A 56,775-nucleotide genomic window follows, 5' to 3' on the forward strand; every position below is an offset into this window, starting at 1 on the left:
AGGTCTTGGCTGCTTGGATTCATGACGTTAACCTGTGGCGACAATATGGGCGCCACGGGTAGTCGCTGCATAAATAATTGCTGAGATCGGTTCTAGAGCTATTAATTTTAGTTCCCGAATTCTAAATTTTTGCCCATTTGACTTATTACGTGTCTGGTCCAACCGCTCTCGTCCACGAAGGCGCGGAGGCGTTCTTCGCATCCGTCCGCAAGGGACTTTCGGTGGGATGTCCACGCGATGAAGTCACGCACGATCATGTTGTGAGAGTCCGACACTCTAGAACTGTAATCAAGGCTACTTCCAGGCGAAGCCCAGCCCAGCTGGGCCACCGTCGTCACAGTTGTCAAAAGTGCTGCACCTATCAAAGCTAAATCACCGTATGTCACATTTGTTTGTCCGGAGACTTGATCGAGGAGTGTGGGGAGCGGTTCATTTGGTTGGCTCATGTGGTTAGTATGCATCTTGTAGATTGACGAACGGATGCATCATGCCCGGCACGCCGTCAATCCTCGCGCCGTTCTGCTTCGAGGCAATCAGCCGGCGCAATGCGAGGTCGAAGACGGCGCACTTGGGTTTCTTGCCTGCGGTGCCCTTGCTCGCTCGTGATCGGCCCTTGCGACTGCCGTGGAGGTTCGCCTTCCATCGGCAGTCGATTGTATAAAATTGTCCACGAGCGTAAATGCCGCAGCACATGCCGAATGCCCCGGGCAGTGGTCGGTGCGGTGTCCCGCAAAACGGCGCGGCTACGCAGGACGGTGGATCCCCAATGACCGCAATCGGGTCCCAGCTACCCCCGAACGCAACATCAAAGGGACGCTGCCAAACGAATTCGTGTGGAAATGTCCGAAGGCCGCGGGCAAGGGAAAATGTCGCTTTCCTGCTTGAACGGAAGCTCGGTTCCTCGCGTGGGTGGAACAGCCGAGCAAGCCTGGAAATAAAGAGCGTGGCAGTTTGCCGCGGTGCCCATGGTCCCGCTACCCGTCGGAGCTTGGCATTCCCAGGCCTCGGGAATCCGCCCTTGCCGGTTGCGACCTAGGATGGAAGGCATGAGACCACCATTCCGTCGCAGCGTCGCCGCGCACCAAGTCGCCATCGAGGCGTTGCTCGGTACCGCCCTGCGATCCCCGGGCAGCGAGCCGGTGCCTCTGGACGATGCGCTGGGCCGCAACCTGGCCTCCGATCTGGTGGCCCCGCGGGCCCTGCCGCCCTGGGACAACTCCCAGATGGACGGGTACGCCGTCAATGCCTCGGACCTGGGCACCGGCCCGCTGCGCGTGGTCGCGCCCATCGCCGCGGGCCAGGGCGCCACGGCCCTGGCGCGGGGGACTGCGGCACCGATCATGACCGGTGCCCCGATGCCGCAGGGTGCCAACACCGTCATCCCCATCGAGGCGGCAGCCCCCGACAGTTTTCCCACAAGCGCGGAACTCGCGGAGGGAAGCACTGTGGTGCTGCCCGACTCCAGCTCCGAGGGCAATTACGTCCGAGCCCGCGGCAGCGACATCGCCGAGGGCACGGTGGTCTTGGGCGCCGGGACGAGGCTGGGCCCCACGGCGCTCGGCGTTGCCGCGGGGCTGGGGCTGGCCGAGCTGAACGTGACCGCCCGCCCGCGCGTGCTGCTGCTGTCCACCGGGGACGAACTGGTGGCACCGGGCGGAACCCTGGGCCCGGGGCAGATCCACGACGCCAACACCACGCTGCTGCACACCGCCCTGGCCGCCGCCGGCTGCGAGGTCACGACCGCTGGGGTGCTGGATGACTCGCCCGAACAGTTCACCTCCTCCCTGCGGGCGGCGCTGAAGGCCAGCGACCGGGACTACCACCTGGTGCTCAGCAGCGGGGGCATCTCCAAGGGCGCCTTTGACGTGGTCAAGGCCGTGCTCGCCGGGCACGGCGTGGAGTTCGGCTCTGTGGCCATACAACCCGGCGGCCCCCAGGGCTCCGGGATCCTGTCCCTGTCCGGCTGCGACCCGGTGCCCTTCATCGCGCTGCCCGGCAACCCGGTCAGCGCCTACGTCAGCTTCGAGATGTTCCTGCGCCCGGTGCTGGCCGCCGCCCTGGGACTGCCCGAACGCGCCCGGGCCACCGCCACGCTCGCCGCCGACCTGGACTCGGTGCCCGGCAAGCTTCAGGTGCGCCGCGGAAGCTACGCTAACGGCACCGTCACCCCCGTCGGCGGGGCCTCCTCACACCTTTTGGCCGCCCTGGCGGCCAGCAACGCCTTCATCCTCGTCGATGAGCACACCACCACCCTGCCCGCGGGAAGCCGCGTGGAGATCCTGATCATTGGAGACGGCTCATGACCCGTGAAACCACCCCCGAACCACCTGCCGAACCTGCGGGTGCGGCGCTCTCGCACGTGCGCGCCGACGGCAGCGCCCACATGGTCGACGTCAGCGCCAAGGCCGAGACCAGCCGGGAAGCCACCGCCGAGGCCTTCGTCCACACCACCGCGGAGGTCATGGAGCTGATCGCCGGCTCCGGGATGCCCAAGGGGGACGCGCTCGCCGTGGCCCGCATCGCCGGGATCATGGGGGCCAAGAAGACCTCCGAACTGATCCCGCTGTGCCACCCGCTGCCGATCTCCAAGGTCGTGATCGACTTCGGGCTGGACGCCGAGGACTCCGTGCGGATCGTCGCGACGGTGAAGACCCGCGGCGTGACCGGGGTCGAGATGGAGGCGCTGACCGCAGTGTCCACCGCTGCCCTGGCCCTGTATGACATGATCAAGGCCGTCGACAAGCATGCAAGCATCACCGACATGCGCGTGCTGGCCAAGTCCGGCGGCAAGTCCGGCTTCTGGGACATCACCCCACGACAACTTCCCAACCCCGAAGGAGAATTGCGCGCATGAGTGCCTGCGAACCCCTCGGCGAGCCCCGCAAGGCCGCCATCCTGATCTCTTCCACCCGTGCCGCATTGGGTATCTACGAGGATGCCAGCGCCCCGGTCATTGCCGACTGGCTCCAGGAACACAACTTCGACGTCATCCCCGCCATCATCGTGCCGGACGGGCCCTCCGTCGGCGCGGCGCTGCAGGGCCTGCTGCTGTCCAAGCCGCGGGTCATCATCACCTCCGGCGGCACCGGGCTGAGCCCGGACGACATGACCCCGGAGGAAACCGAACCGCTGCTGAACCGGATGGTCCCGGGCATCATGGAGGCGCTGCGCGCCGAGGGCCGCGCCAAGACCCCGATGGCCGCGCTGAGCCGCGGATATGCGGGCATCTCCGGGGAGACGTTCATCGTGAACCTGCCCGGTTCCCCCTCCGGGGTCATGGACGGGCTCACGGTGCTCACCCCGCTGCTGACCCACATCTGCGAGCAGCTGGAGGGCGGCCATGTCCACTAACGCACCCGGCGCCCCCGGCGAAGCCGTCTTTGCCGGGATCAGCGACACCCCGATCGACGCCGGCACCGCCTGGGACGCGGTGGAGTCCGAGCACACCGGCGCCGTGGTCACCTTCGGCGGCATCGTGCGCAACCACGACGGCGGGCGCGAGGTGCTGCGGCTGAACTACAGCGCCCACCCCAGCGCCCCGGATCGGATGGTGGAGCTGGTTGCCGAGGTCGCCTCCCGCCACCCCGGGACCCGCCTCTGGGCGGCACACCGGGTGGGGGAGCTGCGCATCGGGGACGCTGCCCTGGTGGCCGCCGCCGCCGCGGCCCACCGCGGGGCGGCCTTTGACGCCTGCCGCGACCTGGTGGAAACCGTCAAGGCCCACGTGCCGGTGTGGAAGGAACAGTTCTTCGCCGACGGCGAGGTCGAATGGGTGGGCAGCGCCTGAGCCCGAGGCGTCCCAACCGGCGCGCGTTGTGTGGTGCGTCCTGCGCGCCGGTACCCTGAGTAGATGACCAATGCACCAGAAATTGCCCAGTGGATCCTTGACGCGATCCACAAAGAAAAGACCGTCCACCAGGAAGCCCTGGTGCCCCGCATCGCGGAGGCCTTCGGCGATGAGTGGGTCTACACGAACGAAAACGGGCACCCGGCCATCAACCGCGACGTCCTGAAGTCCCTGCGCAAGCTGCGCGACGCCTCGGTGGCCTGGAACCGCGAGGACCGCAGCTGGAACGTCGTCGACGCCCGCTAGCATCACAGACACGACAAAGGGGGTTACCGGAATCCGTAGGTTCCGGTAACCCCCTTTGTCGTTGGCCATTTGTTTGGCTCGCGTAAACCTGCAGGCCAGATGGGGGCCACCGGCGGGGGAGAGGATGGGGTGCCGCCCGCCGCGGGGCGGTGTCGCACACTCGAGGAGAGCCCCCCATGGATTTTGATCGCAGACGAATGCTCACCGGCTCGGCCGGGGTAGGAGCCATCGCCCTGGCCGGACTGGTGGCCAGGCCCGCAGCCTCCTCCGCCGCAGCCTCCTCCGCCGCTGCCATCCCGGCGGGCGGCAAGCTTCCGACCGCCCCGAACGGTTCAGCGGACAAGATCGCCGGGGATGAGAAGTACTGGACGCAGGTGGCCAAGCACTTCGAGATGACCGATGCGACGGTCAACTTCGAAAACGGCTACTTCGGTGCGAACCCGACCAACGTGCGGACCGCCTACGCGAAGGCGACCGCGCGCATCCAGGAGGAAAACTCCTGGTTCATGCGCCGCGATTTCGGGAAAGAAGTTTCGGCCGTGCGGGAGCGGATCGCCGCCGAGCTTGGCTGCTCGGTCGATGAGATCGCCGTGACCCGGGGTGCCACCGAGGCGCTGCAGGCCCTCATCGGCGGGTACAACAAACTCGCCCCGGGCGATGCCGTGGCCTACGCGGACCTGGACTACGACTCGATGCAATACGCGATGAACTGGCTGCGCGAGCGTCGCGGCGTCGAGGTCATCCGCACGGCCATCCCCGAACCGGCCACCCGCCAGTCCGTCTTGGACTACTACGAGCGGCTGCTCGCGGACAACCCCAAGATCAAGCTCTTGCTGCTGACCCACGTCTCGCACCGCACCGGGCTGGTCCCGCCGATCGCCGAAATCTCCGAGATGGCAGCCGCGCGCGGCGTCGACACCGTGGTCGATGCCGCCCACTCCTGGGGCCAGCTGGACTTCAACGTCGCCGACCTGAAGAGCCCGTTCATCGGCTTCAACCTGCATAAGTGGATCGGTGCCCCGTTGGGCGTAGGCTTCCTCTACATTCGCAAGGATCGGCTCGCCGACATCGACAGGCATTTCGCGGACGAGGACTACGGCGTCAACGACGTCCGCTCGCGGATCCACACCGGCACGGCCAATTCGGCGAATCTCCTGGCCGTGCCCGCCGCGCTGGACTTCCACCGTGCCGTGGGCGCCGCCAACAAGCAGGCCCGCCTGCGCCTGCTCCGAGACCGCTGGGTGCACCAGGTCCTCGACGTGCCCAACCTGCAGATCCTCACGCCCGAGGATCCGGGCATGTACGGGGCCCTGACGTCGTTCCGGATCCAAGGCAACACCACTTCCGCCCAATCCACGGCCATCACCAAGTACCTGAGCGATGAATGGGGCGTCTTCACCGTCCGCCGCGGCGGTGTGGAACGCGGCGAAGTCGTCCGCGTGACACCCGCTCTGTACAACACGATGGAGGACGCAGACCTCTTTGCCCGCGCCCTTCGTGCCGCCGCCGCGAAGTTCTGAGTGGGCAGCTGGCGTGGGGGGCGCCGGCTGCGACAGCCGCGATTGGCGCGTGGTCCATCCCGCCAGCGAGTCAGTGGGTCCATGCCACAACGTGAGAGGAACAAGCACGGATTCTCGCGGTAGGGATTCACCGTTTTGTTGGACGCCAGGTGAATGGCGTCAAGGCAAGATCATGATTCGAGTACCTGGCGGCAACGTGCGGGTGCCCGCACGTTGCCGCCGCCGGTCCGGCCCTCGGCTCGGCCGAGGGCCGGACCGAAGTGATCCCTGGAGCCGGGCTGCCACGGGCGATGCGCATCCAGCCATGATCGTGAAAGTAAGGCATCCCACGACGCTGAAGGGGCCGGCAACTGTCATCGAGGCGGGGACCCAAATGATTTCCAGATAAGCTGGAAGCCATGAGTGCACCACTGAAAGTCGCCGTGATTGGCGCATCGGGACGAATGGGGGCCGAGGCCGTCAAGGCCGTCGACTCCGCCACGGACATGGAACTGGTTGCCGCGCTGGGCCGCGGGGATTCCCTGGAAAAAATCCTGGAGGCGGGGGCCACGCACGTGGTTGACCTGTCCGTCCCGGCAAGCACCGAGGAAAACGTGCGCTTCGCCGTCGAACACGGCATCCACGCGGTGGTCGGAACCACAGGCTGGGACGACGCCAAGCGCGAATCCCTGACGGCGCTGCTGGCCGAACACCCCGGCACCGGCGTGCTCATCGCCCCGAACTTCGCCCTGGGATCCGTGCTGGCCAGCGCCTTCGCCGCCACCGCCGCGCGCTACTTCGAATCGGTGGAAATCATCGAGCTTCACCACCCCAACAAGGTAGATGCCCCCTCGGGCACCGCGGTGCGCACCGCCGAACTCATTGCCGCCGAGCGCGCCGCCGCAGGCGTGGCCCCGGGCCCGGACGCCACCGAAACCCAGCTGGACGGCGCCCGCGGCGCGGTGGTCGACGGGATCCACGTGCACTCGGTGCGCCTGCGCGGACTGGTCGCCCACCAGGAGGTCCTGCTCGGCGGGGAAGGCGAGCAGCTCACGCTGCGCCACGACTCCTACGACCGCGCCTCCTTCATGCCCGGGGTGCTGCTGGGCCTGCGCACCGTCGCCTCGCGCCCGGGACTGGTCTACGGCCTTGACGGCTACCTCGAGTTGGGACGCTAGACACACATGAAAACCAAGATCTGGGTCGGCGCCATCCTGCTGCTCTTCGTGTTCTACCTGGTCGCCGCGTTCGGCTCGGCGGTCCGCTTCATTACCGCGGACGAACCCATCGCCAAGGTCATCGGCGTCGCCGCCCTGGTGGTCCCGCTGGTCGGGGTCTGGATCCTGGTCCGCGAGGTGCTCTTCGGAGCCCGCACCCAGAAGATGGCCTCGATCCTTGCCGCCGAGGGCCTGCTGCCCGAGGACACGCTGCCGCGCACGCCCTCCGGGCGCATTGTCAAGGCCGCCGCCGACGAGGACTTCGTCCAGTACAAGGAAGAGGCCGAGGCCAACCCCGTCTCCTGGAAGTCCTGGCACCGCCTGGCCCTGGCCTACGACGCCGCAGGGGATCGGCGCCGCGCCCGCGAATCGATGCGCACGGCCATCGGCTTCTACCTGGCCGACAGCAAGTAGGCAGGCCCGAGGCACGATCGATGCCCCCTGGAGCGGTTCCGCGAAGAACCGCTCGAGGGGGCATTTTCATTGTTGGGCCCAATGTAGTGAGCCCAGACCGGCAAAGGAAGGAAAGCTGCGGTGCGCAGGGGACCTGCTGTAGCCTTGCGTTGCCGCACTAGGTTTGGACGGGGGCCCGCCGTTCGCGGAATTGATATTTCGTAAACTGGAGGTCACCGGCTCGAATTCGGTAGGAGACTCCACTTAGAAAACCACTATATCCATATGAACAAAGGGATGTAGCGGCTCTTTCTATGAGCACATGAGGTGCTGCCTTGCCCAAGAGCAGGAGCAAAGGTTCCATAAGTGGCTCACTTTGATTTTCGGCCAAGGTTTTATTGTTGACTGGAATTAGGTCAACCATCTTGGAAAAATGACAACTTGTTTGGAACTGCTCGGCGAATGAGCCACAAATATACTCGTAATAGCCGCGCGGGAGAGTCCAAGGCGTGGCGCTGAACGCATAGTACGGTTCGTACTTTGACTGCTTTCCGGCGCGTGTATTTCCGCGCGCACCCGGCTTCGAGCCCCTCTTTCAGATACCGGGAGGAGAGGGCTCGGCCATGCCGAGGGACGGAGGCGATATGTTGGCATTATGGAACTGAACCATCCCTACGACATTTGCACCGCGCTTCCATTGATGCCGGTCGACGAGGACGACGCCGCGGCTCTAGAGAAGGAACTGAGCGATCACTACTTTCGGGTCAGCCCTGCCGAGTATTTTGAGCGTCGGCTCTGGGAGATCATCAAGACCGCGGATACCGCTAAGCAGGACGTGCGCGAATGGCATGACGACGACCCCGGGAGCTTGTTCAGCCAGTACGCATCCCTGATCGACAAGGATATCGATCTCGAGAACCCTCCCGGGAACACGCTGAATGCCACGACGATGGCGTCGATCGAGTCGTATGCCCTGATGCAGCACGTCATCGAGACCGCTCTGCGACTGTACGTGGCCGCGAAAAGCCAAAAGGTTGGTTCCAGCCCCATGCACGCACTACTGAACATGAGAGCATCAGACCACCTACGGAAGCCGATCAAGGAACTTCTGCGCGAAGACGTCCTGGAAACTGTGAAGAGCACGATATTCCCTCCACAGCTCAGGGCAGCGGAGAAGCCGGCCGATCCGGGCGAGATGGACCGCCACCACCGATTCTTGGCCGAGTGGTTGCAGCACTTCGCGCGGTTCTATTCCGACGACCATTTCGGCGGCGCCCAGGGAAACAACCAGCTCAAACACGGTGCAGCCGTGGCCCCGCGGGCAGACATCGAGTATTCGCTGCTCACCGGGGTTGCGCCACGGGAATCGTTGACCCCAGCGGAGTGGGAGTCCGCGACACCAATCATCAACGGCCCCTCAATCTCTTACATGGAGCTCATCAAGGTCAGAGGCCTCGAGCCCGGCATCCGTTTGAGGACCGACAATTCCGACCCGGCAACCAACCTGGCCATCGTCGGAGTGGGGATCAGCATCATCCGGTCGCTGTGGGTGATCGCCGGCGCGATGGCAACACCGGTGCCCTCGTTGAATTACCCCTTCGATTGGTCCCCGCTCCCGGCTGAAGTGTTCGGCAAGTCGAAGCGACCGCCGCGGTCTGTTGTTCGGGTCTTGAGGAAGCCTGTCCACATCTCCGGTGCCCAGAAAGGGGCTAAAACGAAAGGTGGTCCGACCCCAAAACGCGGCCGAACCACCTAGCCAGGGACGTACGCAAGCATCCGCAAGGATAACGTCTCATCTCCACACGATGGCCGTCTGCAGTATCAGGGGCTGCTGCCTCCGGTGGTTGGCCATGTGGTTTGGCGACCGAATTGACCTGCGGTTGACGAGTCAGTTGGCGGATTCGGTTCGGCCCTGGGACAAGGATACGACTGTGCATAATGAGATGACTGCTGTGATACCGATCAGCAAGCTTCCCGTCCCTTCAGACGCATAGCCTGTCGAAAGGAAAACGATATACGCGAGGAACGTGAAGAAGCTTGCAGCGAGCATCATGATCTTGGAGACGCGGGTGTTGGCACCAGAAGCTGCTGCACCGCCGATGCTCAACATAGCGAACGCCCCCAGAATCAGCAGAAGGCCGCCCAAGTTGTCGTCGCTCGTGCTGTCTGGATCCAAGCCGAGCAAGAGAGACGCTAGTACGCCGACAAATAACCCACCAAGCAATATGGCGCATACACCCACAAAGATACAATGTGACCGCCACGAACAGCAGTCGCTCGTCGGTTATAGCGGCGGCACCTGTCTTGCCGGCGCACTGCCCGACACCCATGGCATGCACGAGCTCTCCGCAGACCAGCAGGTTTCCTAGATGGTCGATTTCTTTGCGGCCGAAGATTCGGTTGGCGAGCTGGGAGGCAGCCTTGGGGATGCCGTGGTCGAAGAGCAGTCCCTCGGGCAGCTGCTCTGCGATCGTCAACAGGTGCTCATAGTGCTTATCGCCCAACCCTTCCACTGTCCACAGCACGTCGGTGCCCTGGGGAGCGGCGGGTGACAACGCCGTTGATCTTAGCGCCCCACCGGTTTTTCAGCATCGCACGAGGGACCTCGATGTTGATGGCTCCGGCATCCGCATGGGTAACGGCGAAGTCGGTCTGGCCGACAGCTTTTTGAATCCAGGCGAGGGCCGAGTCGATGTCGGTGTGCATCGTCCAAGTGACTGAGCGCGAAATGATTGCCATTAATAGTTCCTTCTCAGAGTGGGGAAGGTGCTTGTGGCTGGTCTGGGTCGGATGCTGGCACCACGGGGGCCTGCATCCAGAGTTCATGAATCGGCTGGTAGTTCGTCCACATCGGAAGGCAGGAGATTCCGGCGTTTCGCCTCGGCTGCGAGGAACACGCCGCGGAGTCCGGTGACTTCGCCGCCGCCCATGCGGTTGAGCAGGAAGTCCGGCGGGAACGCATCCACGATCTTGGTTTCGAACTCGTAGCTGCGAGCTGTCGGCATCGCGTAGATGCGGGTCGTGTCCAAGCCTCGGAACGAATCGATGGAGAGCACAGACTCTTGTGGCGAACCGAAGATGAGGCGATCGAAGGATTTGGTCCCGGACCAGTGGCCCCTGATTCGCTTGCGCACATCACGGGCTTGGCCGACGTAGGCCTGGCGGTGCTCGTCGAGGACCATCACATAGACGCCCTGCACGCCGTCGAGGGTACGCAAGTCGGTGACCGGACGCAGCTTCTTGTGCTTGGCGAGCATCGCGTCCAGGGCCTGCTCGAACTCGGCAGGGTCCAGCTGCTTGAAGAAGGCCATGTTGAGGTCGAAGTTTTCGACTGCTGCTTTCCGGAGCAGCTCGCAGTATTTGTCGCTGAGAATGCGGTGGTTCTCGTCGTCGTACCGCCAACTCACAGCATCCCAATACTCATCAGTGTATAAGCTGCGGTCGGGGTAGAACGAAGAGAGTTTCTTGATGATGGCGTAGCGTTCCCGCACGAGTCGATGCCCGTACTTACCTGGCCTTAATGGCTCACCGAAATGGTCCACGGTGATATCCATCGGTGGATCGAACGAATTCATGCCACACCCCCCTGACTTCACGCGGGAACCCTGTAGCTTTCAGGGTAACCAGCGCCGCGGCAGCTTCGGGGACACCACACTCGGGCGCCAGGAAGGTGGTGCCAGGATATCTCGCGGGCCGGCTGTGAGAAGGGATTACTGACTTTCGGTTTAACTCAAACGATCGCGAACATAGTTCTCATATTCGGATGGGAGCGCGCCCCAACGATCACCCTGACGTGGCAATGTTCCATACCTGTCACGTAGCACCCGCCGAACCGTTTTGGGGCTTTTCCCCAGCTCATGTGCCAGCTCGACTGGAGTGAGACCGTCAGTTCTTGGCGCCTGCGAGCGGGTGGAAATCGGTTCGCTCAACGAGCGCCCCTCGTCTGGCGCCGAAGGAGTAGTCACTTCCGCGGCTACGTTGCTGGCTGCCTGCCGAGCCATTGCGCTGCGTTCCCGGCTCAGGCGTTGAAGTGGCTGTGGGTTCTTGTCGATATTGATTGGCGGTATCCAGTGGCGAATGACAGCAGTTTCAATTTCGATCAGCGGATGCGTCAGCTGGGCGGTTTGTTCCCACACCGCGAGGGTCAGATGTTTGTGCATCCAGGCCGTGAGCCGCGCATCGCCAGACGGCGTCAGGCCATAGTGAGAGAAGTAGCCGGGTTTGTCCATGTTTCGTGGAACAGCATGCAGGTCCAAGGTCGCACGCAGCAGCGCAGCGAAAGACCTCCGCACCGTTGAACTGCCCGTTTGAGCTTTCCCGGTACGGCCAGCTGCGAAGTGGGTGTTGAGTTCCCGATCTGCGAGGCTCGACTCACTCTTGCCAACATACAGCGCAGTGCCTGGCCGCGGAACGAAGCCAAGATCGACCCATGCCTTTGAGTCGCCGTAGATGGCATACAGACCGGGCACGGGCCGCACATGCGCCTTCGCTTGATCAACGGGCCAACGTTCCCCCGACAGTGCGTCGAGTATCGTGGCAATGGGTAACGAAGGCTCGAATGCAGTCATGAGACGGACATTAGCAGAAGCCACCGACTTTAGACGTCGAGCGGAAGCAGCAGGACTTCTACGAAGCTGGTGCAAGGATCTGCGACCCTGTCTAGGATCACCTCAGCATCTCCTTTCTGAGTTGCGCAGCTTTTGAGGAAGTGCGTATGGTTCGGCGCGACGCCAGTGCGGTTGGACGTACGCGCGACTGGAGACCTCGGCGGAGGAATGACCGAGTTGTGTCATGGCTGCACGGCGACCCTCCAGTGCGTCTTGTGCTCTCGCTCAAGTTGAATGGACTAAATGCCACTTGATTACTGGTGATGTCCTGCTCAATTCTGCGCTTAGTAATCCTCTCTCGCAATGGCATGGCAACATTGCTGAATCTATACGTTTCCTTTGGCTTCGGGAGCCGCATCTCTGGACGCGGTGCCGCACATCGTCTTGGATGGTTCAATGGCCACCCGGTGAAGGGCGTCGGCGCGGTTCAAGTGCCATTCATGCCGAATTCATTTCCCGGTGATCGAATCTGATCGGGCCAGACCCCGTGCGCCACCGCGTCACGGAGAGACAGACGACCGAGGGAAATCATGAAGAAAAGCGCAACGGCGGCTTTCGCCACCGTGACCTTGGCAGCCGCAATGGCCGTGGGGGCAATCGCCCCGGCCACGGCTGCGGTCGACGAAACGACGTCCATCGAAACGATCCAGGGCACGGGTGCCGCGAGCGGGATGCTCGGGGAGCAGGTCACCGTTCGCGCGGTGGTCACCGGCGCCTACGCCGAGGGCGGCATCCGCGGCTTCTACGTCCAGAGTGCGGGAAGCGGAAGCGAGGTTTCCGCCGAGGGCAGCTCGGGGATCTTCGTCTACTCGCCAAGCGGGGTAACCAAGGTTGCCGTGGGCGACCATGTCGAGGTCTCCGGGACGGTCGGGGAATACTTCGGGCTGACCCAGCTCAGCGCCTCGGCCTCCGGCATCGAGGTGCTCACCGAGCCGGCCGACGCCGTCAAGCCGCTGACCATCGACATCCCCTCCTCGGACGCCGAACGCGAGCGCTTCGAATCCATGCTCGTCGATCCGCAGGGCGAATGGACTGTCGCCGACAACTATTCGCTGAACCAGTTCGGCGAAATGACCCTCGCCGAGGGCACCAGCGAGATCCTTCCCGGCGAGCGCACCCTGCGCCAGGCCACCGACGCCTTCGCCCCGGGCAGCTCCGGGGCCCAGGCCCTGGAGGCCGAGAACCAGCGCCGCTCCCTGGTGCTCGATGACGGCGCCACGCTGAACTTCCTCGGATCGAACAACAACAAGTCGGTCCCGCTGCCCTACCTTTCGGCGGGCCACCGCGTCAGCGTCGGCGCACAGGCCACCTTCACCGGGCCGGTCATCATGGACTACCGCTACGACCTGTGGCGCCTGCAGCCCCAGGGGCAGGTCACCGGGGCCGAGGACGCCGACATCCCGGCGTCCTTCGCCCAAGCCAGCACCGAGGCGCCGGCCGAGGTCGGCGGAAACGTCAGCGTCGGCAGCTTCAACGTGCTGAACTACTTCACCACCACCGGAACCCAGCTCTCCGGCTGCACCTACTACACCGACCGTGCCGGCCGGCCGGTCACGGTGCGCGGCGGCTGCGACGCCCGCGGCGCCGCCAACGAGGAAAACCTGCAGCGCCAGCAGGCCAAGATCGTCTCGGCGCTGAACAAGTTCGACGCCGACGTCGTGGTGCTGGAGGAAATCGAGAACTCCGCCCGCTTCGGGCTCGATCGCGACCTCGCGCTCGGCACCCTGGTGGAGGCGCTGAACCGGGCAGCCGGCACGCAGCAGTGGAAGTTCGTGCCCAGCCCCGTGGCGGTCCCGGCAGACGAGGACGTCATCCGCACGGCGATGATCTACAAGAACGACGCGGTGAAGCCCATTGACGAGTCGGTGATCCTGGACGATGCGGCCTTCGACAATGCGCGCGATCCGCTGGCCCAGGCCTTCCAGAGTGTCGGCGGAAATTCCAAGAGCCGCTTCCTGGTTCTGGCCAACCACTTCAAGTCCAAGGGCTCGGACCCGAAGGACGGCTCGGAGAACGCCGACAAGGGCGACGGTGCAGGGGCCTGGAACGCCGCACGCGTCGAGCAGGCCGAGGCCCTGGTGGCCTTCGCCGAGGGACTGAAGAAGGAACGCAACACCAACAAGGTGCTGCTGGCAGGGGACTTCAACGCCTACTCCGCCGAGGAACCGATCCAGGTCCTGGCCGAGGCCGGATACGTGGATCTTGGTGCAGCGGCAGACACCCGCAGCTACCTCTTCGCGGGCCGCACCGGCTCCCTTGACCACATCCTTGCCTCAAGCGAGGTCGCGCCACAGGTCACCGGCCAAACCATTTGGAACATCAACGCCACCGAGTCGGTGGCCTACGAGTACAGCCGCTACAACTACAACGTGGCGCAGCTGTTCTCCCCGGACCAGTTCCGCTCCTCGGACCACGACCCGGTGCTTGTGGGGCTGCAGCTGAATAAGTAATAGGCGCTCGCAGGGAATCCGGTGGATCGAAAAGATCCACCGGATTTTCTGCGCTCATGACGACGCCCGGCTCTTTTTGTCTTGCTGGCTGATGGCCGCGGTCCAGAGTTGGGACTCCAGGCATAACTGGAAACCGAGAGCTGCGCCGGCGTCATCCTTCTGCTCTTCGTGTTCGACCTAGCCGCGGCGTTCGACTCGGCTGTCCATTTCGTCTCTGTCAAGGAGCCCGTCTCACGGCTCTAGCGCACAGTATTTCCTCGCGTTGTGGGTCATGGGGCAAGCGGCGGCCGATCGACCTACCCGGCTTAGAATTGAATCGTTAGCCCGATTGGTGCTCCCGTCTGCATCTCCTGTCTAAGGATCGGTGGTAAGTTTTGTTGACGTTGCGCCAGTGCGGTGCGGAAAGGAAACGACATGACCATTGCTGACCAGCGATCTGCCTGGGTTGAAGCTGCGACCCACAGCATGAGCCTTGAAGGCCTTGAAGTCAGTGACGAATTCCGCGCAGATTCCGAAGATTATGTCGCCGGAAAAGTGACATCTGAAGAACTGGTACGCAAAGCACGTGCTCGGTTTGGGCTCGACTGACTTCGATAGTTCGGCGCCCGACCCCTACCTGGACCCAGCAACCGGGATACTCAGGAACCTCGTCGGCGCAACTACGCGTCAACAACTTGCAGCTGTCGAAGCTGATCTCGTGGCTGCCCGCGTGGTGCAGCTGCTAAACGGCAGTGTCTCCATTGCAGCGACGCGGGATCTTCGGGAGATGCAAGGGATACACCGCCATATTTTCGGCGATATCTTCTCTTGGGCTGGGACGATCCGGATCACTGACTTGGCCCGCGCCGACAATGAACCGTTCTGTCCCGTATTCCTCATTGAGCGTGCCGCAGCAAGTGTCGCCCAGCAACTCAGTGATGACGAGCACCTCAAGGGGCTTGACCACGGAGCGTTCGTGAACAAGCTTTCGTATTACTACAACAGCGTCAATTACATTCACCCGTTTCGTGAAGGCAACGGTCGAACGCAGCGTGAATTCTTGAACCGAGTGGCGGATTCTGCAGGCTGGTTCATCAATTGGGGGGCGGTATACGGAGATCAACTCAACGAGACCAGCAGGCTCGCTCGCGAAAACCTGGATCTTGATCCGTTGATCGTGATGTTTAGGGCTTGTGTAAGTCCCGTGGCAGGTTAGTCAGTTGTTGTCCGTGGCCGTCTTAGCGGCTTTGTCGAATTGGAACTCGAGACATCTGGTAATCAAGAACAAGGTGGAACCCATCCACTTGCATTGGCGCTTTATCCAATCGCTGCCTCGGGTTCCGCGATTGGCTTCATGGTAATCGCGCCCCACGGTCGATGCGCATGGCCAACACCTTCGCTCTGGCCAACAGTAAGTAGATAGCCCCAAGGCATGATTGATGGCCCTTCAGGCGGTTTGCAGGAACCGCTGGCGAGTCCAGCTGTCTGAGCTGGGGCCATGACGAAGATCTTGCACCTTGCAGAACTGCAATTCTGGGAACAGGCCCAAGCCGCGGGCGTCTTTCGACATTCGACCCGGGCGCAACGCTGGCCGAGGTCGGCTTCATCAACTGCTCGTTCCCGGGGCAGCTTCCGGCGGTCGCCGCCTACAGCTTCCCTGATCTTGCCGGAGAGCTGGTGGTGTTGGAGCCGGACGCGCAGTGATTGCCGCCGCAGGAACAGAGATCCGTATTGAGGACGGCGGCGACGGGCAATGCTTTCCACACCTCTACGGGATCACTCGGCTGGGCCATCGCCTCGGGCCTGTTGGGCCTGGTGCTGGTTCCGGGCCTGTTGCAGACCGTCACGCTCATCTCCGGGCAATAGGCCGTCGCGGTGCGACACATCGTGGATGGGGCGGCCCCGACTCGGTAGGGTTGCAAACATGACGATGAACGCGGGGGAGACGTCCATCATTCGACCACTGGGGAACGACGAGCAGGATCTGCTGGCGCGTGCCACGGTGGGCAACGCGAACTGGCCGGGACCGCGCTTCACCTTCGACCAGATCCTGCAGATGCCCACCTTCGCCCGCTACTTCACGTGGTGGCCCGGGCCCCACGACTTCGGCCTCGTCGCGGAAGACGCGGGCGGGACACCCGTCGGCGTCGTGTGGCTGCGCTACTTCTCGGCCGCCGCGCCCGGTTACGGCTTTGTCGACGAGTCGATCCCCGAACTCTGCGTCTGGGTTGCCGAGGGACAGCGCGGCCGCGGACTGGGGAGCCGGCTGATCACCGCCATCCTCGGGCAGGCGCGATCCCTGGCCCTGCCCGCGATCAGCCTCAGCGTCGAGGCGGGCAACCCCGCGCGGCTGCTCTACGAACGTCTCGGGTTCGTTCCCGCCGGACCGTATTTCGACGAGGGCACCCTGCTCATCCGACTCTGAGTCGGCAGCCGCTGCCTCCTCAACGCGGTTCCGGCCGCCCGGACTGACGCAGTGTGCGTTCCATGCAACCAGTTTCGGGGTCAGGGGATCCTCCGAATGCTACCTTGGTGGCATGCGGACGTTGCGTGGGGCCTGGTTCGGCGTGATCATCATGGTGGCTGTGGCACTCGCGGGGTGTTCGACACCGGCGGTGGAGAGCCGGCTAGACGAGTACGCGGACCGCGCCGAGGAGATCCACGCGGGGATGCTCGCGCACGTTCCCGGAAACGGCGAATTCGATGCCCGCATGACCTCCGAGCCGCAGATCGGCGAGCAGAATGCGCTGGGCCGCAGGGAGCTCGACACCGCCTTCTGGACGACCTGCTCGACCGTCGAGGTGGCCACCGACGCGACGCCCGCCGAGGCGGCACGCGCGGCCGGCACGTACCTCCTGGACCGGCGCTGGACGGCGGAGCCGACGGTCGACCAAGGCGGAACGATGCCGTACATCACGGTCTATCGCCTCGCCGATCCGGACGGCGAGTGGATCGTGCAGATCGCGTGGACCGCCGCAGACGACGACGATCGCCGGATTTCCCTGTCGGTCCAAAGCCCGCTCACCGTCCGCGGCGCCACGTCGCTGCCAGGGTGACGCCCGTCCCGGCCGCGCAGGCCACCGGCGCCCGAACCGCAGGACTCGGCTTCATCATGACTTCACGCCGCGGAAGACGACACACCACACCGCAGCGGTCCGGGCGATATCGTGGGGGACTCCGACCTGCTGGAAGGCGAGGGCGCCGCTGCCTCCTCAGCGCAGGTCAAGCCGCATCAACACGCGCGGGTAGCCGCCAATGACCGAGCCGGTGTCTGCTGCCTTCGTGAATCCCGCCCGTTCGAAAAGGGCACGGGTGCCGACGTACGCGGAGGTGCGATCCGCCTGGCCGCCTTGGTTGTCCAAAGGGTATCCCTCGATCGCCGGGGCGCCGTATCCCCGGGCGAATTCCACCGCCCCGGCAAGCAGCGCGTGGGAAATGCCCTGGCCGCGGTGACCTGCCCGCACCCGGATGCACCACACCGACCAGACCTCGAGATCATCGACGTGTGGGATCGTGCGGCTGCGCGCCAGCGCCGTGTCGGCCCGCGGGTGCACGCCCGCCCAGCCCACCACGTCGACGCCTTCGTAGGCGAGGACCCCGGGCGGAGGATCCTGGGCGCACAGTTCCCGCACGATATCGGCCCCCCGGCGCAACCTGTCCGCGCTCGCCGAGCCGCCCAGACGGTGGCCCAGACACCAGCACGCCCGCGCATCCGGATTCCGCTTCGGGCCCAGCATCGTCCTAACGTCGTTGAAATCCGTTGCGGCACGCACCGAGGTCACCATCCCACCACGGTGCCACCAGGCCGGGGGATCGGCAAGGCCCGCACCGAGCCTCGCGGCGGCACGCAGGGACGCGCCCGTGGTTCCGGATCGCGAACGCTGGACGTCGTAGGGTGGCTGGATGACCGAACTTGCGTGGGGCGGGTACACCAATGCCAGGGACCTGGGCGGATTGCCGACATCGCTTGCCGGTGGCGGCGCGACAATCCCGGGCCGGCTGGCACGGGGGCCGCGCCGGGAGCGACTCGACACCGCGGGCTGGAACGCGGCCCGGCACTGGGGGCCGTCCACCATCGTGGACCTGCGCTGTGCCTATGAGACCGGAGCCCAAACCACGGACCCGGTGGTTCCGGCCGAGGCGCTCGCCGGGTTCACGATCCGTCACACACCGACCGAGGACCACGAAGACCCCGCGTTCCGTCAGACGTGTTTCCCGATTTTGGATTCCCCCCGAATACTGGAGCCACAACTGGCGCCTGCAGCCGCACCTGGTGCGGGCGGCGCTCGAAGCCATTGCCGCATCCACCCCGGGCGTGCTGGTCCACTGCAGCCGGGCGGGACCGCACCGGGATGATCTGCGCACTGCTTTTGGGCAATGCTGGCGTGGACCCGGCTTTCGTCGCCGCGGACTACGCCGCATCGGTCCGTGCCATGGCCGGTGTCGCGAACCATTCACCCACCATCGACCAGCAGGCCGAATGGACGACGAACACGGTGGACTCCTGGTTGGGGGACAAGCTCCCGATGGTTAGGGAAGTTGCCGGGGGAACCCGCGAGATCCTCGATGTGCTGAGGGTGGGGCCGGCGACGCGGGAATCCTTGCGCTCGCTGCTGGTGGACCCGTAGCGGCTCGCTTTCGATGCCAACGACCGGGGCGATGGTGCTGCGAACCGGCGTCGGGAAGCTCTGCTAATCACGGCAAGTGCTGGGCCAGAGGAATCCCGGCAACGGGCGGAAGCCGGGAATCGCAACGCCTGGTTCGATCGCCAAGCCCCGGCCGTGCCCCTGTTCAGCCTTTGAAGGGTTCGTCGCCGAGTAATTCCACGGCGGGGAGCTTCTCGTCCGGGCCGTCGAACGTCATGTAGTCCACCGAATGCAGTCGTCCGTCCACCGCCCAGAGGTTGAGGTGGCCCAGGGCTGTGTTGCCGTCGAGGACGTCCACGGTGGCAAACGGCCCGCCCGAGCGCTGGGGAATTCTTGGAAGATCCAGGTCCTCGGGCACCTCGACCAGGAAGCATTCGCAATCATCGAATTCAAGTCCGCCCCAGCGGGCGTGGGCCAGCTGCTGGCGCGCCTCGCTGGTGCCGCGCCATGTGCCCGAGCACAGGCGCTCCAGCAGGGCACGTTCATGGGGGCTCAGCGGATCACCGGGCACCCGGCGGGGGTCGTCGATCATCGCACCATCATCCCGATCTTGAAGTACAGCAAACCCTTATGATCCCACAGCGGCTTGCTGCTGCCCCGGCGAAGAGGTCCGCCGTGGATGGACAACCCCAACGCGGCACGCCAGCGTATCCGTAAGGCAGAAGGCATCCGGGGCTCCAGCGGAACGCGCCGGCCCACGAACGGGAACAGGGCAGCGGGGCCGACCGCCCATGCCTTCAAGACACGCTCATTGCCTGCGGGGCGAAATGACCTGCCGGGGTGGAAGCACGCCCAGACACGAGGCGAATCGCGGTGGATTCCGTTCCGAAGCGTATGGGAAGCGGATCGAGCGGCGGGAGAGCTATGGCACGGCCGGTGCAAGGCCGGGGCGCATCCTTGCGGCGAGCTGGCCGCGGCTGTGCACCGAAACCTTGGCGAAGATGGACTTCAGGTGGTCCTGGACGGTGTTCGGGGAAATGAATAGCCGCTGCGCGATTTCCGTGGTTGTGAGGCCCGAGAGGACCTCGGTGCAGATTTCCCGTTCACGCATTGTCAGGCCATAGGCGGCAGGCATCAGGCCGGCAAGGTCCTCCGCGCCGATCTCCTTGATGCCCACGGCAACGGAATCTTCCCGGGTGCCCAGCAGCGGGGAGGCCTCCAGCATCGCCCACCTACCGGTGGCATCGCGCACCTTGGCCCGGAACTCGCCACTTGCGGAACCACTCGCGCCGATGGCCACCACGTGCATCATGGTCAGGAAGCGGCCCGGGGCGGTCGCGTCGATGCGTTCCTGCCAGCTTCGGGCCCCGGGGGTCAGTGAGCAAAGTGTGCCGTCCCGATCCAGTACCGCTATTGCGGGTCCGGACGGCGGGGGCCCGGCCTGCAGTTCCGAGCGTATGCACAGCCTGGTTGCCGTCGTGATCGCCGGGGCCACGGCCAACAGGAACTCAACCTCCCGATCCGTGAAGTCCTTTCCCGTACGCACCAACCCGGCCGCCCCCCAACAGGCCCCGTGGCGTTGAAACACCACCCGCAGCTCGCGGTCCAGGCCCAGAGGGCGCCACACCGCTGAGAACCGGATGCTGCGGCTGCGTTCCAATTCCGGAAGGTCCGAGGACCTGGACAGGGTTTCCCCGCGCAGGGCCATGGCCGCGAACCGGTGGGGTTCGCTGTTTGAGTATTCGGCCTCGGCCAGCAGCGGTTCGAAGGCAACCGGAATCCGGTTCTGTCCGCTGGTTATGCCGCTGATGACCAGGGATTCGGGGTCCATGGATGCCCAACAGGTCAGCTCGACATCGACGACCGCACCGACCAGTTCGATCACCGCGGCGTGCAGTTCACCTACGCCCATGCCGGTTGCGGCGAGGGCCGCGATCTCACGGCCGGCATATTGGGCACGTCCCTCCCACATACCACCATGATCCCACCGGACGAGTGCCGAAAAAACCCCAGATTCATGGGATCGACAGCGAGCCGGTGCGGACCTACCGTCTAACCATGAAACAGGAAATGCAGTTCGTGGCGGCGGGCCTCGGGCGCGAGTTGCGGGCGCCGGATGCCACCTTGGTCGTGAAGATCGATGCGGGCCACACGGGCAACGAATACGAGCTTTTTGAAGTAGATGCCCCACGTGGTCCCGCGACACCCCTCCACCGGACGGGGTGGGGCAAGGCGTACTACCTGCTCGCTGGACGCATGCTGGTACAGGTCGGGGACAGCTCCACCGAGATGGGGCCCGGCGACTCGATATCCATTCCGCCGGCAGCGCGGCATACCTTCACGGTGATGAGCAGCTCGGCCCGGTTTCTGGTGATCAGCATGGGTACCGGCATGGGCCGCTTCCACCTGGACTTGGACCAAACCGTGACCGCGGGACTGTCGGAGCCTGAAACCTTTGAATTGCTGGCAACGGTGCTCGGTCGCCACGATGTCACGGTTGAGGGAATGGAAGCGAGACCATGACCGCCGTCGTCTGGGTCTTGGCACTGCTTGCGGCACTGGTGCACATCGTGGTGTTTGCCTGGGAAAGCCTGCTTTTCCACCGCCCCGGCGTCCACCGGCGGATCTTCCTCGTCGAGTCTGCAGATGTTCCGGCGGTGGGGCTGTGGGCGTTTTGCGTTGGGTTCTACAACCTCTTTCTTGCCCTTGGCATGGTGGGAGGCGTGTGGTTGTGGGCCGCGGGGGAGGAAAGCGCGGGCCGGATACTGGTGGTGTATATCTGCCTCTTCATGGCACTTGGCGCCCTTGTCCTGCTGGTGGCGGACCGCAGGGCCATGGGCAGGCCACGCGGCAGCGGTGTCGGCGGCGTGGTTGGGGAGGGCGCGCTGCCGCTGGCGGCGCTGGTGGTGATGGCGTTGTAGCCCCGGCCAGGCCACCCGAGGGAGCCGCGCCGGTCTTCCACCGGCCTACTTGCTGCGCGACAACGTGGTCGAAACGCCATGCACCAGCGCCTCCAGCGGCCCGCGCCGCCCCAGGAACTTGAAGAGGAGCCCGGCCAACAGGCAGCTCACCGCGTAGGCGATGAACAACCCGGTGCGCGGCAGCGGGGCGGAGACGTCGCTGAAAAGGTCCAGGGCCGCCAGGTGCGTCGCATAGAGCGTGAGCGTTGCGGCGCCGGCGCCTGTCAGCGGCCAGAGCAGCATCTCGCCCACCTGGCCAAGCAGTGCGGACAGGGCCATGCACAGCAATTGCGCCGCCCCCAGCACCGCCAGCGCGCAGCCGACCACATGCAGCATGTCCAGCGGGGTGCCCGCATGCGGCGCGGAGACCGCCAGGAACCAGGGGCTGTCGGACGCGTTGCCCAGCCGCTGGCCGGTCACCAGCGCCACCGCCAGTTCCTCCCGGCCCAGGCCCGCGGCCTTGGCCAGGGAGGCGAGCGCGCCGGGCTGGTCCAGCAGCCAGGCCGAGAGGGCCTTGGCCCCCACCGCGAGTGCGGCGCCCGCCGTGCCGACGGCCAGGGCCACCGGGGGCCGCTCGAGCGCCAGGCGGCCCACGCAGAGGCCGGCAAGGATGAAGCCGAACCAGGCCAGCAGCGGGTAGTAGCCGGTCAGCAGCAGGTCGGCCAGGAACACCGCGGGGGTGAACAGGTCCTCGGGCAGCGGGGAGGCACCGAGCCGGTGCGGCTCGAGCAGCCCGGCGGCCCAGGGGCGGGCCAGGTGCAGGGCGAAGGGGGCCAGGGCCAGCCAGCCGGCCGCCCAGAAGCCCAGCGTGCGGGCGCGCATCCCCAGGAACGGGATCGCGCACAAGAACAACACCGCGTAGTGGACCAGGATGACCGCCACGTTGGTGTCGAGCATGCCCAGCCCCAGGCCGATCGCGAAGACCAGCAGCGCCCGCACCGCCACCGCGCGGCGGATGCCCGCAAGCCTGGGCGCGCCGACGCTTCCCGAGCCGCCGGAAAGCAGCGCGAGTCCCACCCCCGCCAGCACCACGAAGAGCGCGGAGGCCCGGCCGGAGAAGAAGACCGCGGCCCACGTGGCGGCGGGGGACCCGTCGGCGTCGAGCATGCGCAGCGGCATGATGTGCACCGCAACCATCCCCAGCAGCGCCAGCCCGCGGGCCGCGTCGACCCCGGCAATGCGGGTGCGGCTCCCGGTGCCGCCGGAACCCGGGGCACGGCGGGACGTGGCGCGGGAGGAGAATTGCGTCATGTTTACAGCCTAAACGCATGTGCCGAATCAAGGCTTCGTGCGTGCAAAGTGTAACCTTGGAACCATGGCTGAATCTGCGTTGCATACCCCGGGCAAGAACTACACCTTCGGAACGGTGCTCACCGCCATGGTGACCCCTTTCAAGGACAACGGGGAGGTCGACTTCGATGCGGCCGCCAAGCTGGCCGTCAAGCTGGTCGACGAGGGCTGCGACGGCCTGGTCGTCACCGGCACCACCGGGGAAACCTCGACGCTGCGCGACGAGGAAAACATCGCCATGTTCGCCACGGTCGTCAAGGCCGTGGGGCACCGCGCCAAGGTCCTGGCCGGTTCCACCACCAACGACACCGCGCACTCCATCACGCTCTCGCTGGCGGCCAAGGAGGCCGGGGTCCACGGCATCCTGGTGACAGCCCCGTACTACAACAAGCCTTCGCAGGCCGGCGTCATTGCCCACGTCGAGGCCATCGTCGCGGCGACGCAGCTGCCGGTGATGCTCTATGACATCCCGGGACGCGCCGGCATTGCCATGGCCCCCGAAACCATCATCGAGCTGGCGAAGAACCCGCTGGTCGTGGCGCTGAAGGACGCGAAGGCGGACTACCAGTCCACCACCACCGTGCTGGCCAACACCGACCTCGACGTCTACTCGGGCGACGACGGACTGACCTTGCCGCTGATGGCCGCGGGCGCCGTCGGCGTCGTCTCGGTCACCGCCCACGTTGCAGCCGCCAAGTACCGCATCCTGGTCGATGCGATGCTCGCCGGGGACCTGGCGACCGCCCGTGCCGCGCACTTCGAGCTGGATCCGATCCAGCGCGCCGTGATGGGCCACGTCCAGGGCGCCGTTGCGGCAAAACACATTCTTAACTGGCAGGGAGTCCTGCCGAACACCGTGGTCCGGCTGCCGCTTGTGGCACCGTCGGAAACGGAACTCGAAACCATCCGCACCGATTTGCGCGAGGGCGGATGGGAGATCTAGAAAGGTAATTCATTCATGACCGATTCCTCCACCGTGGCCACCGATACGGTGCTCCACAACCTTCCGCCCAAGCTCAAGCCGGGCACCTTGCGCATCGTGCCGCTCGGTGGCCTGGGCGAGATCGGGCGGAACATGGCCGTCTTCGAAATCGACGGTAAGCTGCTGATCGTCGACTGCGGTCTGCTCTTCCCCGAGGAGCACCAGCCGGGCGTGGACGTCATCCTGCCCGATTTCAGCTACATCAAGGACCGCCTCGACGACGTCGTGGGCGTCGTGCTCACCCACGGCCACGAGGACCACATCGGTGCCGTGCCGTACCTGCTGCGCCTGCGCAACGACATCCCGCTGATCGGCTCGCGGCTGACCCTCGCATTGATCTCGGCCAAGCTGGAGGAACACCGCATCAAGCCGGTGCTGCGCCAGGTTGCCGAGGGCGACGTGGAGACCTTCGGCCCGTTCGAGACCGAGTTCGTTGCCGTCAACCACTCGATCCCGGACGCCCTGGCCGTGTTCATCCGCACCGATGGCGGCTCCGTGCTGCACACCGGCGACTTCAAGATGGACCAGCTGCCGCTCGATGGCCGCATCACCGACCTGCGCCACTTTGCCCGCCTGGCCGACGAGGGCGTGGATTTGTTCATGACCGACTCCACCAACGCGGACGTCCCCGGCTTCACCACCGCGGAAAAGGAAATCGGCCCGGTGCTCGAGTCACTCTTCGGCCGGGCGCGCAAGCGCATCATCGTCGCCTCGTTCTCCTCGCACATGCACCGCGTGCAGCAGGTCATCGACGCCGCCGCCGTCCACGGACGCAAGGTCGCCTTCATTGGCCGCTCCATGGTGCGCAACATGACCATCGCCGAGAAGCTTGGCTACCTGCACATCCCCGCCGGGATCCTGGTGGACATGAAGAACGTGGACAAGCTGCCCGACAACAAGGTCGTGCTGATGTCCACCGGTTCGCAGGGCGAGCCGATGGCCGCGCTCTCGCGCATGGCCACCGGCGACCACCGGATCCAGGTCGGCCCGGGCGACACCGTCATCCTGGCCTCCTCGCTGATCCCGGGCAACGAGAACTCGGTGTTCCGGGTGATCAACGGACTGATGCGCCTGGGCGCGGACGTGATCCACAAGGGCATGGCCAAGATCCACGTCTCCGGCCACGCCTCGGCCGGCGAGCTGCTCTACTGCTACAACATCGTCCAGCCGCTGAACGTGATGCCGGTGCACGGCGAGACCCGGCACCTGATCGCCAACGCCCGCCTGGCCGCCCAGTCGGGCGTGCCGGCGGAGAACGTGCTGCTCACCGAGGACGGCTCGGTCGTGGACCTCAAGGACGGCGTGGCCAAGCTCGTGGGCCAGGTCGACTGCGGGTTCGTCTACGTTGACGGTTCCAAGGTCGGCACCATCACCGACGAGGACCTCAAGGACCGCGTCACCCTCGCCGAGGAGGGCTTCATCTCGATCATCTCGGTGATCAACCGCCAGACCGGCAAGCTGATCTCCGGACCCGAGATCCACGCCCGCGGCGTGGCCGAGGACGACAATGTGTTTGACGAGATCAAGCCCAAGATCGCCGAGGCCCTCGAGGATGCGGTGCGCAACAACCCGACGCACACCACGCAGCAGCTGCAGCAGATCGTCCGCCGCGTCATCGGCTCGTGGGTGTCGCGCAAGCTGCGCCGCAAGCCCATGATCGTCCCGGTCGTGCTCGAGGCCTAAGCACCCAAATGAAGTGTCCCGCATCGTCGTGAAGACGGTGCGGGATTCTTTGTTTGTGGGCTCTGTGGGAGATTTCTCGGGTTGTCCGTCCTTTTCGAGGCCCATTCCCGTCCCGCAGACACCAACGAGGCCGCGCATGGGTGTCCAGAACCGCACCGTTTCGGGTGCGGCAACAAAGCCGTTAATTGGCTGATGGAAAGGGCCCGGACCGAACTGGGAAAGTTGTTTACAGATCATTGCTTCGTTGTCCGAACAAACTGTGACGGGGCCGTGGGCAGGTCCGCGGGTGGCCCTTCGTGGCGAAATAGTGCCGAAAATCGCCACGGTTTAGTAGGGCTCGTGACTAGACTAGCCATTGAATTCAGAACATGTTCTGAGTTAGAGTGGGCGCATGAGCACAAGAGAACTATCCCGCACCACGTTTCAGTCATCGGAGCTGAGCCGCGGGTCCGCCGATGTCTTCGCGGCCGCAGCAGATCATCCTGTCGAGGTCACACGTCGTGACGGTGAGTCCCTGGTGCTTATGTCCGGGAGCGCGGATCGGGCGCGTACCGCACTACTGGAACTCGCCGCCCAGCTCGTTGCTGTATCCACGGACACGGAAGGAACGCTTGTCGGCCGCATGGTCGACCGCTACCCGTGGATGCTCGCCCTGGGCCCCGTCGATCAGGAAGCCTGCGTCCACGATATCTTGACGGCTGCTCGTGCATCATTTGCCACAAACCAGCCCCATCTGGCCATTGCAGAGCTCACCTCCTGGCGTGAAACCGCCACTGCCATCGCTGCCGGCCTTGGCAAGGCTCCGGTGGAGTGGCTTGACGCGGCCGAAAAAGTCGAGCGTCCATAGCGTATGGCGAAAGGCGAGAAGGTCGAGCGCCCGACGAAGAAAAGCGAATTCGACATTTGGTTCGCAACGACTCAGGCTGCACGTGGTTGGAATGACCTGAAAGCGACGACCCGGAATTCCCTGGTAGACACCTGGGACTTCTTGACGCGTACACCGATGGTGAGTACGCCCACGAACTATCGGCTCAAAGGCGAACTGGGCATGGTGAAACGTGATGGGTCCACGCATGAACGATGGCAGCACAAGCCCACGGCGAAGGGCGACGCCCGCATTTGGTTCTACACCGTGGGCCACAACGTCTACATCGAGCAAGTGCACACGAAACATCCCAACGAAACCAAGTGATGATGCCGGAAAGCTGAATGGATCGGTGCTGTTTGGTCTTTGAGCCAGCACCAAGGCTTCGAATCAGTTCCGTATACATTCGCCGCGGCTGCCCCGTTCCACAACGATTCCTTGCACGCCGCCAACGCCTGTGACGCTTCTCCACAGCCCCTGTTCCCCGGTGAACCGTGTAAATTCGGGGTCCCGGGGCCGGCGGGCGATACCCTAGAGCCATGGCCCCACGTACCTCCTCGCAAGGCGAGGGGAAAACGACCACGCGCAAACCGCGTGCGTCGACCTCCCCGTCCAAGACGACCCGAAGCTCCAAGGGCGCACCCGCACCGGTAGAGCACGACTTCCCGCTGCCGGTGCGCATGGTGCGTTCCGCCTGGATGGGCATCGCGCGCGTCACCGGCGGGGCCTTCCGCAAGGTCGGCCGCGACGTGCACCCGCCCTACGAGGTGCGCCGCGACGGGACCGGGCTCTTCCTGGTCATCCTCGCCGTGGTCATCGCCTCGGTGGAGTGGTGGGGACTGCGCGAGGCTCCGGGCTACGGCGCGTTCGTGCACGCGGTGGCCGGGGGCACCTTCGGGTTCATGGCCGCGCTCATGCCGCCGATCCTGCTCATCGGCGCGATCCGGCTCTTCCGCTGGCCGGAGGAGCACCGCGCCAACAACCGCGTGGGCATCGGCCTGGCCCTGCTCTCGCTGGCAGGATCCGGGATCTCCCACGTCGTCGGGGGACTGCCCCCGGTCTCCGCGCCCTTTGACGAGCTCTGGGGGGCCGGCGGAATGCTCGGCGCCCTGGCGACCTTGCCGCTGGCGGGGCTCATTTCCGGCCCCGGGGCCATGGCCGTGATGATCGTGCTCGCGCTGCTGAGCCTGATGATCCTCACCGCCACGCCCTTCAGGCACATCCCCGCGCGCTTCCGCGAGGGCTACGAAAAGCTCATGGGCCAGCACCCGGAGCCCGGGGCCCGCACCGGCACCGTGGAGCTCACGGGGGACGAGCACGACCAGTCCTACCTCTACGACGAGCAGCCGGAAAAGAAGCCGCGCAGGAAGACGCGGTTCTTCGGCAAGGACAAGGACGCCGATGAGAGGTCCGCCGAGGACCTGCTGGGCAACACCGGCGAGGGCGCCTACGACCAGGCCGTCATCACCGACGCCTACGACCACACGATCGCACCAGGAAGCCACCCGGTGGACCTCTACGACGAGGCGGTCGACACCGCCCACGAGGAACCTGCCATCCGCCCGGGCGTGCGCCGCCCGACCAAGGACGAGCGCGACCGCGCCGCCATCATGGACGCCGTGGGACTGGGCCGGGAGCCCGAGGCCGACACCCAGGCGATGAGCGCCATCGACCTGGCCAACTACGACGACGACGCCACCGGCGCGATCCCGCAGATCCCCTCGCGCCCGGCCGCCGCCCCGCTGCCGCCGATCCCGGCGCGCACCGAACAGCTCCAGCTCTCCGGGGACGTGACCTACACGCTGCCGGCCTCCGACTTCCTGCCCGCCGGCCCGCCGTCCAAGGAACGCTCCGAGGCCAACGACGCGGTCGTCGCCGCGCTCACCGACACGCTCACCCAGTTCAAGGTCGACGCGAAGGTCACCGGCTTCTCCCGCGGCCCCACGGTCACCCGCTACGAGATCGAGCTGGCCCCGGGCACCAAGGTCGAGCGCGTCACGGCTTTGAGCAAGAACATCTCCTACGCCGTGGCCTCCTCGGATGTGCGCATCCTGTCCCCGATCCCGGGCAAGTCCGCGATCGGCATCGAGATCCCCAACGCCGACAAGGAAATCGTGGTGCTGGGCGACGTGCTGCGCAGCCACAACGCCCGCAAGACCGACCACCCGATGGTCATGGGCGTGGGCAAGGACGTCGAGGGCGGCTTCGTCGTGGCGAACCTGGCCAAGATGCCGCACCTGTTGGTGGCCGGCGCCACCGGCGCCGGCAAGTCCTCCTTCGTGAACTCGATGATCACCTCGATCCTGATGCGCGCCACCCCCGACGAGGTGCGCATGGTCATGGTCGACCCCAAGCGCGTGGAGCTCACCGCCTACGAGGGCGTCCCGCACCTGATCACCCCGATCATCACCAACCCGAAGAAGGCCGCCGAGGCGCTGCAGTGGGTGGTCAAGGAAATGGACACCCGCTACGACGACCTGGCCAACTTCGGCTTCAAGCACATCGACGACTTCAACAAGGCGGTGCGCAACGGCAAGGCCGTCCCGCCCGAGGGCTCCAAGCGGATCATGAAGCCCTACCCGTACCTCCTGGTCATCGTCGACGAGCTCGCGGACCTGATGATGGTCGCCCCGCGCGACGTCGAGGACTCGATCGTGCGCATCACCCAGCTGGCGCGCGCCGCCGGCATCCACCTGGTGCTGGCCACCCAGCGCCCGTCCGTCGACGTGGTCACCGGCCTGATCAAGGCCAACGTGCCCTCGCGCATGGCCTTTGCCACCTCCTCGGTCACCGACTCCCGCGTGGTGCTCGACCAGCCCGGCGCCGAAAAGCTGCTGGGCCAGGGCGACGCGCTCTTCCTGCCGATGGGCACCTCCAAGCCCATGCGCGTGCAGGGCGCCTGGGTCACCGAGTCCGAGATCCACTCGGTCGTCGAGCACGTCAAGGGCCAGCTGAAGGCCGAGTACCGCAACGACGTCGCCGCCGAGGCGCCCAAGAAGCAGATCGACGACGACATCGGGGACGACCTGGAGTTGCTGCTGCAGGCCACCGAGCTGGTGGTGACCACGCAGTTCGGTTCCACCTCGATGCTGCAGCGCAAGCTGCGCGTGGGCTTCGCCAAGGCCGGCCGGCTCATGGACCTGCTCGAGTCCCGCGGCGTGGTGGGACCCTCCGAGGGTTCCAAGGCCCGCGACGTGCTGGTCAAGCCCGACGACCTGCCCGAGGTGCTCGCCGCGATGCGCGGGGACGAAACCGGTGCCGGCGACGTGGTCCCGACCGCGACCGAGGCGGCGCTGGCCGAGAACGCCAACGCCAACCACTACGGCACCGACCTTGTCGCGGAGGACCTCGACGGCTTCGAACAGGCCGTTGACTACCACGACGGCGCCGACGACGAGGGCTCGGAAGACGCCTGGAACCTCACCGGAAGGTAGCCTTGAGGCGTGACTGAAACCCCAGCGAACCCGCAACCGGCCCACGTGCCGACCCTGAACATCGCCAATGTGCTCACCGTCCTGCGCATCCTCATGGTCCCGTTCTTCGTCTGGGCCCTGGTGGCCGACGAGAAGGACTACGGGCTGATGCGCTGGGTGGCCGTGGCGATCTTCGCCGCGGCCATGTACACCGACAAGCTGGACGGGGACCTGGCCCGCAGCCGCGGGCTGATCACCAACTTCGGCAAGATCGCCGACCCGATCGCCGACAAGCTGCTCACCGGCTCCGCGCTGGTGATGTTCTCGATCCTGGCCGAGCTGTCCTGGTGGATCACCCTGGTGATCCTGGTGCGCGAATGGGGCATCACCCTGCTGCGCTTTGTGGTCATCCGCTACGGCGTCATGGCCGCCTCGCGCGGCGGCAAGCTCAAGACCGTGATGCAGACAGCGGCGATCCTGCTCTACCTGCTGCCGTGGACCCACACGCTGGACTGGCTACACGTGGTGGCGTTCATCGTGATGCTGCTGGCCCTGGCCGTCACCGTCGTCACCGGCCTGGACTACCTGATCAAGGCCTGGCAGTTGCGCGCCGCGGCCACCCCGCGCGGCTAGCCGCCGCCCGCCAACGCCAAAGGACCCGGGCAGATGACACAACCCCAGGACGCAAGCACCTGCGCCGAGCTGGCCGGCCGGGTCATCGCCGCAGCCAAGGCCGCGGGGACCAGCCTTGCCACCGCCGAATCCCTGACCGCCGGAATGATCGCGGCAACACTTGCCGAGGTGCCCGGCGCCTCCGCCGTGCTGCAGGGCGGGGTGGTGAGCTACTCGAGTTCGGTCAAGGCCAGGGTGCTGGGCGTGGATCCGGCGCTGCTGGCCGAGCGGGGATCCGTCGACGGCGAGGTTGCCCGGCAGATGGCCGAGGGTGCCCGGCGCGCCTGCGGGGCGGACCTCGCGGTTTCCGCCACCGGCGTCGCAGGCCCGGACGCCCACGACGGCAAGGACGTGGGCACCGTGTTCCTGGGCTTTGCCTCGGGCTCGGGCAGCGGCTTCACCGAGCACCGCTTTGCCGGCGACCGGGCCGGGATCCGGTTCTCGAGCACCGTGGCGGCACTGGAATTGCTTGCTTCCCACCTGGTGCCCAGCAAGCACACAGCTTGATGGGGCATGGTGGCTATGAATCGTTTTGTGACACCAATGCAGATCGATTTGCGATTGTTGTGGCAAATAACCCGCGGCAATGGCTAAGGTGGGGGCGTGGGAACAAAAAACGACTCCCGGCAGTTATTACCCATGACGGGCACAATACAGTGACCCGCACCGATCGCCCCACAAGGCATCTTAGGACCGGAGAACAAAAGGCAATGCACATGGTCAAGCAACCAGTATCGGTAAACGGTGTGGTCCGTTGGCGTGATGTGGGCCTACAGAGCGAGGTCCGCCGCGACAAAGAGGAGCGCAAGATGGTAGTCCTTCGACATGAAATCGGCGACGTGCTCCGCGATGTACGTCAACGCCAGGGACGCACCCTGCGCGAAGTCTCCCACAGTGCTCGCGTCTCCCTGGGATATCTTTCCGAGGTCGAGCGGGGACAGAAGGAAGCCTCATCCGAGCTTCTCTCCTCGATCTGTGGCGCCCTCGAGGTGCCGCTCTCGCTGATGCTCCGCGAGGTCAGCGACCGCGTTGCCATCGCAGAAGGCATCACCATTCCGGATACGGTTCCCGTGGACCTGACCAGCGAGTTCGCTGGCGAATATCCGGTTGAACTCGGCAAGCGCCTGGCCCCGAGCCACTAGACAACCCACACGGACCCGGTGGTGTACCCGGGCTCCGTTGCAGGGCCCCCGTGCGGGCGTCCGTTCATCGTGAACAGGACTCCGGCACGGGGGTCTTGTTGCTTAAGGCCCCAGCTTCCCGTGGCACAATTGCGAAGGTGCGATTGAGTGATTTCTGGCGTCTGATGGACGACGAGTTCGGTGCGGGCTATTCCCGCACGTTGGCTTCCTCCCTGGTGCTGTCCGCCGTGGGCGGGGTCAGTGCCCAGGAGGCGCTGGCCAAGGGGGTCCCTCCGCGGGACGTGTGGCTGGCGGTCTGCGAGATGCAGGATGTGCCGCCCGAGCGCCGCCTGGGCAGGGACCAGCCGATCAAGAAGCGGTAGAATATTCGAGGAACACGCCCACCGCCTTCGAATATCTGTTCGGAAGAGTGTAGAGTTCTCAGTGAGAGTTCGTCGGGGTGCACGTTGCCGGGTTTTCCACAGCAACGTGCACCCCGAAACCAAAGTGTCGGCCACCCGTCGTACGCTCGTGGATAGACAAAGAGTACCGGCCAAACCCCTCATCGGGTGGCCCTAACAACCGAGGTGAACAATGGCCGTTGGTAAAGATCGCGAGAAGGCCCTCGAAGCTGCACTTGCACAGATCGACAAGCAATACGGCAAGGGTTCGGTCATGCGACTGGGCGACAAGACCGTTGCACCCATTGCCGCCATCCCCACCGGATCGGTGGCACTCGACATCGCGCTGGGCATAGGCGGCCTGCCGCGTGGCCGCGTGGTGGAGATCTACGGTCCGGAATCCTCCGGTAAGACCACCGTTGCCCTGCACGCCGTGGCCAGCGCCCAGCGCATGGGCGGCATCGCCGCCTTCATCGACGCCGAGCACGCGCTGGATCCCGAATACGCCAAGAAGTTGGGCGTCGACACCGATGCGCTTCTGGTTTCACAGCCGGACACCGGCGAGCAGGCCTTGGAAATCATGGACATGCTCGTGGGCTCCGGGTCCGTCGACATCGTCGTGATCGACTCCGTGGCAGCCCTCGTGCCCCGGGCCGAAATCGAAGGCGAGATGGGCGACAGCCACGTCGGCCTGCAGGCCCGCCTGATGAGCCAGGCCCTGCGCAAGATCACCGGCCGCCTGTCCCAGACCCGCACCACGGCGATCTTCATCAACCAGCTGCGCGAAAAGATCGGCGTGATGTTCGGCAGCCCGGAAACCACCACCGGTGGCAAGGCGCTGAAGTTCTACGCCTCGATCCGCATCGACGTGCGCCGCATCGAAACGCTGAAGGAAGGCACGGTGCCGGTCGGCAACCGCACGCGCGCCAAGATCGTGAAGAACAAGATGGCCCCGCCGTTCAAGCAGGCCGAATTCGACATCATCTACGGCCAGGGCATTTCGCGCGAAGGCAGCCTCATCGACATCGGCGTGGACCAGGGCTTCGTCAAGAAGTCAGGTGCATGGTTCACCTATGACGGGGACCAGCTGGGACAGGGCAAGGAGAACGCCCGCAAGTTCCTGCGCGACAACCCTGACCTCGCCAACGAACTCGAACGCCAGATCCTCGAGAAGCTTGGCATCGGCCAGGCCGCCGAGGACAAGGACGGCGAGACCTTGCGCGTGGTCAAGGAGTCCTAGTTCCGTGGGCACCACCAAACACCAGGGCGGTTCGTCCGGCTCCCCGCAGGGAGCCGAACGGCCGCTTTGGTCGTTCCCGGCCGACGGCAATTCGGACTGGGGCGACCTGTCCGAGATCCCCGTCTGGGCGCACAGCGAGGCGGCCTCGACGGCCCCGCCGCCCGAGGAGGCTCCCGGACCGCCGGAGGCGAAGCCCGCCTTCGGGGAACGCGCCGGATACGCCGGACGCGGCTCGGCACGCACTCCCAAGCGCGGCGCCGGCGGCACGGGATCGTGGGGCGGCGGCGGACGCTCGGCCCCCTCCGGTTCCAAGCGCACCTCGACCCGGACTCCCCGGACCCGGGAGAGGACCCCGCGGGAAGCCAAGGAACCCCTTGAGTTGAGCGATGAGCAATATGCCACCAAGGGACGCGCCATCCTGCTTCGGCAGCTCACCGCCTCGGCCAAGAGTCGGGCGCAGCTGAAGACGAAGCTGCTGGAAAAGGAGATCCCCGAGAACATCGCCGAGGAACTGCTGGACCGGTTCGAGGAGATCCAGCTCGTGGACGACGAGGCGTTTGCCGAGGGCTGGGTGCGGTCCCGCGCCCGCAGCCGCGGCCTGGCCCGCGGGGCGATCAAGCGCGAACTGCGGGAAAAGGGCGTGGACGACGAGACCGCCCAGCAGGCCCTGGAACAGATCGACGACGGCGACGAGGAAGAACGCGCCAGGGAATTGGTGCGCACCAAGCTGCGGCCCGATTCAATGGGCGCGGACCGCGACAAGGCGCTGCGCCGCCTGGTCGGGATGCTCGCACGCAAGGGCTACGGCGGTTCGATGGCATTCCGCATCGCGCGTGAGGAGTGGGAAGTCCGCTTCGGAGAGCAGGACTAAAACGCGGACTTCCCCGGTGCTGCTGCCGGACGGCAATTGCCGCCCGATCCGGGTCGCCGGGCGATCGATGGGCGGGATCCGGCCGGATGCCCTCCGTCTCTCGTGCGTCGCGGTGCACCCAAGGTGGATCCCACGGCCTGTAATCCTTGGAAAAATCCATGTCATCTTGTTAGAGTTATTCACGTTCGAGTCTCCGGCAATCGCGCTGGAGTTGCTGACCACCCCACGAATCCTTGGAGGATTTCATGTCGCGTGTCCTATCAACAGAGCAGGCAAAGACCGCCATCCAGCAGATCCAGGCGATCATCAACGGCGGTTTCACCGACCAGATCAGCCAGCTGGACGCCCAGGGACGCCTCCTCTCCGACCCGAACGTATGGGACGGCCCGCTGGCAGCCCAATTCCGGGGAACCACCTGGCCGGAGACCAAGGCCGCGCTGGACAAGGCACGCACCGAACTCGAGCAGCTGCGTGGCCAGCTGAACCAGATCTCGACGAACATCTTCACCGCAGGCGGCGGCAACTAGCCGGATTTTCCTTCGCCCCCGTTGTCACCGGCACTGCCGGACAGACGACGGGGGCGCATTCAATATCTTTTCGGGGCATCGACGGTGCCCGGGTGGTTTTTTCGGGGAACTGGCTGTTCCCGCGGGCTGATGAGGGAGTATTACGTGGCCAATCTGGGGGCCTTTGAGCACGACGTTGAATTTGATTTCGGTACCGCCAATGCGTTGATTGGCGCGTTCCGGGCCGCGGCGTCGAAGATCGAGGGGCAGGCCGGATCGCGGTCCTCCTTGGTCTCAGCGGCACGCACGGAATTCAAGGGCCACTTCTCCCAGCTCTTTGCCGACAACGCCGGCGTGGCCTCATCCGATGCGAGCGAACTGGCGGCGCGGCTGCGCGAAGCGGCCGACGGCGCCAAGCAACTGAAGGAACAGGCGCACAGCGAAAACGAGCGCCGGCGCCTGGCCCGGGAATGGAAACAACGCAAGGACGAACGCGACGCGAATATCTTCCTCAACGCCGTCGACGCGGTCTTCGGCGAAGAGGATCCGCCGGTCGGTCCGCCGTCCGCCCCGGTCTCGGTGCAGGCATCCGAACCGCGGACCGGCGTACGCCAAACCCCGAATCCGGGCAACGGCGGCGGTGGCGGCGGAACCTCGGCAGCCCGACCCAGCGACCTGCGTACATTTGCCACCGGATCGGCGAACCTGAACTCGGACCTGGCCGGGACGCCCGGCTCCCTGCGCGGGCACCTGGCCGACTTCTCGGCCCGCTGCAGCTACGGCCGGCTGAGCGCCGGCCCCGTGGTCCGCGGATTCGAAAAGTGGCTTGAGGCCAACGAACAAGACGTGCTGTGGGCGCGCACCATTGCCGACGCGTTTGCCGCCGCGGGCGGCGAAGGCAACGTCTCGCAGCTGTCGAACGCTGCGCTGCTGGCGGCGCTGGCTTCCCAGGGTGTTGGTGCATCGCGCCAGGACCTGACGATTACCCCGGCGCAGGCCTACGGCGGACCGCCGACGACCGGCTATTCAAACGACCCGGTGAACACCTCGACCGGCAATTTCCTGGAACCCGAGGTCGACCTCGGCTTCGCCGGGGCGGCAGCGAACCTGGCCGCGACCCGGATGTACAACTCCCTGTCCGAGGCCACCGGGGTGTTCGGCCCGGGCTGGGCCTCGATCTTCGAGGTGCGCCTGGAGCTGGACGACGAAGGCGCCTCCCTGGTCCTGCCGGACGGACGAGAGGTGCGCTTTCCGCGGCTGGGCGAGGGCTGGGACCGCGCCGACGGCGAAAACTGGTGGCTGCAGCGCCACTCAATGACAGCCTCGGGCGAACCTGCCCGCGACGGCGCCGGAACCCCGGACGCGGACACGGCCGAGGTCCTGGTTGCCTCGGACAACGCCGGCGCCCGATGGGTGTTCACTGCATCGGGCACCTGGCTGTCCACCGACCGCGGCCCGGGCAGCGGCATCACCGCACTGCACGACGCCCACGGACGGATCACGGGCCTGGAACACGAACGCGGCCGCTGGGTCAGTGCCGAATACTCCGGCGAGCCTGAGGACGGCGGCCGGATCACCCGGCTCGAGGCCTCGGACGGTCGCCGGGTGGACTTCTCCTACGACGCCTCCGGGCAATTGGTCGCTGCCGCCGGTCCGGGCGGAACCCGCACCTATCGGTGGAACGACGTCGGGCTGATCGAAGCCGTCATCGATGCCGCCGGGGTGGCCGAGGCGGTGAACACCTACGACGACCGGCGCCGGGTGCTCACCCAGGTCTCCGCCTTCGGGCGCACCACCCGATTTGCCTACCTGCCCGGCCGGCTGACGGTGGTCTCCGACGAGGACGGCACCCGGTCCAACACCTGGATTGCCGATGCCAAGGGCCGGCTCGTCGGCGTCATCGACGGGCAGGACAACCGCCAGTCGATGGGTTACGACCGGTGGGGCAACCTGGTGTCCGCCACCGAACGCGACGGCAGCCTCAGCGTGCACGCCTACGACGAGCGCGGCCGGCGCATCCGCACCCTGACCCCGACCGGCGCCGAATTCAACTTTGGCTACGATGCGGCGGACCGGCCCCTGACCGTGGTCAGTGGCACCGGCGCCGTGGTGACCTATGAGTATCCGGATGACGCCGCGCGCAATCCGAGCGTGGTCATCGACCCGGAGGGCGGGCGCACCGAGCTGGAATGGAACCACGGGCTGCTGGCGCGCATCACCGATCCCACCGGGGTCGTCATGGAGTTCGCCCACGACCGGTTCGGGGACCTGAAGGCCATTTCCAACGCCTTCGGAAACACCGCCCGGCTGCACCGCGACGAGGCCGGCCGGGTCACCGAGGCCGTCTCCCCGGGCGGGGCCCGCACATCCTACCTCTACGACGGCGCCGGGCGGCTGACGTCGCGCCGCGACGCCGACGGGGCGCTGTGGCGCTTCGAATACGCTCCCGGAGGCGCCCTGGCCGTCATCACCGACCCGCTGGGCGCACGCACGGTGATGGAGCACGGTGCCCACGGCCAGCTGGAACGTACCGTGGACCCGCTGGGCCGCGCGGTGGCGCGCCGCTTCGACGACCTGGGCCAGGTGGCCTCGCTGCAGCTGCCCGACGGCGCCGAATGGCGCTTCGCCCACGACACGCTCTCCCGGTTGACCGGGATCACCGACCCGGAGGGCAACAGCTGGGTACGGGAGTACGGGGTGAACGGGGAGCTGTCCGCGGTCGTGGATCCCACCGGGGTGCGCCAGGAATTCTCCGTGGACCCGGCCGCCGGCGCGTTCGGCGTCGCCGACGAATTCGAGCGCGGCACGCTGCGCTGCGACGAATACGGCCGCCCGGTCGCCTCCGAGCAGGCAGACGGCAGCAGCGAGCTGGCCACCTATGACCTGTGCGGACGCGTGGTCGAGCTCGTCGACGGCGAGGGCGGGCTCACCCGGCTCGAGCGCGACGCCGCCGGCCGGGTGACCGCCCAGGTGTCCCCGACCGGGGCGGTGACCCGCATCGAATACGACGCTGCCGGACGCCCGTGCGCGAACATCGATGCCTCCGGCGCCCGCACCACCCTGGCCTACAACGCCGATTCGCGCATCGTCGCCCGCACCTTCCCCGACGGCCAGTCCGAGCGCATCCGCTACGACGCCATGGGCCGGGTCATCTCCCGCAGCCTGCCGGCGCGCGGCACCGCCCGCTACGACTACGACAAGGCGGGCCGGCTCACCGGGGCCGCCGACGCGGTGTTCGGCATGCGGCGCTTCCGCTACGACGCCGCCGGCCAGCTCACCGAGGCCGTCAACGGCCTCGGCGGGGTGACCCGCTACGAGTACGACGAACGCGGCCGCCTGGTGTCCAGCACCGACCCGCTGGGATCGGTGGTGCGCCGCAGCTACGACCAGGGGGACCGGGTCGTGTCGGAAACCGACCCGCTGGGCCGCACCACAACTGCCGGCTACGACACGGCCGGCCGCCCGCTCTGGCAGCAGGCCCCCGACGGGCAGCGCCTCGCCTGGGGCTACGACGCCGCGGGGCGAGCGGCCACCACTTCCGTGGACGGACAGATTCTGGTGCAGGTCGAGCGCGATGCGCGCGAGCGCGCCGTGCGCATCACCGACGGCAGCCGCCCCGATTCAACGGCCGTGCTGCACGAGCTGCGCTTCAACCGGCGCGGCCAGCTGGTCTCCCGAACCCGCGACGGTGCCGGCGTGGCCTGGGAATACGACGCGGACGGGCGGCGCACCGCGCTGCTGGACCCGCAGGGGACGCGCACCGGATACCGGCACGACGCCGCCGGCCGCCTCGCGGCCGTGGAACACCCGGTGTTCGGCACCATCACCTACGCCCACGACGCGGCCGGGAAGCTGCTGGGCGCCACCGCGGGGGACATCCTGCAGGCCTGGGACTACGAGGCCGGGGCGCTGGTGCGCCACACCGTGACCACCCCGGACGGGGTCCAGACCACTGAGCTGGTGCGCGATGCGGACGGACGCATCGCCGCGATCCGCACCGGCGGGGCCGAGACCCGCTACGCCTACGACGGCGCCTGCCAGCTCGAACGCATGCAGGAGGCCGACGGAACCGTTACCACCTGGCGCTACGACGCGGCCGGCCGGATGGTTGCCGAAACCGCCAACGGGCACACCACCGCCTCCACCTACGACGCGGCCGGCCAGCTGCTGGCCACCGCCACCGGCGCGGGGAGGACCGAGTACACCTATGACGCCTCGGGCAGGCGCACCGCCGGCACGGGACCGGACGGGGCCACCCGCTACGGATGGTCCGGCCTGGGCACCCTGCGCACGGTGGAGCACACCGACCCGCAGGGATCCGGAGCGCTGCACACGCTGTGGGTGGATGCACTGGGCGAACTGGCCGAGGTGGATGGCACCGCGCTCTGGTGGGACACCGCCGAGTACGCCCCGCGCGTGGTTTCCATCGGGGAGCGTTCGGTCACCGCCCTGCCCGGCGGGCTGGCCGCCGTGGACGGCAGCCTGCTGGGAGCCGGATGGCGCGGCGCCCACCCGACCGAGGCAACGAACCCCTGGGCCATGGCCGCCGGCACCGTGCCGGGCCTGCCTGCGGGCCTGGGCATCGGCGCCAACGGCGGGGTGCAGGTGGCGGGCCTGGACTGGCTCGGCGCCCGCGCCTACGATCCCGCGACGCGCGGCTTCCTCTCGGTCGATCCGCTGGATCCGGTGGCAGGTGCCGGATGGGCGTCAAACCCCTACTCGTATGCCGGCAACGACCCGCTGCACGCCATCGACCCGCTGGGCCTGCGCCCGGTGACCGAGGCCGAGCTGGCCGCCTACCGGGAATCGAACAACGGAGCCCTGGCCGCGGCCGGGGACTGGATGAGCGAGAACTGGGAATACGTTGCCGGAGGGGCCATGGTCGTGGCCGGCGGCGTGCTGATGGCCACCGGCGTGGGCGGCCCGGTGGGCATGGCCCTGATCGGTGCCGGTGCCGATGTCATCATCCAGAAGGCCACCACAGGGGACGTGAACTGGGGCCAGACCGCCGTCATGGCGGTGACCGGCGGCCTGGGCGGCGCGGTCATGGCCGGGCGCATGGGCGCGCTCGGGGTAAACGGTGTCAGGGCGGCCGTCGCCGAAGGCGTTGCCGCCGGAGCCACGTCGGGCGGAGCCGGAAATGCCTACACCTATGGCACCGGGCCGGGACCTCACACACCGCTGGGCTACCTCCAGGCCACCGGGACGGGGATTGGCATGGGTGCGGCCACGGGCGGGTTCGGCGCCGGCGCCGGAACCTACGCCGGGCGTGCGCTGCTGCGTTCCGGCCCCGTCGTGAACAACGTCATCCGCCCCCTGACCACGCGGCCCGATGCGGACACCGCGATCATGGGACGGTGGATGGACGGGCGCGTGACGCCGTTCGCCGACGCGACGGGGGCCGGCTACTACAACGGGACCCCGGCACGGATCCGCAATCTCTTCGAAACCAGCGAGGGAAACGTGCTGCACCGGCCGGCCTCCTGGCTGCAGGATCGGGTGGATCTCGACGTCAACCGGCTCTGGATCAGGTCCCAGATGGCCCAGGGGAAGAACCTGACGGACATCGGGGTCGACCTGCACGGAAGCCCGTTCTACCAAATGGAACGGGTGGAAGTGAACGGCTACCGCGGGTACACCTATGCCGAACAGCCCAACAGCGACTTGAGGGTTCCCTAATGACAAACCAGGACCACGACTCCACCGCACCCGGCGATGGCGCCCCCGGGTACCGGGTGCGCCGGGTCGGAAACGCCCCGGCAGACATCTTCAGGGGCAGGGTCTACGACGTGGAGGCCACGCCGGCCGGCGCGGCGATTCCCGCGTTCCGCGTCCGGGACAAGGACCCCGTCGGCCTGCTGAGCGCGACCTCGTGGCCATCGCTGTTGCTGACCAACGAGGAGCGCATGGATGAAGCGGCGGCGCGGGGCGTCGTCTCCGCGGCGGACCGGGCACGCTGGCAGCCCGGAGGCGAACGGCGACGTGGGGCCTGGGTTTCGTCCCGGCCCGGAACAGCGGACCAGCAATGGCCCCTCGAGGGCGCCGAAGCACGACGTGCCCTGATGGATGTCCAATGGGTTGCCTCGTGGTTCCGGGACGTCCTGTCTGCCGAGGCACGGGTGCACGCCTATGGGCTGGTCGGCGCGGGCCAACCCGGCGCGGCGCTGGGGTCTTTGGCCGAAGCGGTGCGCTCCGAGAAGGTTGCGGTGCCGCGGCGGTACGCGTTTGCCTTGGAGCGTTTGGGGAAAGCCCATGGCGTCGAGCCTGCAGCGTTGGAAGCCGTCTACGAGTTTGTGCCGGAAGAAGACACAGCCTGGGCCTGGGCGCATACGCTTAACCTGCCCAAGATCCGCAAGCGGTGGTTGACGGACGAAACCGGGGACCAGCGCCGCCTCATGGAGGTCGAATGCACTCCCGTGGGCCAGCGGTGGCCCGAGTGGACGAAACGGACGGACAAGAGCCGCGAACTCATCGAACCGTTGCTGGGCCGGGAATTCCACGATTTGCTCCATCGCCGGGTCCTGCTCGAATACGACGGCGGGTTGTATCGGTGGCAATCCTTGTTCCACGAGGACATCCTGTAGGACCGTCATGGCATGTGGCCCCTGGAGCGCGACGCCCGGGGGCTGCCGTTCTGATGTTGCCTTCGACAACACTGAAGACCTGATCCACGTGATCCAGGAGGTCTCCGAAATCCTCGCTGGACAATCGCGGCCGGAATGCTTGGAAACCTTCCGCGTGAAAGCCCCGGTGTTGCGGGGGATCTCGACCGATTCGCACATGCAGGGCCGGCCGAGCTTAAGGGCAGATCCGATTACCGACTGAAACAAGCGCAGCTGGCTCCGCCGCCTATCGGCGAGGCGCCGGAAGCATCCTTGAAGGGATCACCGTGGCCGCTGAACCAGAAAGGGAACCAGTCATGGACACCGCTGGCATCATGCACGAGTTCGCCGGATACCTTGAGAAGGAACGACTGCCGGAGGCGGCCCGTGCCTACGACGAATTCGCCCGCGAACTCGAGGCGGGCGTTTCGCGCGACCGCTTGGCGGAAATTTGCCGGGAGGTCCTGGAATCGCTCCGGGCGGGCCCGATGACGATCAGCGACAGGCCCGTCACGAATGCGGACGGGTCCGTCAATGCGGAGGCGACGAACCGTTTCAATGCACTAATTGAAGACCTGCGGAAATTTGCCAGAGGCCATGTCCGCGGCACCCGACGATTTCGCTGGTGGGGCGGTTCCCGCGGCTAGACACGCGGGCATGCAGCAACCCGGCCGGGCTCCTCGGACGTTGCGGTTGCCATCCCCGCGTCCCTGGCGAGGAACGGCGCGTCATTGTCCAAACGCGGGATTGCCCCAATGCCGGACTTGGAGCCTGTTCGGGCCGATGATGCGCGGAACACGTCATCCAGACGACAACCGTCGATGGATTTACCGCCGGCTGCGACAACGACGCATGTATGAAATCCGCGTTCCACGGTCCGAAGCCTCAAGTCGGATTTGGTTTGAAGGTGCGGGACTTGGAGCACGAGAAAGCCGACGTGAAGGGAAAACGGGCACATTGGGTATCGAAAACCTCGTTCGCATGGTCACGGAGCTTTCGGAGATCCTTGCCGAACATTCGCAACCCGATTGGTCCGAGATCTTTCGGGTGAAAGCCAACGAACTTGGCACGGCGTTGACCGACTCGGAAGCGATCCGGATCTACAAGGGGATTCTGGAATCCCTCAGGGGCGGCGCGGGGGGCGTGAATGACCTGGTGCTTTACCAAGACGGCAGGTTACTGAAGAAGCAAACGAACCGCATTCACGAACTCTTGGAACACATCCGTGAGGCCGCGTACCGAGGGCTCGCTGAGCTCGAGGACTCCTGAGGGAGTTTTCTCGAGCGGGGGAGCGCGCGGCCTGGTTCAGTTGCCGGCAGATCCCCGAACCACATCGTGATGTAGGCGTCCGTGGCGGCCGGTGGCGTGGCGCGGACGTGATTCACCTGGCCGGTCGCTGGTGAACGCGTGGTGTTGTTTCAGGGATGTCGGAGGACGTCGAATGACACCGCCTGGACGTTTGCCGGCCCCGGGATGGTGCGCCACGAAACTTTGGGTAACCTTGAACGGTGACTGAGCATGAACCGATGACCCAGATTGACGGCGACGAGATGCCCCGCTCCTATGAGGTGCGCACCTTCGGCTGCCAGATGAACGTCCACGATTCCGAACGCCTCTCCGGCCTGCTGGAGGGCGCAGGGCTGGAACGCAAGGACGAGGCCCTGACCGACGAGGTCGCCGACGTGGTCGTGTTCAACACCTGCGCCGTGCGCGAGAACGCGGACAACAAGCTCTACGGGAACCTGGGCATGCTCGCACCGCTGAAGCGCGAACGCCCGAACATGCAGATTGCCGTCGGCGGGTGCCTGGCCCAGAAGGACCGCGAGACCATCCTGAAGAAGGCCCCCTGGGTCGACGTGGTCTTCGGCACCCACAACATCGGTTCGCTGCCGACCCTGCTCGCCCGGTCGCGCCACAACAAGCAGGCGGAACTGGAGATCCTCGAGTCCCTGGACGTCTTCCCCTCGACCCTGCCCACGCGCCGCGAGTCGGTGTATGCCGGCTGGGTGTCGATTTCCGTGGGCTGCAACAACACCTGCACCTTCTGCATCGTGCCCTCGCTGCGCGGCAAGGAGCGGGACCGCCGGCCCGGGGAGATCCTCGCCGAGATCGAGGCGCTGGTCGCCGACGGCGCGATCGAGGTGACCCTGCTGGGCCAAAACGTGAACTCCTACGGCGTCGAATTCGGCGACAAGCTGGCCTTCGGCAAGCTGCTGCGCGCCTGCGGGCAGATCGAGGGCCTGGAGCGCGTGCGCTTCACCAGCCCGCACCCCGCCGCCTTCACCGACGACGTCATCGAGGCCATGGCGCAGACCCCCAACGTCATGCCGCAGTTGCACATGCCGCTGCAGTCGGGCTCGGACAAGGTCCTGAAGGACATGCGCCGCTCCTACCGCTCGAAGAAGTTCCTGGGCATCCTGGACAAGGTCCGCGAACAGATCCCGCACGCGGCCATCACCACCGACATCATCGTGGGCTTCCCCGGCGAGACCGAGGAGGACTTCCAGGCGACGCTCGACGTGGTGGAGGCCTCGCGCTTCTCCACGGCCTTCACCTTCCAGTACTCCAAGCGCCCCGGCACCCCGGCCGCGGACCTGCCCGACCAGCTGCCCAAGGCCGTGGTGCAGGAACGCTACGAACGTCTCACGGCGCTGCAGGACCGCATTGCAAAGGAAGAGAACGCCAAGCAGGTCGGGCGCACCGTCGAGGTGCTGGTGACCGAGCAGTCCGGCCGCAAGGCTGGGGAAACCCACCGCCTCTCCGGCAGGTCCACCGACCAGCGTCTGGTGCACTTCTCCGTGCCGGCCGGCGCCGAGGCGCCGCGCCCGGGAGACCTGGTCACCGTGCCGATCACCGGTGCCGCGGCCTTCCACCTGGTCTCCGACCCGTGCGCCGAACAGTACTCGCTGCGCCGTTCGCGCGCCGGTGACGCCTGGGACCGCGCCCAGGCCGAGAGCTGCGCGGTTCCCGCCCCCGGTTCGGGCGCGGCCGGGGGCAAGACCAACCTGGGCATGCCCTCCCTGATGGTGCGCGGCTAGGGGCATGGCTTCCGAGCAGCTGCCGGTCCTCGCGGTCGTCGGCCCCACCGGGACGGGGAAGTCCGACCTGTCCATCGCCCTGGCGCGGGAGCTGGGCGGCGAAATCGTCAACGCCGACGCCCTGCAGTTTTACCGCGGCATGGACATCGGCACGGCCAAGCTTCCGCCGGATGAACGCGGCGGGGTACCGCACCACTTGCTCGACATCATGGATGTCCGCCAGGAGGCCAGCGTCGCCCGCTTCCAGGCCGAGGCGCGCCATGCCTTCGACGACATCCGCGGCCGCGGCCTGGTGCCCATCCTGGTCGGCGGGTCCGGCCTGTATGTGCGGGCGGCGTTGGACGAGATCGACTTCCCGCCGACCGATCCGGCAATTCGCCGGCGGCTGGAGGCAGAGGCCGCCGAAGCGGGCATTGCCCCGTTGGCCGCACGCCTGGCGGAGGTGGATCCGGCCTCCGCGGCCAGGAACCTCGATGACCGGCGCCTGATCCGCGCGCTGGAGGTCCACGAAATCAGCGGCAAGCCGTTCAGCTCGTTCATGCCCCAACGCCAATACCACGCCCCGGCACTCCAGATCGGGCTGAACATCGACCGCACCGCGCTGCACGAGCGCCTCGCGGCTCGGGTGGGCAGGATGGTCGAACTCGGCCTGCTGGAGGAGGTGCGCCGTCTCGATGCCCAGGGGCTGCGGGAGGGAAAGACCGCCTCGCGGGCCATCGGCTACGCGCAATTCCTGGCCGTGCTCGACGGCACCATGTCGGAAAAGGACGCCACGGAAAAGACGGTCATCGCGACCCGGCAATTCGCCCGGCGCCAGGTCACCTGGTTCGGTGCCGATGACCGGGTCAGCTGGTTCGACCCCACGGACAGGACCCTCGTATCCCGGGTCCTTGCCCGCATCCGGGAATCCTGATTCCGCACGGCGTCCCGCCCGGACCCAAATAGGTGCCGGGGTTTTGCGGCACGTATTCTTGTAACCATGAGCGCGAACGACCCCACACCAGTGACCACCCCAAGCCTGCAGTCCGTCGTGGGGCGGCTTCCCTATGCCAAGGGGCACGGAACCGGAAACGATTTCGTCCTCATCTCCGATCCGCTCGATGAACACCGGCTGGAGGCCGAACAGGTCGCCGCCCTGTGCGACAGGCACCGCGGCATCGGCGGGGACGGGCTGATCCGCGCGGTTCCCTCCGCCACCCTGGCCGAGGGCCGGGAAGTGCTGGAAACCAGCCCGGACGCCTACTGGTTCATGGATTACCGCAACGGGGACGGATCGATCTCCGAGATGTGCGGCAACGGCGTGCGCGTCTTCGTGCACTTCCTGCTGAGCGAAAACCTGGTGGACCTTCCGGTGGGCTCCCGCCTTCCCATCGGGACGCGCGCCGGGGTAAAGGTCGTCACCCGGCTCGAGGACGGCTACGCCGTGGACATGGGCCCCTGGGAGTTCATCTTCGAACAGGCCGCAACCCAAAACGGGCTCGATTCGAGGGTCACCACCACCGGCCTGGAAAAGGCGCGCGGTGCCCTGAGCATCTCCATGGGCAACCCCCACACCGTCGTTGCCGTGGCCAACGCCGGCGAGCTGGAGGACCTGGAACTCTTTGTGATCCCAGACGTCCGGCCGCTGCCCCCGCAGGGAACGAATGTCGAATACGTCCTGGCCGCCGACCCCATCGTCACCGACGGCGTCGGTTCGCTGCGCATGCGCGTGCACGAACGCGGCGTGGGCGAGACCCTGTCGTGCGGCACGGGGGCCTGCGCCGCCGCGGCGGCCACCCGCCATTGGGCCCACGCCCAGGACATTCTCAGCTGGAAGGTCCAGGTTCCCGGCGGCGAGGTGGGCATCGAATTCACCCAGGGTGCCACGGGCCGGGAACACGTGGTGCTCAGCGGCCCCGCGGTCCTGGTGTCCCGCGGCGAGATCACCGAGATCTGACAACGATGGCCGGGTTCCCCCAGGGGAACCCGGCCATCGGCACACAGGGGACTAGGAAGCCTCGGGGCGTGAGATCTTCAGGATGCGGAAGGCCTTGTCCGTTGAGACCCGTTCGATGCCCCAGTCATCGGGCATGACGGTGCCCAGCCACTTCTGCAGGGAATCGGCACCCAGGTTCTTCTGGACCACCAGCCAGGCGGTCCCGCCCGGGGCAAGTCGCGGCAGCCACAGCAGCAGAAGCTCGTGCAGGGCCTCCTTGCCGATCCTGATGGGCGGATTGGACCAGATGGTGTTGTACTGCAGGTCCGGGTCGATTGCCTCCGGCAGCCCAACGACCACGTTCTTCAGGCCCAGGGTCGCGGCATTGTCACGCGTCAGGGCGAGGCTTCGTTCATTCACGTCGACCCCGTACACCGTTGCCGCGGGGGAGGCCAGGGCCATCGAGAGTGCGATGGGGCCCCAACCGCAGCCGATGTCCAGGAGGTTTCCGCTGGCCGAGGGGTCCGGAACACCGTCCAGAAGAATGGCGGTTCCCTTGTCGATCCGGTCCGGGCTGAAGATGCCGCCGGAGCTTTGCAGCTTGTGCTCGGCGCCGCGCAACTTGACGCTGATGTGGCGCCGCTTCTCTGGGGTGGAAGGCTGGGCGCTGAAATAATGTTCCGGGGTCATCTTGGCAGGTTAACCGCCCGGGGGCGGCAAACCCAAACCCTGGCCCCGGATTCGGCCGCAAAAATGTGTGAGATGCCTCAATGCGCGCCGCCGGGGCAAGTGATAGAGTTTTCCGTATGACTTACATTTAAGGCGCACCGGACACGCGACGGTCCCCGGTCCTTCCCCGAGAGAGCCATTTGCTCCTTGGCCGGAAGCCGACCCCTGCCGGGCCCGAGAGCGTCGCGCCGAAAAGTCACCCCGCCGCAGTCGACCTTCCAAGACCAACGACGTTTTGCGAAACAAGGTTCCCCGGCGCGGCATCCGGCACCCGGATCGACACGGCCCCCCGCCGTGTGCGCACCGCCCCGCAACCCACGCAATCGCCATCCAATCCCGATCGGGCCCCGTGCCCGGTTCATGACACGGACACCACCTTTGGGACGGCCCTCCACATCCGGCGCCCCAGGCAAGGAGCAAACCATGCATCCATTCAACGAACACGGACACCCCGGCAATCAATCCACGCACAAGGACGCTCTTGTCGGTACGGGGCACTATTCTGGATTACAGCAAACTAAGGGGAACATGACCAATCCACAGCCTTCCGGCCCGCAGGACAACGACATGGACGAGGCCCAGATCCAGGCAGCCATCGAACGGATCCTGGCCAGCGACAAGGCCGCCGCCAGCAAGAGCACCCACTTCGGTGCTCCCGAGGACGAGGGCGTCCTTTCCGGCCGCGCCCAGGCGCTGAGCAAGCTCACCGGTGAGCATTCATCCACCGACGGGGACCAGCAGGAGCTGGCCGAACGCCGCGCCCTGAAGCGCGGGGCAAGCCTGTCCACCGAACTCGAGGACGTCACCGAGGTCGAATACCGCCAGCTGCGCCTCGAGCGCGTCGTGCTGGCCGGCATCTGGAACGAGGGGACCGCCCAGGACGCGGAAAACTCGCTGCGTGAGCTGGCCGCCCTGGCCGAAACCGCCGGTTCGGAAGTGCTCGACGGCATGGTCCAACGCCGCGCGAAACCCGATCCGGGCACGTACCTGGGCTCGGGCAAGGCCATGGAACTGCGCGAAATCGTTGCCGCGACCGGGGCCGACACCGTCATCATCGACACCGAGCTGGCCCCCTCGCAGCGCCGTGCCCTCGAAGACGTCGTCAAGGTCAAGGTCATTGACCGCACGGCACTGATCCTGGACATCTTTGCCCAGCACGCCAAGAGCCACGAGGGCCGCGCCCAGGTCGAACTGGCGCAGCTCGAATACCTGCTTCCGCGCCTGCGCGGCTGGGGCGAATCGATGTCCCGCCAGGCCGGCGGCCGCGTGGGTGCCGCCGGCGGCGGCATCGGCTCCCGCGGCCCGGGTGAAACGAAGATCGAACTGGACCGCCGCCGCATCCGCGACCGCATGGCAAAACTCCGCAAGGAGATCAAGGGAATGCTGCCGGCCCGCGAGGCCAAGCGGGCAAACCGCAAGCGCAACGCGGTCCCGTCGGTGGCCATCGTCGGGTACACCAACGCCGGCAAGTCCTCGCTGCTCAACCGGCTCACCGACGCCGGGGTCCTGGTCGAGAACGCCCTGTTCGCGACGCTGGATCCGACGGTCCGCCAGGCGGAGACCCGCGACGGGCTGAACTACACGCTCGTCGACACGGTCGGCTTCGTGAAGTCGCTGCCCACCCAGTTGATCGAGGCCTTCCGGTCCACGCTGGAGGAGGTTGCCGAATCGGACCTGATCCTGCACGTGGTCGACGCCGCGCACCCGGATCCCGAAGGCCAGATCCAGGCCGTCCGCGAGGTGCTCAACGACGTCGATGCGCGAAACATCCCGGAGCTCATGGTCTTGAACAAGGCCGATGTCGCGGACCCGTTCGTGGTCGAGCGCCTGCGCCAGCGCGAGCCGAACCACGCCATCGTCTCGGCACGCACCGGCGAAGGCATCCAGGAACTGCTCGAAAAGATCAGCGCCGCAATCCCGAGGCCCAATGTCCAACTAGAATTGATGATTCCCTATGATCGAGGCGACGTGGTCAACAAGCTCCACGGCGCCGAGGCCGAGATCCTGGCCGTCGAACACACCGAATCGGGAACCCGCATGATGGTGAAGGTCCGCGAAAGCATGGCCGCAGAAGTGGAGCAATTTAGTATTCATGGCTGAGGAAACAGAGGTCATCGCCCTATTGGACGAGGCAGTGTCCAGCATGGGCGGACAAAGCCGGCCGGGGCAGCACGAAATGACCCGCCAGGTCGTGCGGGCCATGGAGACCGGTGAACACCTGCTGGTGCAGGCTGGGACCGGAACCGGCAAGTCGATGGCCTATCTGGTTCCCGCGCTGGCCCACGCGCTGGAATCGGAAAAGCCCGTGGTGATTTCCACCGCAACGCTGGCGCTGCAGGCGCAGATCGTCGGCCGCGACGTGCCCCGCCTGCTGAGCTCGCTGAAGGACAAGCTGCCGCGCGAAATGGACGTGGCCCTGGTCAAGGGGCGCTCCAACTACGTGTGCCAATACAAGCTCGGCGGCGGCTACCCGGACGACGACGAAGGCGCATTGTTTTCGATGGAATCCGGCACCCCCGTTCTCGGCGGGTCCTCCGATGGCCCCGGTTCGGCGCTGGGCCAGGAAGTGGTGCGCCTGCGGCAGTGGGCCGAGCGAACCGACACCGGAGACCGTGACGACATCACGCCCGGGGTCAGCGACAAGGCATGGCGCCAGGTCTCGGTCAGCGCCATGGACTGCCTGGGGTCCCAAAAGTGCCCCATGGCCTCGGAGTGCTTCAGCGAACTGGCCCGTGCCCGCGCGGCCAGCGCCGACGTCGTGATCACCAACCATGCCATGCTGGCCGTCTCTGCCTTCGAGGGCCTGGCCGTGCTGCCGGACTTCGACACCGTCATCATCGACGAGGCCCACGAACTGCAGGACCGCGTGACCAGTTCGGTGACGCGGCCCCTGTCGGTCAACATGGTCCAGACCGCGGCCTCGGCCGCCCGCAAGCACTGCTCGGTGAGCGTGGACGCGCTGAACCAGGGCGCCAAGGCCCTGCAGCGTGCCCTGGAGGGCGTCCCCACCGGGCTCATGGCCCGCGGGCTGAACGAGGACCAGGAAGCGGCCATCAACCAGATCGCCGAGGCCGCACGCGTGGTCCTCTCCGACTCGAAGCCCGAGGCCAACGCGCCCGCCGACGGCGGGCGCCAGATGGCCCGCTCCCAGGTCACGTACCTGGTGGATCAATGCACCAAGATGCTTGAAATGACCGAGGAACGCGAGGTGATCTGGGCGTCGCGGCCCGGCCACTTCAGCCCGGGGGAGGGCTATGTCCAGCCCGACGAATCCAGCCAGCCGACCTTGATGGTTGCACCCCTGTCCGTCGCGGGAAAGCTGCGCGAGGGCCTGTTCGACGGCCGCACCGTCATCCTCACCAGCGCGACCCTGGCCATCGGCGCCGCCTTTGAACCGGTTGCCGGTTCCCTGGGCCTGGTGGGCGACGGTGCACCGACCTGGAACGGCGTCGACGTGGGCAGCCCCTTCGACTACCCCAATCAGGGCATCCTGTATGTTGCCAAGCACCTGCCCAAGCCCGGGCGCCAAATGTCCCAGGAGACCCTGTCCGAAATCGAGGACCTGATCAAGGCCTCCGGCGGCGGTGCCCTGGCGCTGTTCACCTCGCGCCGGGCGGCCGAGGAAGCCGCGGAAATCCTGCGTGCGCGCCTGGACATCCCCATCCTGTGCCAGGGCGAATCAAGCATGAAGGCGCTGGTCGACCAGTTCTCGGCCGAACCGGATACCTGCCTGTTTGGCACGATGACGCTGTGGCAGGGCGTGGACGTCCCGGGCAACGCCTGCCGTCTGGTCATCATCGACAAGATCCCGTTCCCGCGCCCCGATGATCCGCTTTCCTCGGCGCGCAGCCGCGATATCGCCAAGCACGGCGGAAACGGTTTCATGGCCGTGGCCGCGAGCCATGCCGCGGTGCGGCTGGCCCAGGGCGCGGGCCGCCTGATCCGTTCGGTCAATGACAAGGGCGTGGTTGCGGTGCTGGACTCGCGACTGGCCACCGAACGCTACGGGACCTTCCTGCGCGCCTCGCTGCCGCCGCTGTGGGCGACGCCGAACAAGGCCACCGTCATCTCCGCGCTCGAACGGCTCAGCGAAGGCTGAGCCCCTGGCGCTGCCCGTCCCGTTTGCGGTTGATGGGCAGGGGACGCAAAACACCCGTGGGGGCCGATCCGGTGATCGGCCCCCACGGGTGTTTGGGGATGAGTTGTGGCTGCGGCCCTAGACGGAACGCATGACCGATACGACCTTGCCCATGACGGTTGCGGCGTCACCAAGGATCGGTTCGTATCGGGAGTTCTGCGGCAGCAGCCAGGTGTGCCCGTCACGCTGGCGGAAGGTCTTCACGGTGGCCTCGTCCTCGAGCAGCGCCGCGACGATGTCGCCGTTGTTGGCCGTGGGCTGGCGCCTCACGACAACCCAGTCGCCGTCGCAAATGGCCGCATCGATCATCGAGTCGCCGCTGACCTTGAGCATGAAGAGCTCACCGTGCCCCACCAGCTGGCGCGGCAGTGCGAAGACGTCCTCGATCGCCTGGTCGGCCAGGATCGGCCCGCCGGCGGCAATGCGCCCGACCAGGGGGACCATGGCGGTGTCGGCGGAGGTCGTCAGCTCCGAGACGTTCATGCCATTGGCTGCCTTGAGCTCCGACTGGCCCTCCACGACCTCCAGCTTTGCCTCGCTCTTGAGCTGCAGCGGCAGCAGGATCTCCATTGCCCGCGGGCGGCGCGGATCGCGCCTGATGTAGCCAAGCTTCTCGAGCTGGCTGAGCTGATGGGTCACGCTGGAGAGGCTGGCAAGTCCCACGGCGTCCCCGATTTCCCGCATCGACGGCGGGTACCCGTTGCTGCTCACGGAGCGCTGGATGGTTTCCAGAACCTTCTTCTGGCGGATTGTCAGGCTCTTCGCGTCGCGTCGAGGGGTTCGTTGTTCGGTCGTCATTGTCAATGCCTCATCCCGATCGTCGCCGGTTGCCCGCGCGTGCCGCAAATTGTCGGTGTGGGCTGGTGTAGTAAATACATCACCCCACAACCACCATCCTAGTAGACAAAGTCACTGCTTTCAAAGATTTGTTCGAACAGATCTGGACACGTGTCGTCGAAAAGTGCTAGAAATAAGATACGCACTACGAACACATGTTCGAAAGGTGCGTTCGAATAACCGTCGCATGTTCGATTGCGGGCCAACTGGACCCGGTCGGACCAGCGAATTCAGAGGAAAGGCAAAGACGTGGCAAACACTGCTTTCTCGGCCCCGCTCCACCTTGTTACATCCAACGACTACCTGCCCGAACCGCAGCCGTCGCTGGCTCCGCTTCGACTGACCCGCCGCGGGAAATTCGTGCTGATCGGGCTTCCCATCTTCGTGGTGAGCGCCGCAGTGCTCATGCTCCTGGGGCTGTTCCTCTCCCCGGCAAATGCCTCCGCGGACATCCCGCTGGGCGTCGACGCAGTGAGCGTAACCGTCATCGAGGGAGACACCCTTTGGGGCATTGCCCGCGAATTCGCGCCGCAGCTCGAACCCCGCGAAGCGGTCCGCCAGATCGGCGACCTCAACAACCTCAACAGCTCCGTGCTGCTCCCGGGCGCCGAACTCTTCGTTCCCACCGGAAGCTAGGACCCTGCCCCGGCTGCGTCCTCGGGCGCCGCATCGGGTCATTGCGAACCGATTATTACCCTTGGTACCGGCCATGATTCTCGGGCCCACCTGCCCCCGCCGTAGACTTGACCCGTGAATGAACGGCTAAATCGCCTGGCAAATCTGCCCCTGCGAGAAAATCTTCAAGGTCTCGAACCCTACGGCGCACCCCAGATTGACGTCCCCATCCAGCTGAACGTCAACGAAAACACCCACCCGGTCCCCGCCGAAGTGCATCGCGCCATTGTCGAAGAGGTCTCGGCGGCCGCCGTGGGGTTGAACCGTTACCCGGACCGTGAATTCACCGAGCTGCGCGTACGCCTGGCCGCCTACCTTGGCCACGGGCTGGAAGCGGACAACGTCTGGGCAGCCAACGGCTCCAACGAGGTCCTCCAGCAAATCCTGCAGGCCTTTGGCGGACCGGGCCGCTCCGTCATGAGCTTCCCTCCCACCTACTCGATGTACCCGCTGCTGGCCTCCGGAACCGACACCACCTACGTTGCCGGCGTGCGTTCGGCCGACTATGGACTTTCGGCAGCGGACGCCGCTGCCCAGGTTCGCGAGGCTGCACCGAACATCGTCATCCTGTGTTCGCCCAACAACCCCACCGGAACCGCGCTGGGCCTGGATGTTGTCGAAGCCGTCTACGAGGCCGGCAGGGCCAGCAACGCCATCGTGATCGTCGACGAGGCGTACGCGGAATTTGCCCACACCGGGACCCTGTCGGCACTTTCCCTGCTGCCCGGTCGCGAACGGCTCATCGTCTCGCGGACCATGTCCAAGGCCTTCGCCCTGGCCGGCGCCCGCCTTGGGTACCTGGCCGCGGCCCCGGAAGTCGCCGACGCCATCCGCCTGGTGCGGCTGCCATACCACCTCTCCGCCGTCACCCAGGCAACGGCGAATGCGGCACTGAAGCACGCGGACATCCTGCTGGCCAACGTCGAGGCCATCAAGGTGCAACGCGACCGCATCGTCAACGAGCTCACCCGCATGGGCCTTCACCCGGCCTCCAGCGACTCCAACTTCGTGTTCTTCGGGGGAGTCAAGGACACCAAGGCCATCTGGGAAGGGCTGCTCGAGGCCGGAGTCATCATCCGCGACGTGGGAATTCCCGGACACCTGCGGGTCACCGCCGGCACCGAGGACGAAACCACCGCGTTCCTCGTCCGTCTCGAGGAACTGCTCCATCAGGGGCCTCACACGCTCTAACGCTAAACTTGGAGCGGTGGAGCCGGTGGCGGCGGGCGGCTTGCAGAATTTGCCCGGCCGCACACCTGCCGGCCGCCGCCCCGCATCCTCGTCTCAACGCCTGATCTAAAGGAATGTGCATGTCTGCCGAAAAACTCACGGGTCGTCGCGCTCGCCTCGAACGCATCACCAGCGAGTCCTCCATCTTTGTCGAACTTGATCTGGACGGCACCGGCCGCTCGGAGATCAGCACCAGCGTCCCGTTCTACGACCACATGCTGACCGCGCTGTCGAAGCACTCGCTGATCGACCTCACGGTGCGCGCCACCGGCGACACCCACATCGACGTGCACCACACCGTGGAGGACACCGCCATCACCATCGGCGAGGTGCTGCGCACCGCACTGGGCAACAAGGCGGGCATTCGCCGCTTCGGCACCGCCTACGCCCCGCTGGACGAGGCCCTGGCCCGCGCGGTGGTCGACATCTCCGGGCGCCCCTACCTGGTCCACGGCGGCGAGCCGGCCGGCCAGGAATACCACTTGATCGGTGGCCACTTCACCGGGTCGATGACCCGCCACGTGTTCGAGTCGCTGACCTTCCACGCCCAGATCTGCGCCCACATCGAGGTGCTCTCGGGCCGCGATCCGCACCACATCGTCGAGGCCCAGTTCAAGGCCCTGGCCCGCGCGCTGCGCGACGCCGTGGAAGTCGACCCGCGGATCGGCGACGCCATCCCCTCCACCAAGGGCGCGCTGTAAATGGCAGCCAAGACGGTCACCGTCCTGGACTACGGATCCGGCAACGTCCGCTCGGCCGTCCGCGCCCTTGAGGCCGCCGGCGCCCAGGTCAAGCTCTCGGCCAAGCCCGAGGACATCTTGGAATGCGACGGGCTCTTCGTGCCCGGCGTGGGCGCCTTCGCCGCCGTCATGGAGGCACTCAAGGAAGTCGGCGCCATCCGCTGGATCGGCCGCCGCATCGCCGGCGGGCGGCCGGTGCTCGGGGTTTGCGTGGGGCACCAGGTGTTCTTCGACGAGGGCGTGGAGCACGGCATCCGCACCGAGGGACTGGGCGAATGGCCCGGCACCGTGGAACTGCTCAAGGCCCCGGTCATCCCGCACATGGGATGGAACACCGTCACCCCTCCGGCAGGAAGCAAGCTCTTCGCCGGGATCGAGGACGAACGGTTCTACTTCGTGCACTCCTACGCGGTGCAGGAATGGAACTTCGACGTCGCCCAGCCCAAGATGATCCCGCCGCAGGTCACCTGGGCGGAGCACGGGGTTCCGTTCATTGCCGGGATCGAGAACGGCCCGCTGTGCGCCCTGCAGTTCCACCCGGAGAAGTCCGGGGAAGCCGGGGCCAAGCTGCTGCGCAACTGGCTGGCGAGCCTCTAGGGATGCTGATCTGGTCAATTGTCCTCATGGGCGTCGCCGGCATCCTCGCCGGCGGCGCGCTCTCGCTGCGCCAGCAGCGCGCCCACATCTCCTGGATCATCACCGCCTGGGTGCTGGCCGGGGCTGCGCTCTTCTGCGCCTACCTCCTGACGCTCTAACCACCTTCCTCCTTCCGGGCACCGCCGGCCGCACCCGGCGCCGGCCCGGGATTGACCCCTAAGGATCGATCATGTCCGAGAACCAAAACAACATCCTCGAGCTGCTGCCCGCCGTCGACGTGGTGAACGGCCAGGCCGTGCGCCTGGTGCAGGGCGAGGCCGGCTCCGAGACCAGCTACGGCGATCCGCTCGAGAACGCCTTGGCCTGGCAGGAGGCCGGCGCCGAATGGGTGCACCTGGTGGACCTGGATGCGGCCTTCGACCGTGGCGCCAACACCGAGCTGCTGGGCCGAATCGCCAAGGAACTGACCATCAAGGTCGAGCTCTCCGGCGGCATCCGCGACGACGAATCCCTCGAACGCGCCCTCGAATTCGGTGCAACCCGCGTGAACCTGGGCACCGCGGCCCTGGAAAACCCGGAATGGACCGCCCGTGCCATTGCCCGCCACGGCGAGGCGATCGCCGTCGGCCTTGACGTGCGCGGCACCGTGCTTTCGGGCCGCGGCTGGACCAAGGAAGGCGGCGATATCTGGGACGTGCTCGCACGCCTGGAGGACGCCGGCTGCGCCCGCTACGTCGTCACCGACGTGACCAAGGACGGAACGCTGCGCGGACCCAACGTGGAACTGCTGGCCGAGATGTGCAAGCGCACCTCCAAGCCGGTCATCGCCTCCGGCGGCATCTCCAGCCTCGAGGACCTGCGCGTGCTGCGCGAACTGGTCCCGGCCGGCGTCGAGGGCGCCATCGTGGGCAAGGCCCTGTACGCGGGCAAGTTCACCATGGCCGAAGCGCTGGACGTGGCCGGGCGCCGCTAGGGCGCAGCCGCCTGCGCCGTTGTCCGGCGTCAAGCGTTGAATGGAAAGGGGGCAGGGCCGCGCGGCGGACCTGCCCCTCTTTCCATGTCCGGGCGAGGTGCCGACCAAGGCCCTGCGGCGGCGCCGGCGGGCGAGCTTCGCCACACCCACTTCGGCGTTGGCACATGGCGAACCGGCCCGGCACATGGGCACCGGCGGCAAGGCGCCAATACGCGCGATCCGCCGCTGACGTGGGCGCAAGATAGCATGTGGATATGAGCGCGAATTCTCCTTCTTCCCCCGCCGGCCAGGGCGCCGAACGCCACCTGCCCGGACACATCGCCGCGGCCCTGGCGCGCGCCGGCGGATCCGGCGATTCCGCCGGGCAGGAATGGGAAGGGCGGGACCTCAGTGGGGAAGGAAACCCGCTGCACAACTTCGACAACGACAACGGCCTGATCGATGAAAACCTGCGGGCCGCATTCGACGGACTG

Annotated in this window: 57 protein-coding genes (1 of these 57 only partly in view); 47 read left to right on the plus strand and 10 right to left on the minus strand. The window is 66.3% G+C overall.

From position 1 onward, the window contains the following. Positions 1-1,046: 1,046 nt before the first annotated feature. The 9 genes from KRR55_RS17040 (at position 1,047) to KRR55_RS17080 (ending at position 8,958) form a co-directional block, all read left to right on the plus strand. Positions 1,047-2,303 (plus strand): molybdopterin molybdotransferase MoeA, encoded by a 1,257-nt coding sequence (locus KRR55_RS17040; protein ID WP_254456346.1) that lies wholly within the window; start codon positions 1,047-1,049, stop codon positions 2,301-2,303. Continuing rightward, positions 2,300-2,854, plus strand: coding sequence for a cyclic pyranopterin monophosphate synthase MoaC (gene moaC, locus KRR55_RS17045; protein WP_217390514.1), 555 nt, complete (start codon positions 2,300-2,302; stop codon positions 2,852-2,854). The genes KRR55_RS17040 and moaC overlap by 4 nt, the downstream gene beginning before the upstream one ends. After that, entirely contained in the window at positions 2,851-3,351 is a 501-nt protein-coding gene (locus tag KRR55_RS17050; protein WP_217390515.1) for a MogA/MoaB family molybdenum cofactor biosynthesis protein, read from the plus strand. The genes moaC and KRR55_RS17050 overlap by 4 nt, the downstream gene beginning before the upstream one ends. After that, positions 3,341-3,787 (plus strand): molybdenum cofactor biosynthesis protein MoaE, encoded by a 447-nt coding sequence (locus tag KRR55_RS17055; protein ID WP_217390516.1) that lies wholly within the window; start codon positions 3,341-3,343, stop codon positions 3,785-3,787. The genes KRR55_RS17050 and KRR55_RS17055 overlap by 11 nt, the downstream gene beginning before the upstream one ends. A 63-nt stretch (positions 3,788-3,850) precedes the next feature. Continuing rightward, positions 3,851-4,093 (plus strand): DUF6953 family protein, encoded by a 243-nt coding sequence (locus KRR55_RS17060; protein ID WP_217390517.1) that lies wholly within the window; start codon positions 3,851-3,853, stop codon positions 4,091-4,093. A 176-nt stretch (positions 4,094-4,269) separates the two neighbouring features. After that, the gene (locus KRR55_RS17065; protein ID WP_217390518.1) at positions 4,270-5,613 is read left to right on the plus strand and encodes an aminotransferase class V-fold PLP-dependent enzyme; all 1,344 of its coding nucleotides are present in this window, start codon (positions 4,270-4,272) and stop codon (positions 5,611-5,613) included. 398 nt (positions 5,614-6,011) lie between these two features. Continuing rightward, positions 6,012-6,770, plus strand: coding sequence for a 4-hydroxy-tetrahydrodipicolinate reductase (dapB, locus tag KRR55_RS17070; protein WP_217390519.1), 759 nt, complete (start codon positions 6,012-6,014; stop codon positions 6,768-6,770). A 6-nt stretch (positions 6,771-6,776) separates the two neighbouring features. Further along, the gene (locus KRR55_RS17075) at positions 6,777-7,223 is read left to right on the plus strand and encodes a hypothetical protein (protein WP_217390520.1); all 447 of its coding nucleotides are present in this window, start codon (positions 6,777-6,779) and stop codon (positions 7,221-7,223) included. Positions 7,224-7,857: 634 nt separating this feature from the next. Further along, positions 7,858-8,958: a hypothetical protein gene (locus KRR55_RS17080; protein WP_217390521.1), complete on the plus strand. Its 1,101-nt coding sequence runs from the start codon at positions 7,858-7,860 to the stop codon at positions 8,956-8,958. Between the two features lie 132 nt (positions 8,959-9,090). On the opposite strand, the gene KRR55_RS17085 is transcribed toward KRR55_RS17080, so the two are convergent. From KRR55_RS17085 to KRR55_RS17100, 4 genes are all read right to left on the minus strand, one after another. Next, on the minus strand, positions 9,091-9,378 hold the full coding sequence (locus KRR55_RS17085) for a hypothetical protein (RefSeq protein WP_217390522.1): 288 nt from the start codon (positions 9,376-9,378) through the stop codon (positions 9,091-9,093). Between the two features lie 317 nt (positions 9,379-9,695). Further along, positions 9,696-9,941 (minus strand): hypothetical protein, encoded by a 246-nt coding sequence (locus KRR55_RS17090; protein ID WP_217390523.1) that lies wholly within the window; start codon positions 9,939-9,941, stop codon positions 9,696-9,698. A gap of 83 nt (positions 9,942-10,024) precedes the next feature. Next, positions 10,025-10,777: a GIY-YIG nuclease family protein gene (locus tag KRR55_RS17095; RefSeq protein ID WP_217390524.1), complete on the minus strand. Its 753-nt coding sequence runs from the start codon at positions 10,775-10,777 to the stop codon at positions 10,025-10,027. 150 nt (positions 10,778-10,927) lie between these two features. Then, complete coding sequence (locus KRR55_RS17100; protein WP_217390525.1) at positions 10,928-11,770, minus strand: GIY-YIG nuclease family protein; 843 nt, start codon at positions 11,768-11,770, stop codon at positions 10,928-10,930. A gap of 569 nt (positions 11,771-12,339) precedes the next feature. On the opposite strand from KRR55_RS17100, the gene KRR55_RS17105 reads away from it, so the two are divergent. From KRR55_RS17105 to KRR55_RS17125, 6 genes are all read left to right on the plus strand, one after another. After that, complete coding sequence (locus tag KRR55_RS17105; protein ID WP_217390526.1) at positions 12,340-14,259, plus strand: ExeM/NucH family extracellular endonuclease; 1,920 nt, start codon at positions 12,340-12,342, stop codon at positions 14,257-14,259. A gap of 414 nt (positions 14,260-14,673) precedes the next feature. Continuing rightward, positions 14,674-14,847, plus strand: coding sequence for an antitoxin VbhA family protein (locus tag KRR55_RS17110; protein ID WP_217390527.1), 174 nt, complete (start codon positions 14,674-14,676; stop codon positions 14,845-14,847). A gap of 109 nt (positions 14,848-14,956) precedes the next feature. Continuing rightward, positions 14,957-15,454 carry a Fic/DOC family protein gene (locus tag KRR55_RS17115; protein ID WP_217390528.1) on the plus strand — a complete coding sequence of 166 codons (498 nt, stop codon included), beginning with the start codon at positions 14,957-14,959 and terminating at the stop codon, positions 15,452-15,454. A gap of 515 nt (positions 15,455-15,969) precedes the next feature. After that, a complete protein-coding gene (locus KRR55_RS20550) occupies positions 15,970-16,104 on the plus strand; it encodes a hypothetical protein (RefSeq protein ID WP_256449199.1) in 135 nt (44 codons plus the stop codon). 58 nt (positions 16,105-16,162) lie between these two features. Further along, entirely contained in the window at positions 16,163-16,663 is a 501-nt protein-coding gene (locus KRR55_RS17120) for a GNAT family N-acetyltransferase (RefSeq protein WP_254456347.1), read from the plus strand. Between the two features lie 112 nt (positions 16,664-16,775). Further along, positions 16,776-17,294, plus strand: a complete 519-nt coding sequence (locus KRR55_RS17125; RefSeq protein WP_217390529.1) for a hypothetical protein — start codon at positions 16,776-16,778, stop codon at positions 17,292-17,294. A 156-nt stretch (positions 17,295-17,450) separates the two neighbouring features. On the opposite strand, the gene KRR55_RS17130 is transcribed toward KRR55_RS17125, so the two are convergent. Beyond that, positions 17,451-18,023: a GNAT family N-acetyltransferase gene (locus tag KRR55_RS17130; protein WP_217390618.1), complete on the minus strand. Its 573-nt coding sequence runs from the start codon at positions 18,021-18,023 to the stop codon at positions 17,451-17,453. 118 nt (positions 18,024-18,141) lie between these two features. Here KRR55_RS17130 and KRR55_RS20425 point away from each other — a divergent pair, with 118 nt between their 5' ends. After that, positions 18,142-18,594, plus strand: coding sequence for a tyrosine-protein phosphatase (locus KRR55_RS20425; protein ID WP_254456348.1), 453 nt, complete (start codon positions 18,142-18,144; stop codon positions 18,592-18,594). Positions 18,595-18,623: 29 nt separating this feature from the next. Further along, a complete protein-coding gene (locus tag KRR55_RS20430; RefSeq protein WP_336245155.1) occupies positions 18,624-18,866 on the plus strand; it encodes a hypothetical protein in 243 nt (80 codons plus the stop codon). Positions 18,867-19,029: 163 nt separating this feature from the next. On the opposite strand, the gene KRR55_RS17140 is transcribed toward KRR55_RS20430, so the two are convergent. Both KRR55_RS17140 and KRR55_RS17145 read right to left on the minus strand, forming a co-directional pair. Beyond that, positions 19,030-19,416 carry a hypothetical protein gene (locus KRR55_RS17140; protein ID WP_217390530.1) on the minus strand — a complete coding sequence of 129 codons (387 nt, stop codon included), beginning with the start codon at positions 19,414-19,416 and terminating at the stop codon, positions 19,030-19,032. A 330-nt stretch (positions 19,417-19,746) separates the two neighbouring features. Next, a complete protein-coding gene (locus tag KRR55_RS17145) occupies positions 19,747-20,796 on the minus strand; it encodes a helix-turn-helix transcriptional regulator (RefSeq protein ID WP_217390531.1) in 1,050 nt (349 codons plus the stop codon). An 86-nt stretch (positions 20,797-20,882) separates the two neighbouring features. Between KRR55_RS17145 and KRR55_RS17150 the strand changes: the two genes are divergently transcribed. Next, on the plus strand, positions 20,883-21,347 hold the full coding sequence (locus KRR55_RS17150; RefSeq protein WP_217390532.1) for a cupin domain-containing protein: 465 nt from the start codon (positions 20,883-20,885) through the stop codon (positions 21,345-21,347). Beyond that, positions 21,344-21,745, plus strand: coding sequence for a DUF1304 family protein (locus tag KRR55_RS17155; RefSeq protein WP_217390533.1), 402 nt, complete (start codon positions 21,344-21,346; stop codon positions 21,743-21,745). Before KRR55_RS17150 ends, KRR55_RS17155 begins: the two co-directional genes overlap by 4 nt. A 45-nt stretch (positions 21,746-21,790) precedes the next feature. On the opposite strand, the gene KRR55_RS17160 is transcribed toward KRR55_RS17155, so the two are convergent. After that, positions 21,791-23,035: a heparan-alpha-glucosaminide N-acetyltransferase domain-containing protein gene (locus KRR55_RS17160; RefSeq protein ID WP_217390534.1), complete on the minus strand. Its 1,245-nt coding sequence runs from the start codon at positions 23,033-23,035 to the stop codon at positions 21,791-21,793. Positions 23,036-23,099: 64 nt separating this feature from the next. On the opposite strand from KRR55_RS17160, the gene dapA reads away from it, so the two are divergent. The 19 genes from dapA to dapF all read left to right on the plus strand — a co-directional run bounded on the left by dapA (position 23,100) and on the right by dapF (position 46,404). Further along, positions 23,100-24,017 (plus strand): 4-hydroxy-tetrahydrodipicolinate synthase, encoded by a 918-nt coding sequence (dapA, locus tag KRR55_RS17165; protein WP_217390535.1) that lies wholly within the window; start codon positions 23,100-23,102, stop codon positions 24,015-24,017. Positions 24,018-24,032: 15 nt separating this feature from the next. Continuing rightward, a complete protein-coding gene (locus KRR55_RS17170) occupies positions 24,033-25,739 on the plus strand; it encodes a ribonuclease J (protein ID WP_217390536.1) in 1,707 nt (568 codons plus the stop codon). 391 nt (positions 25,740-26,130) lie between these two features. After that, positions 26,131-26,586, plus strand: coding sequence for a prevent-host-death protein (locus tag KRR55_RS17175; protein WP_217390537.1), 456 nt, complete (start codon positions 26,131-26,133; stop codon positions 26,584-26,586). Between the two features lie 3 nt (positions 26,587-26,589). After that, positions 26,590-26,931 (plus strand): hypothetical protein, encoded by a 342-nt coding sequence (locus tag KRR55_RS17180; RefSeq protein WP_217390538.1) that lies wholly within the window; start codon positions 26,590-26,592, stop codon positions 26,929-26,931. Positions 26,932-27,143: 212 nt separating this feature from the next. Continuing rightward, on the plus strand, positions 27,144-30,038 hold the full coding sequence (locus tag KRR55_RS17185) for an FtsK/SpoIIIE family DNA translocase (protein WP_217390539.1): 2,895 nt from the start codon (positions 27,144-27,146) through the stop codon (positions 30,036-30,038). 9 nt (positions 30,039-30,047) lie between these two features. Beyond that, positions 30,048-30,650, plus strand: coding sequence for a CDP-diacylglycerol--glycerol-3-phosphate 3-phosphatidyltransferase (gene pgsA, locus KRR55_RS17190; RefSeq protein WP_217390540.1), 603 nt, complete (start codon positions 30,048-30,050; stop codon positions 30,648-30,650). Positions 30,651-30,683: 33 nt separating this feature from the next. Beyond that, positions 30,684-31,196 (plus strand): CinA family protein, encoded by a 513-nt coding sequence (locus KRR55_RS17195; RefSeq protein ID WP_217390541.1) that lies wholly within the window; start codon positions 30,684-30,686, stop codon positions 31,194-31,196. 209 nt (positions 31,197-31,405) lie between these two features. Continuing rightward, the gene (locus KRR55_RS17200) at positions 31,406-31,831 is read left to right on the plus strand and encodes a helix-turn-helix domain-containing protein (protein ID WP_217390542.1); all 426 of its coding nucleotides are present in this window, start codon (positions 31,406-31,408) and stop codon (positions 31,829-31,831) included. Positions 31,832-31,968: 137 nt separating this feature from the next. Then, on the plus strand, positions 31,969-32,193 hold the full coding sequence (locus tag KRR55_RS17205; RefSeq protein WP_217390543.1) for a DUF3046 domain-containing protein: 225 nt from the start codon (positions 31,969-31,971) through the stop codon (positions 32,191-32,193). Positions 32,194-32,404: 211 nt separating this feature from the next. After that, entirely contained in the window at positions 32,405-33,451 is a 1,047-nt protein-coding gene (gene recA / locus KRR55_RS17210) for a recombinase RecA (RefSeq protein ID WP_217390544.1), read from the plus strand. A gap of 4 nt (positions 33,452-33,455) precedes the next feature. Then, complete coding sequence (locus KRR55_RS20695; RefSeq protein WP_336245156.1) at positions 33,456-34,322, plus strand: regulatory protein RecX; 867 nt, start codon at positions 33,456-33,458, stop codon at positions 34,320-34,322. A 245-nt stretch (positions 34,323-34,567) separates the two neighbouring features. Then, the gene (locus KRR55_RS17220) at positions 34,568-34,849 is read left to right on the plus strand and encodes a pyrophosphorylase (protein ID WP_217390545.1); all 282 of its coding nucleotides are present in this window, start codon (positions 34,568-34,570) and stop codon (positions 34,847-34,849) included. A 144-nt stretch (positions 34,850-34,993) separates the two neighbouring features. Continuing rightward, positions 34,994-40,507 carry a DUF6531 domain-containing protein gene (locus tag KRR55_RS17225; protein ID WP_336245157.1) on the plus strand — a complete coding sequence of 1,838 codons (5,514 nt, stop codon included), beginning with the start codon at positions 34,994-34,996 and terminating at the stop codon, positions 40,505-40,507. Then, entirely contained in the window at positions 40,507-41,412 is a 906-nt protein-coding gene (locus KRR55_RS17230) for a hypothetical protein (protein WP_217390547.1), read from the plus strand. The genes KRR55_RS17225 and KRR55_RS17230 overlap by 1 nt, the downstream gene beginning before the upstream one ends. A gap of 335 nt (positions 41,413-41,747) precedes the next feature. After that, entirely contained in the window at positions 41,748-42,077 is a 330-nt protein-coding gene (locus KRR55_RS17235) for a hypothetical protein (RefSeq protein ID WP_217390548.1), read from the plus strand. 334 nt (positions 42,078-42,411) lie between these two features. Further along, positions 42,412-42,699 (plus strand): hypothetical protein, encoded by a 288-nt coding sequence (locus tag KRR55_RS17240; protein WP_217390549.1) that lies wholly within the window; start codon positions 42,412-42,414, stop codon positions 42,697-42,699. Between the two features lie 257 nt (positions 42,700-42,956). Next, entirely contained in the window at positions 42,957-44,468 is a 1,512-nt protein-coding gene (miaB, locus tag KRR55_RS17245) for a tRNA (N6-isopentenyl adenosine(37)-C2)-methylthiotransferase MiaB (RefSeq protein ID WP_217390550.1), read from the plus strand. A gap of 4 nt (positions 44,469-44,472) precedes the next feature. Then, the gene (gene miaA / locus KRR55_RS17250; RefSeq protein ID WP_217390551.1) at positions 44,473-45,381 is read left to right on the plus strand and encodes a tRNA (adenosine(37)-N6)-dimethylallyltransferase MiaA; all 909 of its coding nucleotides are present in this window, start codon (positions 44,473-44,475) and stop codon (positions 45,379-45,381) included. 66 nt (positions 45,382-45,447) lie between these two features. Further along, positions 45,448-46,404: a diaminopimelate epimerase gene (gene dapF / locus KRR55_RS17255; protein WP_217390552.1), complete on the plus strand. Its 957-nt coding sequence runs from the start codon at positions 45,448-45,450 to the stop codon at positions 46,402-46,404. Positions 46,405-46,455: 51 nt separating this feature from the next. Here dapF and KRR55_RS17260 read toward each other — a convergent pair whose 3' ends face one another. Continuing rightward, entirely contained in the window at positions 46,456-47,073 is a 618-nt protein-coding gene (locus tag KRR55_RS17260; RefSeq protein ID WP_217390553.1) for a class I SAM-dependent methyltransferase, read from the minus strand. A 567-nt stretch (positions 47,074-47,640) separates the two neighbouring features. Between KRR55_RS17260 and hflX the strand changes: the two genes are divergently transcribed. Together hflX and KRR55_RS17270 are read left to right on the plus strand one after the other, a co-directional pair. After that, positions 47,641-49,212 (plus strand): GTPase HflX, encoded by a 1,572-nt coding sequence (gene hflX / locus KRR55_RS17265; RefSeq protein ID WP_217390554.1) that lies wholly within the window; start codon positions 47,641-47,643, stop codon positions 49,210-49,212. Further along, complete coding sequence (locus tag KRR55_RS17270) at positions 49,205-51,211, plus strand: ATP-dependent DNA helicase (protein WP_217390555.1); 2,007 nt, start codon at positions 49,205-49,207, stop codon at positions 51,209-51,211. Before hflX ends, KRR55_RS17270 begins: the two co-directional genes overlap by 8 nt. A 117-nt stretch (positions 51,212-51,328) precedes the next feature. Here KRR55_RS17270 and lexA read toward each other — a convergent pair whose 3' ends face one another. Beyond that, a complete protein-coding gene (gene lexA / locus KRR55_RS17275) occupies positions 51,329-52,048 on the minus strand; it encodes a transcriptional repressor LexA (protein WP_217390556.1) in 720 nt (239 codons plus the stop codon). 288 nt (positions 52,049-52,336) lie between these two features. Between lexA and KRR55_RS17280 the strand changes: the two genes are divergently transcribed. From KRR55_RS17280 to KRR55_RS17310, 7 genes are all read left to right on the plus strand, one after another. Beyond that, positions 52,337-52,723, plus strand: coding sequence for a LysM peptidoglycan-binding domain-containing protein (locus KRR55_RS17280; RefSeq protein WP_336245158.1), 387 nt, complete (start codon positions 52,337-52,339; stop codon positions 52,721-52,723). 114 nt (positions 52,724-52,837) lie between these two features. Continuing rightward, the gene (locus KRR55_RS17285; protein WP_217390557.1) at positions 52,838-53,953 is read left to right on the plus strand and encodes a histidinol-phosphate transaminase; all 1,116 of its coding nucleotides are present in this window, start codon (positions 52,838-52,840) and stop codon (positions 53,951-53,953) included. 119 nt (positions 53,954-54,072) lie between these two features. Beyond that, entirely contained in the window at positions 54,073-54,693 is a 621-nt protein-coding gene (gene hisB / locus KRR55_RS17290) for an imidazoleglycerol-phosphate dehydratase HisB (RefSeq protein ID WP_217390558.1), read from the plus strand. Next, entirely contained in the window at positions 54,694-55,329 is a 636-nt protein-coding gene (hisH, locus tag KRR55_RS17295) for an imidazole glycerol phosphate synthase subunit HisH (protein WP_217390559.1), read from the plus strand. A 2-nt stretch (positions 55,330-55,331) separates the two neighbouring features. Then, on the plus strand, positions 55,332-55,487 hold the full coding sequence (locus KRR55_RS17300) for a hypothetical protein (protein ID WP_217390560.1): 156 nt from the start codon (positions 55,332-55,334) through the stop codon (positions 55,485-55,487). Positions 55,488-55,558: 71 nt separating this feature from the next. Continuing rightward, on the plus strand, positions 55,559-56,302 hold the full coding sequence (priA, locus tag KRR55_RS17305; RefSeq protein ID WP_217390561.1) for a bifunctional 1-(5-phosphoribosyl)-5-((5-phosphoribosylamino)methylideneamino)imidazole-4-carboxamide isomerase/phosphoribosylanthranilate isomerase PriA: 744 nt from the start codon (positions 55,559-55,561) through the stop codon (positions 56,300-56,302). Positions 56,303-56,556: 254 nt separating this feature from the next. Beyond that, on the plus strand, positions 56,557-56,775 hold the 5' portion of the coding sequence (locus KRR55_RS17310; RefSeq protein WP_217390562.1) for an SseB family protein. The gene runs 696 nt beyond the window's last position; only the first 219 of its 915 coding nucleotides appear in the window; it begins with the start codon at positions 56,557-56,559; the stop codon falls past the right edge of the window.

This window comes from Paeniglutamicibacter quisquiliarum, assembly GCF_019084045.1.
Taxonomy (GTDB): Bacteria; Actinomycetota; Actinomycetes; order Actinomycetales; family Micrococcaceae; genus Paeniglutamicibacter; species Paeniglutamicibacter quisquiliarum.

Excerpts from the sequence above, each read along its gene's own strand:
- moaC (WP_217390514.1), top strand. The coding sequence starts at position 2,300 with ATGACCCGTGAAACCACCCCCGAACCACCTGCCGAACCTGCGGGTGCG.
- hisB (WP_217390558.1), top strand. The coding sequence starts at position 54,073 with ATGTCTGCCGAAAAACTCACGGGTCGTCGCGCTCGCCTCGAACGCATC.
- KRR55_RS17095 (WP_217390524.1), bottom strand. The coding sequence starts at position 10,777 with ATGAATTCGTTCGATCCACCGATGGATATCACCGTGGACCATTTCGGT.
- KRR55_RS17050 (WP_217390515.1), top strand. The coding sequence starts at position 2,851 with ATGAGTGCCTGCGAACCCCTCGGCGAGCCCCGCAAGGCCGCCATCCTG.
- KRR55_RS17120 (WP_254456347.1), top strand. The coding sequence starts at position 16,163 with ATGACGATGAACGCGGGGGAGACGTCCATCATTCGACCACTGGGGAAC.
- KRR55_RS17180 (WP_217390538.1), top strand. The coding sequence starts at position 26,590 with ATGGCGAAAGGCGAGAAGGTCGAGCGCCCGACGAAGAAAAGCGAATTC.
- KRR55_RS20425 (WP_254456348.1), top strand. The coding sequence starts at position 18,142 with ATGACCGAACTTGCGTGGGGCGGGTACACCAATGCCAGGGACCTGGGC.
- KRR55_RS17300 (WP_217390560.1), top strand. The coding sequence starts at position 55,332 with ATGCTGATCTGGTCAATTGTCCTCATGGGCGTCGCCGGCATCCTCGCC.
- KRR55_RS17125 (WP_217390529.1), top strand. The coding sequence starts at position 16,776 with ATGCGGACGTTGCGTGGGGCCTGGTTCGGCGTGATCATCATGGTGGCT.
- dapB (WP_217390519.1), top strand. The coding sequence starts at position 6,012 with ATGAGTGCACCACTGAAAGTCGCCGTGATTGGCGCATCGGGACGAATG.
- KRR55_RS17100 (WP_217390525.1), bottom strand. The coding sequence starts at position 11,770 with ATGACTGCATTCGAGCCTTCGTTACCCATTGCCACGATACTCGACGCA.
- KRR55_RS17235 (WP_217390548.1), top strand. The coding sequence starts at position 41,748 with ATGGACACCGCTGGCATCATGCACGAGTTCGCCGGATACCTTGAGAAG.
- miaB (WP_217390550.1), top strand. The coding sequence starts at position 42,957 with ATGACCCAGATTGACGGCGACGAGATGCCCCGCTCCTATGAGGTGCGC.
- KRR55_RS17080 (WP_217390521.1), top strand. The coding sequence starts at position 7,858 with ATGGAACTGAACCATCCCTACGACATTTGCACCGCGCTTCCATTGATG.
- hisH (WP_217390559.1), top strand. The coding sequence starts at position 54,694 with ATGGCAGCCAAGACGGTCACCGTCCTGGACTACGGATCCGGCAACGTC.
- KRR55_RS17220 (WP_217390545.1), top strand. The coding sequence starts at position 34,568 with ATGTCGCGTGTCCTATCAACAGAGCAGGCAAAGACCGCCATCCAGCAG.
- KRR55_RS17270 (WP_217390555.1), top strand. The coding sequence starts at position 49,205 with ATGGCTGAGGAAACAGAGGTCATCGCCCTATTGGACGAGGCAGTGTCC.
- KRR55_RS17175 (WP_217390537.1), top strand. The coding sequence starts at position 26,131 with ATGAGCACAAGAGAACTATCCCGCACCACGTTTCAGTCATCGGAGCTG.
- recA (WP_217390544.1), top strand. The coding sequence starts at position 32,405 with ATGGCCGTTGGTAAAGATCGCGAGAAGGCCCTCGAAGCTGCACTTGCA.
- dapA (WP_217390535.1), top strand. The coding sequence starts at position 23,100 with ATGGCTGAATCTGCGTTGCATACCCCGGGCAAGAACTACACCTTCGGA.
- KRR55_RS17130 (WP_217390618.1), bottom strand. The coding sequence starts at position 18,023 with ATGGTGACCTCGGTGCGTGCCGCAACGGATTTCAACGACGTTAGGACG.
- KRR55_RS17075 (WP_217390520.1), top strand. The coding sequence starts at position 6,777 with ATGAAAACCAAGATCTGGGTCGGCGCCATCCTGCTGCTCTTCGTGTTC.
- KRR55_RS17160 (WP_217390534.1), bottom strand. The coding sequence starts at position 23,035 with ATGACGCAATTCTCCTCCCGCGCCACGTCCCGCCGTGCCCCGGGTTCC.
- KRR55_RS17090 (WP_217390523.1), bottom strand. The coding sequence starts at position 9,941 with ATGGCAATCATTTCGCGCTCAGTCACTTGGACGATGCACACCGACATC.
- miaA (WP_217390551.1), top strand. The coding sequence starts at position 44,473 with ATGGCTTCCGAGCAGCTGCCGGTCCTCGCGGTCGTCGGCCCCACCGGG.
- KRR55_RS17200 (WP_217390542.1), top strand. The coding sequence starts at position 31,406 with ATGGTCAAGCAACCAGTATCGGTAAACGGTGTGGTCCGTTGGCGTGAT.
- lexA (WP_217390556.1), bottom strand. The coding sequence starts at position 52,048 with ATGACGACCGAACAACGAACCCCTCGACGCGACGCGAAGAGCCTGACA.
- KRR55_RS17140 (WP_217390530.1), bottom strand. The coding sequence starts at position 19,416 with ATGATCGACGACCCCCGCCGGGTGCCCGGTGATCCGCTGAGCCCCCAT.
- KRR55_RS17195 (WP_217390541.1), top strand. The coding sequence starts at position 30,684 with ATGACACAACCCCAGGACGCAAGCACCTGCGCCGAGCTGGCCGGCCGG.
- KRR55_RS17260 (WP_217390553.1), bottom strand. The coding sequence starts at position 47,073 with ATGACCCCGGAACATTATTTCAGCGCCCAGCCTTCCACCCCAGAGAAG.
- KRR55_RS17170 (WP_217390536.1), top strand. The coding sequence starts at position 24,033 with ATGACCGATTCCTCCACCGTGGCCACCGATACGGTGCTCCACAACCTT.
- KRR55_RS17145 (WP_217390531.1), bottom strand. The coding sequence starts at position 20,796 with ATGTGGGAGGGACGTGCCCAATATGCCGGCCGTGAGATCGCGGCCCTC.
- KRR55_RS17105 (WP_217390526.1), top strand. The coding sequence starts at position 12,340 with ATGAAGAAAAGCGCAACGGCGGCTTTCGCCACCGTGACCTTGGCAGCC.
- KRR55_RS17240 (WP_217390549.1), top strand. The coding sequence starts at position 42,412 with ATGGTCACGGAGCTTTCGGAGATCCTTGCCGAACATTCGCAACCCGAT.
- KRR55_RS17065 (WP_217390518.1), top strand. The coding sequence starts at position 4,270 with ATGGATTTTGATCGCAGACGAATGCTCACCGGCTCGGCCGGGGTAGGA.
- KRR55_RS17155 (WP_217390533.1), top strand. The coding sequence starts at position 21,344 with ATGACCGCCGTCGTCTGGGTCTTGGCACTGCTTGCGGCACTGGTGCAC.
- KRR55_RS17055 (WP_217390516.1), top strand. The coding sequence starts at position 3,341 with ATGTCCACTAACGCACCCGGCGCCCCCGGCGAAGCCGTCTTTGCCGGG.
- hflX (WP_217390554.1), top strand. The coding sequence starts at position 47,641 with ATGACCAATCCACAGCCTTCCGGCCCGCAGGACAACGACATGGACGAG.
- KRR55_RS17060 (WP_217390517.1), top strand. The coding sequence starts at position 3,851 with ATGACCAATGCACCAGAAATTGCCCAGTGGATCCTTGACGCGATCCAC.
- KRR55_RS17150 (WP_217390532.1), top strand. The coding sequence starts at position 20,883 with ATGAAACAGGAAATGCAGTTCGTGGCGGCGGGCCTCGGGCGCGAGTTG.
- KRR55_RS17230 (WP_217390547.1), top strand. The coding sequence starts at position 40,507 with ATGACAAACCAGGACCACGACTCCACCGCACCCGGCGATGGCGCCCCC.
- KRR55_RS17185 (WP_217390539.1), top strand. The coding sequence starts at position 27,144 with ATGGCCCCACGTACCTCCTCGCAAGGCGAGGGGAAAACGACCACGCGC.
- KRR55_RS17040 (WP_254456346.1), top strand. The coding sequence starts at position 1,047 with ATGAGACCACCATTCCGTCGCAGCGTCGCCGCGCACCAAGTCGCCATC.
- dapF (WP_217390552.1), top strand. The coding sequence starts at position 45,448 with ATGAGCGCGAACGACCCCACACCAGTGACCACCCCAAGCCTGCAGTCC.
- priA (WP_217390561.1), top strand. The coding sequence starts at position 55,559 with ATGTCCGAGAACCAAAACAACATCCTCGAGCTGCTGCCCGCCGTCGAC.
- KRR55_RS17110 (WP_217390527.1), top strand. The coding sequence starts at position 14,674 with ATGACCATTGCTGACCAGCGATCTGCCTGGGTTGAAGCTGCGACCCAC.